This window comes from Sinomicrobium halophytocola, from assembly GCF_052983395.1.
On record NZ_JBRKIT010000025.1, the window covers coordinates 115,344 to 173,014 of the forward strand.

General features: G+C 43.5%; 48 protein-coding genes and 1 tRNA gene. 22 read left to right on the forward strand and 27 right to left on the reverse strand.

Annotated elements, in window-relative coordinates; all coding sequences use genetic code 11:
* Nucleotides 1-105: 105 nt before the first annotated feature.
* Both ACVBDY_RS09905 and ACVBDY_RS09910 read right to left on the reverse strand, forming a co-directional pair.
* Entirely contained in the window at nt 106-1,440 is a 1,335-nt protein-coding gene (locus tag ACVBDY_RS09905; protein WP_447175315.1) for a dipeptidase, read from the reverse strand.
* Between the two features lie 264 nt (nt 1,441-1,704).
* A complete protein-coding gene (locus ACVBDY_RS09910; protein ID WP_447175316.1) occupies nt 1,705-2,532 on the reverse strand; it encodes an OmpA/MotB family protein in 828 nt (275 codons plus the stop codon).
* A gap of 348 nt (nt 2,533-2,880) precedes the next feature.
* On the opposite strand from ACVBDY_RS09910, the gene ACVBDY_RS09915 reads away from it, so the two are divergent.
* Complete coding sequence (locus ACVBDY_RS09915; RefSeq protein WP_447175317.1) at nt 2,881-3,693, forward strand: universal stress protein; 813 nt, start codon at nt 2,881-2,883, stop codon at nt 3,691-3,693.
* Nucleotides 3,694-3,769: 76 nt separating this feature from the next.
* On the opposite strand, the gene ACVBDY_RS09920 is transcribed toward ACVBDY_RS09915, so the two are convergent.
* The 9 genes from ACVBDY_RS09920 to ACVBDY_RS09960 form a co-directional block, all read right to left on the reverse strand.
* A tRNA-Tyr gene (locus tag ACVBDY_RS09920) sits at nt 3,770-3,852 on the reverse strand.
* Nucleotides 3,853-4,082: 230 nt separating this feature from the next.
* Nucleotides 4,083-5,018 (reverse strand): tRNA (adenosine(37)-N6)-dimethylallyltransferase MiaA, encoded by a 936-nt coding sequence (gene miaA, locus ACVBDY_RS09925; protein ID WP_447175318.1) that lies wholly within the window; start codon nt 5,016-5,018, stop codon nt 4,083-4,085.
* A 36-nt stretch (nt 5,019-5,054) separates the two neighbouring features.
* Nucleotides 5,055-5,942, reverse strand: coding sequence for an ion transporter (locus ACVBDY_RS09930; protein WP_447175319.1), 888 nt, complete (start codon nt 5,940-5,942; stop codon nt 5,055-5,057).
* A complete protein-coding gene (locus tag ACVBDY_RS09935) occupies nt 5,939-7,933 on the reverse strand; it encodes a DUF3858 domain-containing protein (RefSeq protein WP_447175320.1) in 1,995 nt (664 codons plus the stop codon). The genes ACVBDY_RS09930 and ACVBDY_RS09935 overlap by 4 nt, the downstream gene beginning before the upstream one ends.
* 13 nt (nt 7,934-7,946) lie before the next feature.
* A complete protein-coding gene (locus ACVBDY_RS09940; RefSeq protein ID WP_447175321.1) occupies nt 7,947-9,329 on the reverse strand; it encodes an exonuclease domain-containing protein in 1,383 nt (460 codons plus the stop codon).
* A gap of 79 nt (nt 9,330-9,408) precedes the next feature.
* Nucleotides 9,409-10,071, reverse strand: a complete 663-nt coding sequence (locus ACVBDY_RS09945; RefSeq protein WP_447175322.1) for a YggS family pyridoxal phosphate-dependent enzyme — start codon at nt 10,069-10,071, stop codon at nt 9,409-9,411.
* A gap of 27 nt (nt 10,072-10,098) precedes the next feature.
* Entirely contained in the window at nt 10,099-11,334 is a 1,236-nt protein-coding gene (locus ACVBDY_RS09950; RefSeq protein ID WP_447175323.1) for a DUF1015 domain-containing protein, read from the reverse strand.
* Between the two features lie 174 nt (nt 11,335-11,508).
* Entirely contained in the window at nt 11,509-12,396 is an 888-nt protein-coding gene (locus ACVBDY_RS09955) for a 3-hydroxyacyl-CoA dehydrogenase family protein (RefSeq protein ID WP_447175324.1), read from the reverse strand.
* 66 nt (nt 12,397-12,462) lie between these two features.
* A complete protein-coding gene (locus ACVBDY_RS09960; RefSeq protein WP_447175325.1) occupies nt 12,463-13,422 on the reverse strand; it encodes a Gfo/Idh/MocA family protein in 960 nt (319 codons plus the stop codon).
* Nucleotides 13,423-13,680: 258 nt separating this feature from the next.
* Here ACVBDY_RS09960 and ACVBDY_RS09965 point away from each other — a divergent pair, with 258 nt between their 5' ends.
* A complete protein-coding gene (locus ACVBDY_RS09965) occupies nt 13,681-14,322 on the forward strand; it encodes a protein-L-isoaspartate(D-aspartate) O-methyltransferase (protein ID WP_447175326.1) in 642 nt (213 codons plus the stop codon).
* A 38-nt stretch (nt 14,323-14,360) separates the two neighbouring features.
* On the opposite strand, the gene ACVBDY_RS09970 is transcribed toward ACVBDY_RS09965, so the two are convergent.
* Entirely contained in the window at nt 14,361-15,917 is a 1,557-nt protein-coding gene (locus ACVBDY_RS09970) for a sulfatase family protein (RefSeq protein ID WP_447175327.1), read from the reverse strand.
* A 691-nt stretch (nt 15,918-16,608) separates the two neighbouring features.
* On the opposite strand from ACVBDY_RS09970, the gene ilvD reads away from it, so the two are divergent.
* The 7 genes from ilvD (at nt 16,609) to ACVBDY_RS10005 (ending at nt 26,164) form a co-directional block, all read left to right on the forward strand.
* The gene (ilvD, locus tag ACVBDY_RS09975) at nt 16,609-18,285 is read left to right on the forward strand and encodes a dihydroxy-acid dehydratase (protein WP_447175386.1); all 1,677 of its coding nucleotides are present in this window, start codon (nt 16,609-16,611) and stop codon (nt 18,283-18,285) included.
* Nucleotides 18,286-18,383: 98 nt separating this feature from the next.
* Nucleotides 18,384-20,117: a biosynthetic-type acetolactate synthase large subunit gene (ilvB, locus tag ACVBDY_RS09980; RefSeq protein WP_447175328.1), complete on the forward strand. Its 1,734-nt coding sequence runs from the start codon at nt 18,384-18,386 to the stop codon at nt 20,115-20,117.
* A 134-nt stretch (nt 20,118-20,251) separates the two neighbouring features.
* The gene (gene ilvN, locus ACVBDY_RS09985) at nt 20,252-20,776 is read left to right on the forward strand and encodes an acetolactate synthase small subunit (protein WP_447175329.1); all 525 of its coding nucleotides are present in this window, start codon (nt 20,252-20,254) and stop codon (nt 20,774-20,776) included.
* 85 nt (nt 20,777-20,861) lie between these two features.
* Nucleotides 20,862-22,331, forward strand: a complete 1,470-nt coding sequence (gene ilvC, locus ACVBDY_RS09990; protein WP_447175330.1) for a ketol-acid reductoisomerase — start codon at nt 20,862-20,864, stop codon at nt 22,329-22,331.
* 145 nt (nt 22,332-22,476) lie between these two features.
* Nucleotides 22,477-23,199: a class I SAM-dependent methyltransferase gene (locus ACVBDY_RS09995; protein ID WP_447175331.1), complete on the forward strand. Its 723-nt coding sequence runs from the start codon at nt 22,477-22,479 to the stop codon at nt 23,197-23,199.
* A 65-nt stretch (nt 23,200-23,264) separates the two neighbouring features.
* Nucleotides 23,265-24,527, forward strand: a complete 1,263-nt coding sequence (gene ilvA / locus ACVBDY_RS10000; protein WP_447175332.1) for a threonine ammonia-lyase IlvA — start codon at nt 23,265-23,267, stop codon at nt 24,525-24,527.
* Nucleotides 24,528-24,574: 47 nt separating this feature from the next.
* A complete protein-coding gene (locus ACVBDY_RS10005) occupies nt 24,575-26,164 on the forward strand; it encodes an NADP-dependent glyceraldehyde-3-phosphate dehydrogenase (RefSeq protein ID WP_447175333.1) in 1,590 nt (529 codons plus the stop codon).
* Between the two features lie 100 nt (nt 26,165-26,264).
* Here ACVBDY_RS10005 and leuB read toward each other — a convergent pair whose 3' ends face one another.
* The 4 genes from leuB to ACVBDY_RS10025 form a co-directional block, all read right to left on the reverse strand.
* A complete protein-coding gene (leuB, locus tag ACVBDY_RS10010; protein WP_447175334.1) occupies nt 26,265-27,383 on the reverse strand; it encodes a 3-isopropylmalate dehydrogenase in 1,119 nt (372 codons plus the stop codon).
* Nucleotides 27,380-27,976, reverse strand: a complete 597-nt coding sequence (gene leuD, locus ACVBDY_RS10015; RefSeq protein WP_447175335.1) for a 3-isopropylmalate dehydratase small subunit — start codon at nt 27,974-27,976, stop codon at nt 27,380-27,382. The genes leuB and leuD overlap by 4 nt, the downstream gene beginning before the upstream one ends.
* An 83-nt stretch (nt 27,977-28,059) precedes the next feature.
* Nucleotides 28,060-29,454, reverse strand: coding sequence for a 3-isopropylmalate dehydratase large subunit (gene leuC, locus ACVBDY_RS10020; RefSeq protein ID WP_447175336.1), 1,395 nt, complete (start codon nt 29,452-29,454; stop codon nt 28,060-28,062).
* A gap of 118 nt (nt 29,455-29,572) precedes the next feature.
* Nucleotides 29,573-30,745 carry a 2-isopropylmalate synthase gene (locus tag ACVBDY_RS10025; RefSeq protein WP_447175337.1) on the reverse strand — a complete coding sequence of 391 codons (1,173 nt, stop codon included), beginning with the start codon at nt 30,743-30,745 and terminating at the stop codon, nt 29,573-29,575.
* Nucleotides 30,746-30,900: 155 nt separating this feature from the next.
* On the opposite strand from ACVBDY_RS10025, the gene ACVBDY_RS10030 reads away from it, so the two are divergent.
* Together ACVBDY_RS10030 and ACVBDY_RS10035 are read left to right on the forward strand one after the other, a co-directional pair.
* Nucleotides 30,901-32,445, forward strand: coding sequence for a hypothetical protein (locus ACVBDY_RS10030; RefSeq protein WP_447175338.1), 1,545 nt, complete (start codon nt 30,901-30,903; stop codon nt 32,443-32,445).
* A 130-nt stretch (nt 32,446-32,575) separates the two neighbouring features.
* On the forward strand, nt 32,576-33,079 hold the full coding sequence (locus tag ACVBDY_RS10035; RefSeq protein WP_447175339.1) for a GNAT family N-acetyltransferase: 504 nt from the start codon (nt 32,576-32,578) through the stop codon (nt 33,077-33,079).
* 140 nt (nt 33,080-33,219) lie between these two features.
* Here the strand turns inward: ACVBDY_RS10035 and ACVBDY_RS10040 are convergent, their stop codons facing one another.
* The 5 genes from ACVBDY_RS10040 to ACVBDY_RS10060 form a co-directional block, all read right to left on the reverse strand.
* The gene (locus ACVBDY_RS10040) at nt 33,220-33,930 is read right to left on the reverse strand and encodes a YebC/PmpR family DNA-binding transcriptional regulator (protein WP_447175340.1); all 711 of its coding nucleotides are present in this window, start codon (nt 33,928-33,930) and stop codon (nt 33,220-33,222) included.
* A 212-nt stretch (nt 33,931-34,142) separates the two neighbouring features.
* Nucleotides 34,143-34,955: a sugar nucleotide-binding protein gene (locus tag ACVBDY_RS10045; RefSeq protein WP_447175341.1), complete on the reverse strand. Its 813-nt coding sequence runs from the start codon at nt 34,953-34,955 to the stop codon at nt 34,143-34,145.
* A gap of 19 nt (nt 34,956-34,974) precedes the next feature.
* Entirely contained in the window at nt 34,975-35,886 is a 912-nt protein-coding gene (locus tag ACVBDY_RS10050; RefSeq protein ID WP_447175342.1) for a glutaminase, read from the reverse strand.
* A gap of 193 nt (nt 35,887-36,079) precedes the next feature.
* Nucleotides 36,080-37,162: a glycine cleavage system aminomethyltransferase GcvT gene (gene gcvT, locus ACVBDY_RS10055; RefSeq protein ID WP_447175343.1), complete on the reverse strand. Its 1,083-nt coding sequence runs from the start codon at nt 37,160-37,162 to the stop codon at nt 36,080-36,082.
* A gap of 210 nt (nt 37,163-37,372) precedes the next feature.
* On the reverse strand, nt 37,373-38,095 hold the full coding sequence (locus tag ACVBDY_RS10060) for an NUDIX hydrolase (protein WP_447175344.1): 723 nt from the start codon (nt 38,093-38,095) through the stop codon (nt 37,373-37,375).
* Between the two features lie 347 nt (nt 38,096-38,442).
* On the opposite strand from ACVBDY_RS10060, the gene ACVBDY_RS10065 reads away from it, so the two are divergent.
* The 4 genes from ACVBDY_RS10065 (at nt 38,443) to ACVBDY_RS10080 (ending at nt 44,649) form a co-directional block, all read left to right on the forward strand.
* Nucleotides 38,443-40,824 (forward strand): glycoside hydrolase family 31 protein, encoded by a 2,382-nt coding sequence (locus ACVBDY_RS10065; RefSeq protein WP_447175345.1) that lies wholly within the window; start codon nt 38,443-38,445, stop codon nt 40,822-40,824.
* Between the two features lie 432 nt (nt 40,825-41,256).
* A complete protein-coding gene (gene glmM / locus ACVBDY_RS10070; RefSeq protein ID WP_447175346.1) occupies nt 41,257-42,651 on the forward strand; it encodes a phosphoglucosamine mutase in 1,395 nt (464 codons plus the stop codon).
* 16 nt (nt 42,652-42,667) lie between these two features.
* Nucleotides 42,668-43,120, forward strand: a complete 453-nt coding sequence (locus ACVBDY_RS10075) for a GNAT family N-acetyltransferase (protein WP_447175347.1) — start codon at nt 42,668-42,670, stop codon at nt 43,118-43,120.
* A 26-nt stretch (nt 43,121-43,146) separates the two neighbouring features.
* Nucleotides 43,147-44,649 carry an aminotransferase class V-fold PLP-dependent enzyme gene (locus ACVBDY_RS10080; RefSeq protein WP_447175348.1) on the forward strand — a complete coding sequence of 501 codons (1,503 nt, stop codon included), beginning with the start codon at nt 43,147-43,149 and terminating at the stop codon, nt 44,647-44,649.
* A 10-nt stretch (nt 44,650-44,659) separates the two neighbouring features.
* On the opposite strand, the gene ACVBDY_RS10085 is transcribed toward ACVBDY_RS10080, so the two are convergent.
* Nucleotides 44,660-46,093: an arylsulfatase gene (locus ACVBDY_RS10085; protein WP_447175349.1), complete on the reverse strand. Its 1,434-nt coding sequence runs from the start codon at nt 46,091-46,093 to the stop codon at nt 44,660-44,662.
* A 273-nt stretch (nt 46,094-46,366) separates the two neighbouring features.
* A complete protein-coding gene (locus tag ACVBDY_RS10090; RefSeq protein ID WP_447175350.1) occupies nt 46,367-46,786 on the reverse strand; it encodes a thiol-disulfide oxidoreductase DCC family protein in 420 nt (139 codons plus the stop codon).
* A 373-nt stretch (nt 46,787-47,159) separates the two neighbouring features.
* On the opposite strand from ACVBDY_RS10090, the gene ACVBDY_RS10095 reads away from it, so the two are divergent.
* A complete protein-coding gene (locus ACVBDY_RS10095) occupies nt 47,160-47,783 on the forward strand; it encodes an L-threonylcarbamoyladenylate synthase (RefSeq protein ID WP_447175351.1) in 624 nt (207 codons plus the stop codon).
* A 144-nt stretch (nt 47,784-47,927) separates the two neighbouring features.
* Here ACVBDY_RS10095 and ACVBDY_RS10100 read toward each other — a convergent pair whose 3' ends face one another.
* The 4 genes from ACVBDY_RS10100 to ACVBDY_RS10115 all read right to left on the reverse strand — a co-directional run bounded on the left by ACVBDY_RS10100 (nt 47,928) and on the right by ACVBDY_RS10115 (nt 51,427).
* Nucleotides 47,928-48,803 carry a nucleoside phosphorylase gene (locus tag ACVBDY_RS10100; protein WP_447175352.1) on the reverse strand — a complete coding sequence of 292 codons (876 nt, stop codon included), beginning with the start codon at nt 48,801-48,803 and terminating at the stop codon, nt 47,928-47,930.
* A 77-nt stretch (nt 48,804-48,880) separates the two neighbouring features.
* A complete protein-coding gene (locus ACVBDY_RS10105; protein ID WP_447175353.1) occupies nt 48,881-49,807 on the reverse strand; it encodes a DUF1835 domain-containing protein in 927 nt (308 codons plus the stop codon).
* 148 nt (nt 49,808-49,955) lie between these two features.
* A complete protein-coding gene (locus tag ACVBDY_RS10110; RefSeq protein ID WP_447175354.1) occupies nt 49,956-50,303 on the reverse strand; it encodes a translation initiation factor in 348 nt (115 codons plus the stop codon).
* A gap of 173 nt (nt 50,304-50,476) precedes the next feature.
* Entirely contained in the window at nt 50,477-51,427 is a 951-nt protein-coding gene (locus tag ACVBDY_RS10115; protein WP_447175355.1) for an isopenicillin N synthase family dioxygenase, read from the reverse strand.
* Nucleotides 51,428-51,641: 214 nt separating this feature from the next.
* On the opposite strand from ACVBDY_RS10115, the gene ACVBDY_RS10120 reads away from it, so the two are divergent.
* The 6 genes from ACVBDY_RS10120 (at nt 51,642) to ACVBDY_RS10145 (ending at nt 57,428) form a co-directional block, all read left to right on the forward strand.
* Nucleotides 51,642-53,618 carry an alpha-ketoacid dehydrogenase subunit alpha/beta gene (locus ACVBDY_RS10120; protein ID WP_447175387.1) on the forward strand — a complete coding sequence of 659 codons (1,977 nt, stop codon included), beginning with the start codon at nt 51,642-51,644 and terminating at the stop codon, nt 53,616-53,618.
* A gap of 93 nt (nt 53,619-53,711) precedes the next feature.
* On the forward strand, nt 53,712-54,197 hold the full coding sequence (locus ACVBDY_RS10125; RefSeq protein WP_447175356.1) for a lipocalin-like domain-containing protein: 486 nt from the start codon (nt 53,712-53,714) through the stop codon (nt 54,195-54,197).
* Between the two features lie 20 nt (nt 54,198-54,217).
* The gene (locus tag ACVBDY_RS10130) at nt 54,218-54,916 is read left to right on the forward strand and encodes a YiaD family glycine zipper/OmpA-like lipoprotein (RefSeq protein WP_447175357.1); all 699 of its coding nucleotides are present in this window, start codon (nt 54,218-54,220) and stop codon (nt 54,914-54,916) included.
* 181 nt (nt 54,917-55,097) lie between these two features.
* Nucleotides 55,098-55,949, forward strand: coding sequence for a universal stress protein (locus ACVBDY_RS10135; protein ID WP_447175358.1), 852 nt, complete (start codon nt 55,098-55,100; stop codon nt 55,947-55,949).
* Nucleotides 55,950-56,034: 85 nt separating this feature from the next.
* Nucleotides 56,035-56,883: a universal stress protein gene (locus tag ACVBDY_RS10140; RefSeq protein ID WP_447175359.1), complete on the forward strand. Its 849-nt coding sequence runs from the start codon at nt 56,035-56,037 to the stop codon at nt 56,881-56,883.
* Between the two features lie 83 nt (nt 56,884-56,966).
* Nucleotides 56,967-57,428: a GNAT family N-acetyltransferase gene (locus tag ACVBDY_RS10145; RefSeq protein ID WP_447175360.1), complete on the forward strand. Its 462-nt coding sequence runs from the start codon at nt 56,967-56,969 to the stop codon at nt 57,426-57,428.
* Nucleotides 57,429-57,671 lie beyond the last annotated feature (243 nt).

Consider the following 57,671-nt stretch of genomic DNA (forward strand, 5'->3'; position numbering starts at 1 on the left):
ATATAGCTATTAAGCGAATGATAAAACCTATGCGGTTATACTTAAATTCCCGGCCTTTGGAAAAGCCGGGAATTTAATTTTAGGTGTAGATCTTTAGAAATCACATTAACTTTCACCGGTTTCTGCCTGCAGTTGCCGGGCTACCTGTTGTACTTCATCCAGCACGCGGAGCAGGTTATCTCCCCATAATTTCCGGATATCTTCTTCCGAGTATCCTCTTTTTACGAGTTCGAGAGTAATATTGAAAGTTTCGGAGGCATCGTCCCAGCCGCTGATTCCCCCACCTCCGTCAAAATCGGAGCTGATGCCAACGTGGTCTATACCGATAAGGTTAACCATATAGTCGATATGATCTGTAAAATCCTCAACATCCACTCTTTCAGGAAGGGAATCGTTTTTGAGTATTTTCTCCCGGCTCATCTCATTCACTTTTTTGTAGACGTTTTCAAAGTAGTCATTTCGTTCTTCGGAGGAAAGTGCCATGTAATCTTCCCGTTCGAGCAAAGCGAGCCCGAGAGAATCGGCTACCTGTTTTCTTATTGCCTGTTCCGCTTCATGGCGTAAATCGTTTTTCGCAGTGTTTACATAGGCCGAGAAGGCAACGGTTTGTACAACACCTCCATTTTCCTTGATCAAAAGCAATTCCTCATCGCTCAGGTTACGGCTGTGATCACATAACCCTCTTGCTGACGAATGGGAGGCGATAACAGGAGCTTTGGACAGGTGAATGGCCTGTTTGTTCGATTCAGCGGAAGGGTGGGAGAGGTCCACCATAATTCCCCATTTATTCATTTCCGTAATGGCTTGTTTTCCGAGATCACTTAAACCGTGATAAAGCCACACACTGTCTTTTTCGCCGGTATTGGAATCACAGAACTGGCTGTGACCATTATGTGAAAGTGACATATACCTTGCCCCAAGGTCATGAAATTTTTTTACGTTGGAAAGATCGGTTCCCATGGGGTATGCATTCTCTACACCTATCATGGCCACTTTTTTCCCGGATGCATGAATTTTTCGAACATCGTCGGAAGAGAGCGCAAGTTCAATACGGTCGGGGGCGATCTCCTCACAAAGCCGGTGAATGGCATTGAATTTGGATACTGCATTGTCATACGCCCTGGCATAGCCTTCGACATTCAGGGAATCCTGTCCGGTATAAACAATGAGCCAGGTAACGTCCAGGCCTCCTTCTTCCATTTTCGGAAGCGTAATCTGTGTATCCAGGTCCATGGTGTAGTTAATACTATCGGTAAAATTCTTCACATTAATGTCGTTATGTGTGTCTATGGTAATAACATTCTTGTGAATAGTACGGGCTTTTTCTATAAGTGCGACGGAATCCAGTGAGGAAGTGTCTCCGGTTTCGGTTTTTTTATCAGTTTTGCAGGCACCGGACAATACGAGAACAGAGAGGGAGAGATAATAATAAATCTTCATATGTGCAGGATTTTTGAGTTAGTGGAAGGAAAAGTACAAATTATTACCGATTCCCGTCATGTGGTCTATGGAATTTTTCATAACTCCAGGGTTTCAATACACTCTGTTACTCATGCGTACCCACTAAATATAATTACCTTGCTTAGTTAGATCACTCCAAATTTGTCAACTAACAATTTAAAAAATCCTTACTTTCATACTTGTTCAAAAAAAGCTGCCCGGAAATAGTTCCGGGCAGCGAATGTTTCTTTTTGTTTATACTTGTTATGATCCCAGAAGGGCAAAGAATTTATCCAGGTTAGGGATTATCACAATACGTGTGCGCCTGTTTTTGGCCCGGTTCTCGCGTGTATCATTATCTACCAGGGGCATAGTGCTCCCTCTTCCGGCTGCGATCATTTGCTTCGGATTAACATTGTACTTGTCCTGTAAAAGTCTTACTATAGCTGTAGAACGTTGTACACTGAGTTCCCAGTTATCTTTAATGTAAGCTCCTTCTTTTACAGTCTGGGAATCGGTGTGTCCTTCAACCATAACCTCCATACTCGGTTCGGAATTAATAACATCTGCCAGTTTCTGCAAAAGGTTATAAGCTTTATTGTTTACCTGGTAACTACCACTGCGGAATAACAATTTGTCAGATACGGAGATCATTACCACGGTCTGGTCCACATTGATATCTATATCTTCGCTATCAGAGCTGTCCGTAATGGAGTTTTTAAGATTATAGGAGATAGCCAGGTTTATGGAATCCTCCAGCGTTTGTGCATTGGCCAGTTCGTTCGGATCTACTTTGGCAAGAGTAGCCATCATTTTGGCTTTGGTATTGTTGGACATTACGGCCAGGTCACCTACCTGCACCAGTTTTTCGTCATTTTCTTCTCTCAAAGAACTTATTTTGGCATTGTATTCGGAAACCCTGCTTTCTATTTTAGCAAACTTATCCTCCAATTCTTCCTTTTCTACCGTGGTCTTCTGTAGAACACTTCTGGTATTGGAAAGATCCTGCTCCAGTGCCACATATTTCTTCTTGGAAACACAAGAAGTAAATACAAGGCTTCCCAGGACAGTTACAATAATCACTTTCTTCATAGTTTTGATATTTGATTTAACAGTTCAATCGCTTCTATAACGCTAGGTAGTGGTGTATCTTGTATGAAAGGCTATTTCAAATTATTATTTTAACACTTCTTTAACATTTGTAAGTCTCTGAGGAAATGCCCGAATGTTAGGCAGGTTTCGGGACGATTTAAATCGACATAATTTTCCGTAAGGTCGGGCTTCAGATAATTTCAGGCAATATCTTTCACTCTGCAGTAAATTAATTGTTGTTTATTTCTTCTATAATTTGCTATCTGATAAATATCATGTTACCCTTTGGTACCTTCCTATATATTTGATCCGTATATCATAGAAAACGACAGTATCAAATATTCTGATATGAAAACAATAGTAGTAGCCACGGACTTTTCGGACGAGGCGGAAAATGCGCTTTTATATGCCGCAAAAATGGCAACTGAATACCAGTATAAGCTTGTGTTGTTTACACTGTACAATATTTCCATACATGCCTTAAATGCAAGACTGTCCGATGAAAGCATAGAAATTCTTATAGCTAAAAAGAACAAAGACCTGGAAGCGGTTAAAGAAAGTATTAGTGCTACTTACGGGATAGATACGGACATACATCTGGCATCCGGAGACTTTTATGTGGAAGTAGAATATTGTATCGGACATTGCCAGGCAGACATGCTTGTTATGGGGATGGCCCGGAAATCCGTAGAGCAGGATCTGATGGGAAACACTACGACAACAGCCATTAATGAACTCAGCGTTCCTATATTGGCCATTCCGATAGGGGCGAGATACAAGGGAATTTATCATATTCTTTTTGCCTGTGACATCATGAAGGGTGTGGATAAGAATATATTTGAAAAAGTACATACTTTTGCCTCCGGCTTCGGGGCAATTGTCGAAGTATTCTACGTAAACAATAAAATAGAAGAACTACAGGAAAAAGCTTCAAACACGGAAATGATGGATAATGAACTGAAGGACATCATCCACTATTATAAAAACGTGGAGTCCAAAAAAATACTTGAGGCCATCAAAGCGGAAATGATGGCTACCAAAACAGATATACTTATCATGGTGCCGTATAAATACGGTTTCTGGAAATCCTTAATTCACAGGAGTAAAACCAGAATGATGGCATCGGGAAGCGATGTTCCGTTACTTTCATTACCTGTGTAAAATTCGGATAGATAGTGATGGACAGAGGTGTTTGAAAAAGAAAAAGACGCTCATTTTGAACGTCTTTTCCGGTATGTGGGGAGAGCAGGATTCGAACCTGCGAAGGTAAAAACCAACAGATTTACAGTCTGTCCTCGTTGGCCGCTTGAGTATCTCCCCGAGCCATCATTTCCAGGGCAGTGCCCTTACAAATGAACGGTGCAAATATAATGCTGTTTTACAATTGTACAAGAGAAAAACTGCATAACTTATCGGTAAACAGTACAACTATTTGAGTATGAAAACTGTTTGTCTCAAAAAAAACGGGAAGAAACCACTAAAGTAATGGCAATAGATACCGATATCCATCGGGAACAGGATTTTAAATGCGAGACGGAGACCAATAAAGATCAAACCGCCTTCTCGTTATCGTGAATACGGGAAGTAATATATTCTAAAATATCCGAAATGTCCTGTTCATAGTCGTACCAGGTTATATCGTCCTGTTTCCGGAGCCAGGTAAGTTGTCGTTTGGCAAAACGCCGGGTATTCTTTTTTATTTCTAAAACGGCAGTTTCCAGGCTGCAATCCCCTTGCAGGTACTCGAATAACTCTTTATATCCAACCGTTTGAAGCGCATTTTTTTGCTTATACGGGAACAGGGATTGCGCTTCCCGGAGCAGACCGTTATCCATCATCATATCTACTCTTCGGTTTATCCGGTTGTAAATTATTTCTCTTTCTGCGGTAAGTCCTATGGTGACAGGCAAAAAATCTCTTTTTTTCGATTTCCCGGACAAAAAGGAAGAATACGGCTTGTTTGTCCCCAGACAGATTTCCAGTGCACGCATTACCCTATGCGGGTTTTCCACGTCTGCCTGTTTATAATAAACCGGGTCCAGGGTTTGCAACTGTTCTGCCAGGCTTTGAATTCCTTCTCTTTTGAAACGTTCGTTAAGTTCCTGCCTTATAGATGGATCTACATCCGGGAAATCATCCAGACCCTTTAATACTGCATTAACATACAGTCCGCTGCCACCGGCCATCACGACAACATCCCTGGTTTTGAAAAGTTCTTCCAACAAGGAAAGCGCCTCTCTTTCGAAATCCCCCACGGAATAGTCTTCAAAAATACTTCTATGTTGTATAAAATAGTGCTGAACGGCAGAGAGTTCGTCTTCTGAGGGCACAGCCGTACCTATATGCATCTCCTTATAGAATTGCCTGGAATCCGAAGACAGTACTACGGTGCCGAAATATTCGGCTATACGGATGGCCATGACGGTTTTGCCAATGGCTGTTGGTCCGACAACAGTAATCAGGTATTTATTTTTTTTGTACTTCAAAAGGACTAAAGATTCTCTTTATATTAAAACAAGTCATTATTGCCCGGCAGTCCCGGGGCTATCTTTAACAGATGGGAGCAGGGTCCCGCATCGATAACAGTACCGGGCGTCAGGAATAAAATTCTGTGTACTGCAATTAGTGCAGGTTTTAGACTGTCGCTCCGGCAGGGCGGCCTCTTCACCTGCCTTCTTTTGCCGGGATTTAGCATATTCGACCGTTACAATCCCCGTAGGGACAGCTATAATACCATATCCAAGTATCATAATAAATACCGCTATAAACTGTCCGAGTTCTGTCTGAGGTGCAATGTCACCGTAACCAACGGTAGTAAGGGTAACAATAGTCCAATAGATGCTCCTGGGAATACTTGTAAAGCCACTGCCTTCTCCTTCTTCGACAATGAACATCAAGGATCCGATAACCACGGATACAATGAGTACGGTATATAAAAAAACGGCAATTTTGGCCCGGCTTGCTTTTAAGGCGCTGAGCAACTGCGAAGCTTCCCCGATAAACCGCATTAACTTGAGGATCCGGAATACCCGGAGCAGCCGCAGGGAGCGGATTGTGGCCAAAACATGTGTGTTTGTAAAGAAGTAAGACAAATACATAGGAAGTATGGCTACCAGATCTATGATGCCATAAAAACTGAATATATAATTCCACGGCTTTTTTATGGTAATAATCCTCAGAATGTATTCAATCGTAAAGATGATGGTTATTATCCATTCCGAAACCAGTAGAATATCGTGATACTTTTTATCAAATTCCGTAACGCTTTCCATCATTACGATGAAAATGCTTAACAAGATGAGGAAAAGGATAACGATATCAAATATTCTTCCGGCGGGGGTGTTCACGCCATATATGATAATATGGGTTTTTTGTTTCCATATTTCGTATTTGGACTTCTCTTCTTTCACAGTTTTCGTTCTAATATGATGGGTTGCTTATTTTGTAAAGATAGGAGTTCTGTATATAATTTTTTCAATCCTTCGTATTCTTCTGCGGCATATACAGACCTGGAGAATTGTAACCTGGCATTTATAATGACGCTATTGCCATTTCTGGATGAGTGAAAAAGTAACTTTCCGGAGCCGTCCTCCAGTCTCAATATCCTGTCTGCCGGAAGTTCTCCGATTTCATAATCTTCACCCAGGTCGATGACAATCAGGTAAACATAGGCAAACGGGTAACCAAAATCCACCGGGTATGTCCTTTCTTCCAGGGTAAACGGATTTTTGTCCATCCTGCCTACTATAAAAGGATTGAGGATGAGCATTTGGGTATCCGGATCTTTTTCCATTCGAAAGGAATACCTTTCAACCAGTTGTTCTTCCAGGTCTTTGCGGTTGTTCATTGTGTATTCTTCCAGTTCGTAGGTGCCTTTTTTGTCGTATTCGTCCTGTAAGGATTCTTTGTATTCTTCCACCGACGTGTCCTGCATTTCTTTTCTTTTGGACAATGCATGATAAAACGAACTGCTTTCTTTGACCTTAATGCTGGCATATTCATCCCCGGTGAGGGAAATCTGTGCAGATATCAGGGTCTGGGTGTGCTGTTCGGGGATGATGTTGTACCAGTAACTTCCGTTATCCATTTCCATTACCCTGCCATAGCCATTAAGTGCGCGGAAAGGAAGTGTTCCGAAAGGAAGGTTTTTGTCCGTAAGGTCGAGCAGAAAACTTTTTTCATCCGCATCCAGTTTAATGACGAGATAATTAAACTCGGATATTACGGGATATAATTTTGTGGGCAGGTTGGTATTTCGTGTGGATAGTAACATAAAGTCAGCCTTAAAACCTGCGGCTTTCAGGAAGTTCAGCAATATAAGATTCAGGTCAGCGGTACTTCCGGATTTTTTTTCAAAAGCATCTTTTACATCTACCCTGTTGAAAATATAGTTTTTTCCATTCCAGAATAGTTGATCCTGAAGGTGATAGTATATTTTTTTAGCTTTTTCCATACCTTGTGGCATATTGGAAATTTCTTCAGGAATCAGTTTGCCGAAGTAATTTTCTTTTCTGGCCTGCCTGCCTATTTCCTCCCTGTGTTTTATCTCCCTGTCGACATCTTTCCAGCTCTTGGTAAATTTTTTATTGATACCGTCAAAACCTTGAAATGTTTCCAGTTCGTAATCGATGGCAGAGAGGTAGTTGTATTTGGAAACCATATAATCTTCTTCCTTGAAAGCGGGAATGTCTTTAATAATATAAGTGCTGTTTACACAATCGGCAGTGCCCACTCCCTGAAAATAAAAGCAGTCTTTTTTCAGCACTGATTCCTTGTGGTCCAGTTCCAGAAAACCGGTGAGCTTTACATTGTACCTGTAGTTCGCCGGGATAGTGGTGGAGTACTGACTGTATATCTTGGGAATATCGGACTGGAACCTCCATGAATTAAAGTTGTACAAAAAGGGAGATTCTGTTTTATACCTATAGTCGATCACCGTGCCTTCTTTTACATTGGGAACCGTAAACTTCACCACATCATAGGCTTCATTCACATGGTCGGTAAAAATGTCTTTTTTCGCCAATCGGTGTACCTTGCGATCGGAATTAACTGAAAGGGCCTCTGCTTCAATAAACCGTTCCCGTTTTTTACTTTCGAGTGATTTGTGTAATGGGATTTCCAGGGTAGCTTCGTTAAAACCATCTTTTTTTAAGATTTTAATACGGCGAACGATTTCGGTGGACAGGACTACATTACCAAAGCTGTTTTTTTCTATTTTGGAAGTACCTTTTTCGTAAAGGACCAGTGCGTTTGCAGTTGTATCTTTTTCATAGCTGAGCATGTCCAGATGTTCGGGATTGATATTGCCGAATTCAAAATCTATTTCCGAAACCTGTGCCCGCAATGTACAAAAACAGAATATAAATAAAAGAACGGTGAGTAATTTGGGAACGTTTGCCATGGCCCCGTTGTTGTTATTTTGGTGAGTATTCAATGATCTTGTACCCGTTGTTTTTTCTTAGGTACGTTTGGATGATATGCCTGGTATCGGCATTGTTATTCATGGGGGTAAGGACTTTTTGTAATATGTGAATATTATTAATCTGATAGTTTAGATCGTAAAATGCAATTCCTTTAAATTCAGAATTCTCTACCATAACCACACTTCGTTCGCCGGTTGCTCTTCCCTTATCTATAATAAGCATATTCGCATGCGGATAGCTGTATTTTTTAAGAGCTTCTTTTACCCTTTCATTGTATATTTCGGGTGGCTCCGTTTTTATACATGCGCCGTTACATTTTTGTATGGTATAATTGAAACAATTTTTTTTGGCATCGGAAAGTCCGTTGAGTTTATTGCAAAGGGTGAACTCATCCGTAAGCCGGTATAAGGTGTTTTTGGCCTCGTGTATGGTAACAAAAGTGGTAATGGGATATTTTTCCGAAGAGAAACGTTTGCTCAGTTTGTTGATAAACAGTTCCAGGTAACCGTCTTCATTTTCCCTGTAAAACAATCCGAAAGTAAATAATCGTTGTTTTCCGGCCCTGTTGTATTTGGGTTGATTCTTTTTTATCTCTTCGTTTTCTTTGAGAAGGGCTATTAACTCATTCCCGGTTTCTTCATAGGTTACGGCAACCACTTCCCTCTGGATAAGCCTGGCTTTTTTGGCTGTTCGGGTGAAATGCTGATTAACCCGCTTCCTGATATTTTTACTTTTGCCTATATAAATAATATTCCCGTTCTCCCTGTGGATATAATACACTCCCACCTTTTCGGGCAGCTGCTCTACGATATTGAGTAATTTAGGGGAGAGGGTACCCGTATTTTCGGATTTTATACTTTCCCTGACGATCTCTTTGGATTGATCTTTGGCCAGTAACAATTTGAACAGCTTAACGGTGGCCTGCGCATCTCCATTGGCCCGGTGACGGTCACTTACCGGAATTCCAAGGGAACGCACCAGTTTTCCAAGGCTGTAAGAACCCGCATCGGGAATGAGCTTTTGGGAAAGCTCTACCGTACATATGGTCTTTCTCTTATAATCAAAACCGAGCCGTTGAAATTCCGTACGCAGTATGCGATAATCGAATTGTGCATTATGGGCCACAAGTACACAGCCTTCCGTAATTTCCACAATGCGTTTGGCCACCTCATAAAACTTAGGAGCCGATCGCAGCATGGCATTATTAATGCCGGTAAGGTTTATTACAAAAGGCTGTATTTCCCGTTCCGGGTTGATCAGGCTGATAAAACGATCTGTTATTTTATGCCCGTCATAGCGGTATATGGCAATTTCAGTTATGCCTTCCTCATTATACTGTCCTCCTGTTGTTTCTATGTCTAATATAGCGTACATCTATATCTTTTCCCGACGGGATTCTCCTTTTTCGCAGATTTCCCGCGTAAAATCCCGATTATTTATTTAATTATTCAAACTATCCATGATAGTTCCGTACTCCAAATATACTACTTCCTATTCTAACCATCGTACTGCCACATGCGATGGCAGTCATGTAATCCCCGCTCATTCCCATAGACAATACTTGAATTTCCGGGTGTTCTCCCGAAACTTTATCAAACAGGGCATGGAGTGTCTGAAATTCTTTTTTAACCTGTGCCTCGTCTTCGGTAAATGTGGCCATTCCCATGAAACCGATAATTTTTACGTGCTCCATAGCCTGTAATTCTTCGGATCGTAATAAACCGATAGCTTCTTCTTCATCCATCCCGAATTTAGTGTCTTCCTCTGCAATATGTATTTGCAGCAGGCAGGCTATGACCCGTTTATGTTTGGCCGCCTGTTTGTCAATCTCCTTTAAAAGTTTCAGGCTGTCCACCCCGTGTATAAGGGATACGAATTCGGCCATGTATTTTACCTTATTGCGCTGTACATGACCTATCATATGCCATTCAATATCCTTAGGCATTTGCTCCCATTTATCGGTCATTTCCTGTATTTTATTCTCTCCGAAGACTCTTTGTCCGGCCCCATAAGCTTCCATAAGGTCGTTTACGGGCTTTGTTTTGGAAACCGCTACCAGGGTAACGTGCTCCGGAAGTTCTTTTTTCAGGTTCCTGAGGTTCTCGGCTATACTCATTTTTTAAAATTCAGGTTTTTTACTCCGCTAAAACTCATAGATAGTTATTCCGCTTCGCAGTTTAGGCTCTATAAAAGTGCTTTTCGGCGGCATTTGCAGGCCTTCGTCTGCTATTTTCTTTATTTCTTCCATAGTTACGGGCAACATGCCGAATCCTACGGTGTATTTTCCTTTGTCGATCAGCGATTTCATTTCCACTACATTGTCTTTACCGCAGCCATAGGCTATACGGTTGTCATTTCGCAGGTCTTTGATACCCAGTATAGGCTCCAGTATGGTGAGGAAAAGCAACTGGGTATCCAGGGTACTGAGGGAATCGGTGAAATTATAAATGCTCTTCCGCAGGTAGAGCGAGTAGAACTCTCCGTCCAGATACATGGTAAAGTGGTGTTTTTTGGAAGGCCGGTATAGTTCCGTTCCCCGGTTTTCTATGCGGTACCACTCATCCAGCCGTATCAGGAAATCCTCTTTGCTGAGTCCGTTGAGACCTTTTACCATACGGTTAAATTCATATATTTTCAGGTTGGATTCAGGTATGAGATAGCTCATAAAAAAATTATATGCTTCTGTGCCCGAATGACCGGGATTTTCCTTTTTCAGGTTTTCGGCAAGCAAACAGGAAGATGCCGATCGGTGATGTCCGTCCGCAATATAGATATCTCCTATATTCTCAAATTCGTTTTGTATGACCTTTATTTTTTCCGGGTCCGATAGTTTCCACAAATAATGGGTGACCCTATCGGTTGTTGTGAATTCATATTCGGGAACAGTGGAAGTCACTTCATTTATTATGTGGTCAATAAGATTATTATCCGGGTAGGTGAGGAGTACGGGCTCGGTATTAAAGCCTACGGTTTTGAGATATTCCATAAACAACTCTTCCCGTGCCTGAATGGTGGCTTCGTGCTTTTTGACCCTGTTGTTTTTGTAATCCTCCACACTTGCTCCCCCGAGGATTCCACAGAATGTATGCTTTCTTGTTTTTTGTTTGTAAACATAAAAAGAGGGAGACTCATCCTGTATAAAGATATGGTCCTCCCGGAATTCCAGGTACCGGTTACGCACCAGTTTGAACCTGTTTTCACCGGATACTTCCCGATGGTATTTATACCCCGGGTTTATGATATGCATGAAGCAATAAGGGTTGTATTTGAGCCGGGCTTCCCGTTCCTTTTTGGAATAGCTTTCGTAAGACCTGGAAGCTACCAGGCCAACTTTGTCCTTCGTGGGACGAACGGCACGGAATGGTTGAACTACTGCCATGAATAAACTAAGGTTTCCGGGTTATACTTTTAATTTCTATATAACACTTTGTGGACCTCTGCGTAACAAATGGGGCGAAGCTATTACACAAAGAGCCGCAGAGAATACACTAAGATGCACAAAGTCTTACAAATTCGTAATGAGACACGTGGCCTTGTGTCTTTAATTCATTTTCTAAGAAAATATTTTTGCAACCCTTTCAGCCTTTTTACTTTCTGAATAATCGTAAAACCCTTCTCCCGATTTTACTCCGAGCTTACCCGCGGTAACCATGTTTACAAGCAGGGGACAGGGGGCGTATTTCGGATTTTTAAACCCGCTGTACATTACGTTGAGTATGGAAAGGCATACGTCCAGACCGATAAAATCAGCCAGTTGCAAAGGCCCCATGGGGTGCGCCATTCCGAGTTTCATTACGGTATCTATTTCTTTTACCCCGGCTACGCCGTTATATAAGGTTTCGATGGATTCGTTAATCATCGGCATAAGTATACGGTTGGCCACAAACCCGGGATAATCGTTTACTTCAACAGGGATTTTCTGAAGTTTTTCCGAAAGTCCTATTACCACTCGTGTAGTTTCGTCCGATGTGCTGTAACCCCGGATGATCTCCACGAGTTTCATAATGGGTACCGGGTTCATAAAATGCATGCCTATAACCTTTTCCGGTCTACTGGTCACCGAAGCTATGCGGGTTATGGATATGGACGATGTATTGGTGGCCAGAATAGTATCTTCCGGGCATACCTCGTCCAGTTTTCGGAAAATATCCAGTTTCAGCTCCAGGTTTTCCGTAGCGGCTTCCACAACGAGCCCCGCGTGTTCTATTCCCTTTTTTATATCGGTATAGGGATGGATATTGTTCAGTGTCTGTTGCTTTTCCTCTGTTGTAAGGGTTTCCTTGTCTACCATGCGACCGAGATTTTTTTCGATAGTGGCAAGCCCCTTATTCAGCGCTTTTTCGGAAATGTCAATGAGCTGTACTTTAAAACCGAACTGCGCAAATGTATGAGCGATGCCGTTTCCCATGGTTCCGGCACCGATAACTGCTATATTTTCCATATTCCGTTTATGTGTTTTTTTGTGTGTGTAGTGTTTCTTTTGAGGGTGGAATGTCGCTTAATCCTGTCAGAAGTTGGCAATAATTTCCATAGCAACCTTCAATGCTTCTTTTCCTTGAGTAAGTGTCACAATGGGAGTAGTATTGTTCTCAATGGCATCTGCAAAAGTTTCCAGTTCGTCCAGAATGGCATTGTTCGGGAATATTTTAGGGTTTTCGAAATATATCTGTTTTTTTAGTCCTTCCGCATTTTGCAGGATAAGTGCGAATTCGTCAAATTTCTTCGGGGCATCTTTCATTTTCACCACTTCTACCTGCTTTTCCAGGAAATCGACGGAGATATAAGCATCTTTCTGGAAAAAACGGGATTTCCGCATGTTTTTCAGGGAGATCCTGCTGGCGGTAAGATTGGCTACACACCCGTTTTCGAATTCGATACGGGCATTGGCAATATCCGGGGAATTACTGATTACCGACACGCCGCTGGCATTGATACTTTTAACCGGGGAATTGACCAGGCTGAGGATAATATCAATATCGTGTATCATGAGGTCCAGTACCACCGGCACATCTGTTCCCCTGGGATTGAACTCCGCCAGGCGATGTGTTTCTATGAACATTGGATTGCTTATTTTGTCCTTGACCGCAGTGAAAGCAGGATTGAACCGTTCCACATGGCCCACCTGTCCCTTTACACCGTGTTTTTCGGCGAGCGTCATAATTTCTTCCGCTTCTTCTATGGTGTTGGCTATAGGTTTTTCCACAAATATGTGTTTCCCTTTTTCCAAGGCTTTTTTGGCACATTCGAAATGAGAAAGGGTAGGGGTAACTATATCCACGACATCCACGGCCTCAATCAGTTCGTCTATGGAAGAAAAAGAAGTATATCCGAATTCTTTGGATACTTTCTGCGCGTTCTTCTGATTGGGGTCATAGAAACCGGCCAACTCGTATTTGTCAGACTGGTTGAGTAATCGAAGATGAATCTTTCCCAGGTGTCCGGCACCCAGAACTCCGGCTTTCAGCATAGAATTAATGTTTTGAACAAAAATAAGGTTATTCATGGAATAAGACCAATAATATCTCCGGATTATGGATAAAATTGCTTGCTTCCCGGTGTAATACAGTTTGCTATGTAGTAATAATAATAGGATATCGTCCCGGACAAAAACGGGAAAACCACTACTGCATTGTGGGGTGAAGCCGTTTTTTTTCATTGTAGAAAATTCTTTCACTTGTCCAATTTATTTTTCGTTGTAACTTTACTGCGCTAACATAATACAACCTTGAAAGATACCTTAAAACATAGAGGAAAGAGAAACAGGCTTGCCGAGACTGTGGCAGAGAAGGGAATAACCGATCCGAAAGTGCTGGATGCCATACGAAGAGTGCCCAGGCACCTTTTTATGGACAGCAGTTTTGAGGACCATGCCTACCAGGACAAGGCTTTCCCTATTGCTGCGGGACAGACTATTTCACAACCCTTTACCGTTGCTTTTCAGACGGAGTTATTACAAGTGTCTCCCGGAGATAAAATACTGGAAATAGGTACCGGGAGCGGATATCAGACCGCGGTCTTACTGGAAATGAAGGCGAAGGTATATTCCATAGAAAGACAATTGGAGTTGTTCAAACGCTCCAACCTGTTCCTTCCCAAACTCGGATACCGCCCCAAAAAACTGATTTTCGGCGATGGTTATAAAGGGCTTAAAGAAGAAGCTCCTTTTGAGGGGATTATAGTTACTGCCGGGGCCCCGGAAGTCCCCAAGGCCCTGCTGGCACAATTAAAAGTAGGAGGAAGGCTGGTCATCCCGGTCGGAGATATTACCCAGACCATGACGATGTTCACCCGTAAATCAGCCAAGGAATTCGAGAAAAAGGAATTCGGGGAATTCCGGTTTGTTCCTCTGCTGGAGGATAAAAATTGAAAAAGTTTCCAAAATAAGAGCCTTCTTGTTTTACCATATCATTTTCCGGACTGTACAATGGAATCCAGTTCTTTCTTCATTTTCTGGAGAAGTCCGGGATTTTGTAATGCAATATTTTTCTTTTCGGAAGGATCATTCCGCAGATCGTAGAGCTGCTCTTCCCCGGAGAACCCGGTTTCGATATCCGGTCCCCAGGTGATCCTGGCATTTCCCGGATTCGGAGGAATAAATTTGTAATCTCCTTTGACATAAGAGAGAACGCTACCGATAGCCTCCTGTACCAAGCCATCCCGGCCTTTGTGGTCTTTCCCGGTAAGGGCTTCCCATTGGTCCTGAGTGTCGGGGGCCTGTCCGGCAGTAATAGATTGCCCGGTACTGGCTGCAAACGAACCGAGGAGATCTACCTGGCTGAACAGGGCGGCCGATTCGGCTCCCGGAGGTATGTGCCCCGTCCATTTTACGAGCATTGGCACCCGCGTACCTGCTTCCAGGGCGCTGTATTTTCCCCCTCTAAGAATTCCCGAAGGGCGATGATTTCCAAGCAACTCCCCGGCCCGATCCCGGTAGCCGTCATCCAGAACAGGACCGTTGTCACTACTGAATATAATTATGGTGTTCTCTTCCAGGTTCAGCTCTTTCAATAATCCGGAAATTTCTCTTACCGTCCAGTCAAGCTGTGCGATAACATCTCCCCTGGGACCCCGGTCTGTTTTTCCCTGAAATCTTTCGTTGGCTATCCTGGGTACATGAATATCGTGCGTGGCCAGGTACAGAAAAAACGGTTTTTCTTTATTTTTCCGAATGAATGCCATAGATTTTTCCACCAGTTTGTCCGCAATATCCTCATCGCGCCACAATGCCGCTTTTCCTCCGGTCATATACCCGATACGGCTTATACCGTTAACGATGGTCATATCATGGCCATGAGACCATTTGGTGGTAAGGAGTTCCGGGTTTTCTTTCCCCGTAGGCCAATCGCCTGTTTTTTCCTTATAGCTTACCCGAATGGGGTCGTCGGCTTCCAGGTTTACCACGTGGTGATTTTCAACAAAGACACATGGAACCCTGTCGCCGGTAGCAGGAATGATGAAGGAGTAATCAAATCCGACCTCCAGGGGCCCCGGGCTAATCTTCCCATTCCATTCCGGGCCGTTTTCATCGCCAAGGCCCAGGTGCCATTTGCCGACAACAGCCGTTTTATAACCGCTTTTCCGCAAGATACCCGGAAGGGTTTCCGTACCCGGTTTTATAAGGCTTGAGGCGTCTCCGGGGGCAACACCTCTCCCCCTGGCACGCCATGCATATTCTCCCGTAAGCAGGGAATAGCGGGATGGGGTACAGGTTGCCGCTGTAGTATAGGCATTGGTGAATTTCAGGCCTTCTTCGGCTAGTTTATCTATATGTGGTGTGGCTATACTGCCACCATAGCAACCTATATCCCCGTAGCCGAGATCATCAGAATAAATAAGAACGATATTGGGATGTCGGAATTGGTTCGTATTTGTCCCTGTTTTTTCTTCCTGGCCGGACTTCTTACAGGATAACAGTAGAAGGATAAAGGCAGTGTAAATCTGAACTCTGGTTGGATTTTTCATAAATGGTATTCGGATTAATCCGTATAAATGTATATGTTTTCGAACACATTTCATAGCCTAACGAGAGCTTTTTATAATGCATGCCGGGATCGAAAGTGTAGGGTAGATAAAAATTAAGATTAATAAATAATAATATTTTACATTTTAGTCGGTTTTAAAACAAAAGTAACAAAAGTTTGATGTGACTGTTTCATATTATAAAAAAAGATACTAATATTGTATCACGAATGAAAACAAACCTGATTCATATCATTACTGTCATAGTCATTGTGATTATTTCACCTTGAGCGGGAATGGTATGTTAGAAAATATAATTTTTAAACAAGGCCTTCCCGAAAACGGAAGGTTTTTTTATTGATGTTTACTTTATCCAAATAATGAAAACAATACAGCAAATAGTCATTATCATTATTGTCATTGTTAACTCTCTTTCGGGTTGATGCAGTAAGGTATACTATAAAACGAGGCCTGTATCAACCGAAAGTACGATACAGGCCTTTTATTTTTTCAGCATTTATTTGTTTTTGGATATGATAGTATTAAGTGTTATAAAATACTGTAAATCAGAATGGTAAATACATGCAGGTGGAATTGAGTTTAAAAAACAGAATTAATGTTAAAATACTGGGGATTTTATATAAAATAATTTAGCTGATCATAAAGTATAACAGAGAAAACAAATTTTTATTAAATAATGTTAAACACGTATAGTAAACAAGTTACCCAAGATCCGACACTACCTGCCGCACAGGCAATGTTACACGCCATAGGACTCAGCGATGATGATTTGAAGAAACCGCTGGTGGGTATAGCGAGTACCGGTTATGAAGGAAATCCCTGTAACATGCATCTTAACGGTTTATCCGAGTATGTGAAACAAGGTACGGAAGAAGCCGGCCTTGTGGGACTTATTTTTAACACTATCGGAGTCAGTGATGGTATCTCCAACGGAACACAGGGAATGCGTTATTCCCTTCCTTCCAGGGACCTCATAGCAGATTCGATTGAAACCGTCGTCCAGGGAATGAGTTATGACGGGGTCGTCACGGTAGTGGGATGCGATAAGAACATGCCCGGGGCACTGATGGCACAATTACGTCTTAACCGTCCTTCCGTACTTGTTTATGGAGGAACTATTGCAGCCGGATGTCACAACGGTAAAAAACTCGACATTATTTCTGCTTTCGAAGCCTGGGGAAGTAAGGTGGCCGGAAGCATCACCGAAGAAGATTATAAAGAGGTAATCCACAAGGCATGTCCCGGGGCGGGAGCATGTGGTGGTATGTATACTGCCAATACCATGGCATCTGCAATAGAAGCCATGGGAATGTCGCTTCCTAATAATTCCTCTATACCTGCGGTTCACAACGGTAAAAAAGAAGATTGTATGGCCGCGGGGAAAGCCTTGCGGAATCTTTTGGAAAAGGATATTAAACCAAGAGATATAGTAACCAAAAAATCCCTCGAGAATGCTTTTCGTGCAGTCACTGTCCTTGGAGGATCTACCAATGCCGTATTGCATTTTATGGCCATAGCCAAAGCTGCGGAAGTAGATTTCACACTGGATGATTTTAAGCGTATAAGCGATAATACACCTTTACTGGCCGATCTGAAACCCAGCGGTAAGTATGTTATGGAAGATCTTCATAGAATAGGAGGTGTTCCTGCAGTTTTAAAATATATGTTGAAAGAGGGAATGTTACATGGTGACTGTATGACGGTTACCGGAAAAACGCTGGCGGAAAATCTTGCGGAAGTTCCGGACCTGGAAGAAGGACAGGACATTATCCGTTCTCTGGACCAGCCGATAAAGAAAACAGGGCACATACGTATCCTGTACGGAAACCTGGCCGAAAAAGGCGCTGTAGCCAAGATAACCGGAAAAGAAGGGTTGAGTTTTACGGGTAAAGCCAAGGTATTCAACGGAGAATCCGAAGCTAATACCGGTATTAAAGACGGTAAGGTAGAAAAAGGAGATGTAGTGATTATCCGTTATGAAGGCCCCAAAGGAGGCCCCGGAATGCCTGAAATGCTGAAACCTACATCAGCTATTATGGGGGCAGGACTCGGCAAAGATGTAGCCCTGATCACCGACGGACGGTTCTCCGGGGGGTCCCACGGTTTTGTTGTGGGGCATGTTTCGCCCGAAGCCCAGGATGGAGGTACTATAGCCCTGGTAGAAGACGGGGATATCATTACTATAGATGCGGAAAAGAACACGATAGATGTGGCGCTTTCGGATGAAGAGATCCGGGAACGAAGATCGAAATGGGAACAACCGCCGTTAAAAGAGAAAAAAGGAATATTGTATAAATACGCCAAAACAGTTTCGTCCGCATCCGAAGGATGTGTCACCGACGAATTTTAAGCCCGTAAAAGCGCACAGCCGTGCGTTTCCGCGGACATGCACTGTTGTATCATGTCGCAGGTGCATATTACATATTTGGTGTAACAATAAATAACAGTATGGAAACATTAAAAGAAAAATTAGTAGAAACGGAAACCAAGGCAACCATAAAGATCAGTGGAGCAGAAGCGGTGATCCATTGCCTTCTGGCAGAAGGAGTAGACCTTCTTTACGGATATCCCGGAGGCGCTATTATGCCTGTTTATGATGAATTGTATAAGTTTCGGGACAAATTGCACCATGTGCTTACTCGCCACGAACAAGGAGCTTCACATGCTGCCCAGGGGTATGCCAGGGCTACGGGAAAAGTAGGAGTAGCTATAGCTACTTCTGGCCCCGGAGCCACTAACCTGGTGACGGGTATCGCCGATGCCCAGATAGATTCCACACCAATAGTGTGTATCACCGGGCAGGTGGCCAGCCATTTGCTGGGTACGGATGCCTTTCAGGAGACAGATATCATAGGTATTTCCTCCCCGGTAACCAAGTGGAGTTACCAGGTAACCAAAGCTGCCGATATACCCATAGCCCTTGCCAAGGCATTTTATATAGCACGTTCCGGTCGTCCAGGGCCCGTTTTGATAGATATCACCAAAAACGCACAGTTTGAGGAATTTGATTTTTCCTATAAAAAATGTACAGCAATACGAAGCTATAAACCGAAACCTGAAATAAATCCTGCAAAAATAGAAGAAGCGGCCGCACTTATCAACAGTGCCAAAAAGCCATTTATCGTATTCGGACAGGGGATTATACTCGGGAAAGCAGAAGAAGAACTGAAAGCTTTTATCGAAAAAGCAGGAATACCTTCGGCAGCAACCGTTCTCGGGCTTTCCGCATTACCTACGGAACATCCCCTGCACGTAGGCATGGTGGGTATGCACGGTAACTATGCGCCAAACCTGCTTACCAACGAATGTGATGTGCTCATCGCCCTGGGAATGCGTTTTGACGACAGGGTGACGGGAGATCTGAATACCTACGCCAAGCAGGCAAAAGTGGTTCATTTCGATATTGATCCGGCAGAAATAGATAAGAACGTAAAGACCGATGTGGCCGTTCTGGGAGATATAAAAGACACCCTGACAGGTCTGTTACCTCTTATCCGGGAGAATAAGCACGAAGCCTGGTATCAGAAATTTGAGGATATGCGTGCCGTAGAATTCGAGAAAGTTATCAAAAATGATCTGACCCCTCAAAAGGAGAAGCTTACCATGGGAGAGGTCATAGAAAAGATCAACAAACGTACCGGTGGCGATGCTATTGTGGTTTCCGATGTAGGACAACACCAGATGATAGCATGCAGATATGCCAAATTCAACCAGACGAAAAGTAATATCACTTCCGGTGGACTGGGTACTATGGGATTTGCACTTCCCGCAGCCATAGGAGCCAAAATGGGGGCACCGGAAAGGGAAGTTGTAGCGATTATCGGTGATGGTGGTTACCAGATGACTATACAGGAACTCGGTACCATATTCCAGACCCGTGTTCCGGTGAAGATCGTAGTGCTTAATAACGAATTCCTGGGGATGGTAAGGCAGTGGCAACAACTCTTTTTTGATAAACGCTATGCCTCTACCGAACTCATCAACCCGGATTTTGTGACCATAGCGAAAGGATATCACATCCCCGCGCGGAGGGTAGCAAAAAGGGAAGAACTGGATGAAGCCATTAATGAACTGATAGCTTCCGAAGAGGCCTGTTTTCTGGAAGTTTGTGTAGAAAAGGAAGACAACGTATTCCCGATGATACCAACGGGAGCTTCCGTAGCTGATTGCAGGCTGGAGTAACGAATCCGAAGTGTACCAACATCCATGAGTGATTAGGTTAAAAAGATAAATAATTTCTCCCCCTCTAGGGGGAGATGCCAAAGGCAGAGGGGCGCGAATTTTTTACCCCCGGAACCAAAACTCTCAAACTAAAAATGAACAAAACATATACCGTTTCCATATATTCGGAAAACAACATTGGACTATTGAACCGGATATCGGCAATATTTTTAAAACGACACATCAACATAGAAAGCCTGACGGTTTCGGAGTCGGAAATTGAAAATGTAAGCCGGTTCGTTATTGTGGCCGCCATGGACGAAGACCAGGTGCGTAAGATCGTGGGGCAACTGGAAAAACAGATCGAAGTCATAAAAGCGTATTATCATACCGATGAAGAGACGATCTACCAGGAGACCGCTTTATTCAAAATAAAGTCGAGCCTGTTGTTCGATGAAAGGCAGATACAGAACATCATCAAACAAAGCAATGCTAATATCGTCACCGTAGCCAGGGACTTTTTTGTTATAGAGAAAACCGGAAGAAGGTACGAAACCGATGCGTTATACGAAGAACTGGCGCCCTTCGGTATCATGCAGTTTGTGCGTTCCGGAAGAATAGCAGTCTCCAAGAGTGAAATGAATATATCTGCATTGCTCAGGGAATTCCAGAATACATAAAAATAATATGTTTAGTTGAAACGCACTGCAGTGCGTTTCTTTATTAGAACCGAATAAATCTTAAAATTAAAAATAAGCAATAAAAATGGCAAATTATTTTAACACGCTTCCGTTGAGGCTTCAATTACAACAATTAGGAGTATGTGAATTCATGGATAAATCTGAATTCAATGAAGGTGTAAAAAAACTTTTAGGAAAAAAAATAGTAATTGTAGGATGTGGTGCCCAGGGACTCAACCAGGGACTGAACATGAGAGATTCCGGATTGGATATTTCTTATGCACTGCGTGAAGCTGCCATCAAGGAACAAAGACAATCCTATAAAAACGCAACGGAAAACGGGTTTAATGTAGGTACGTATGAAGAACTGATCCCAACCGCCGATATGGTTTGCAACCTTACGCCCGACAAACAGCACACTTCCGTTATAAAAACCATTATGCCCCTGATGAAACAAGGTTCTACCCTGTCTTACTCTCACGGATTTAATATTGTAGAGGAAGGGATGCAGATACGGGAAGATATCACCGTGATCATGGTGGCGCCGAAATGTCCCGGATCTGAAGTAAGGGAAGAATATAAAAGAGGGTTCGGAGTGCCTACCCTTATCGCGGTTCACCCGGAGAACGACCCTAACGGAGAAGGTCTGGAGCAGGCCAAGGCTTATGCCGCTGCTACCGGAGGACACAGGGCAGGAGTATTGCGATCTTCTTTCGTAGCCGAAGTAAAATCGGATCTAATGGGAGAACAGACCATTCTGTGCGGATTGTTGCAGACAGGATCCATACTGAGCTTCGATAAAATGGTAGAAAAAGGAATAGAGCCCGGATATGCTGCCAAACTGGTACAGTACGGATGGGAAACCATAACAGAAGCGCTGAAGCACGGAGGTATTACCAATATGATGGACAGGTTGTCCAATCCGGCCAAAATAGAAGCGTTCCGTTTGTCCGAAGAACTTAAAGAGATTATGCGACCGCTGTTTCAGAAGCATATGGATGATATTATGAGCGGCCATTTCTCCAAAACCATGATGGAAGACTGGGCAAACGACGATGTAAACCTGCTTACCTGGAGAAAAGCTACCGGGGAAACAGCTTTTGAAAAAACAGCGATTGCATCCGACCCTATTTCCGAGCAGGAATATTTTGACAATGGGGTATTGATGATCGCTTTTGTTAAATCGGGAGTGGAACTGGCATTCGAAACCATGACAGAAGCCGGTATTATTGCAGAATCAGCTTATTATGAGTCTCTGCACGAAACACCGCTTATTGCCAATACCATCGCACGTAAGAAATTGTTTGAAATGAACCGTGTTATATCCGATACGGCGGAATACGGCTGTTACCTGTTCGATCATGCCTGTAAGCCCTTGTTGACCGATTTTATGAAAAAGATAGACACCAATGTTGTCGGGAAATCTTTTGGAAGCGGTAATGCGGTGGAGAACCAGGAACTTATCAAAGTAAATGCACAGATCAGGAACCATCCTGTGGAAAAGGTAGGAGCATACCTGCGTGCTTCCATGACAGAGATGAAGAAGATCGTTTAATATATAAGAAGAGCCGATAGGGCTATACTGGTAGCATCAGGCCGGGGGCTGTTTTAGTGGTTCCCGGCCATGTTCCGGAACAGTAAGTTTTACATATGGTTCTTTATATTTTGCACTGGGGGAATAACCGTATAAATTTTTATAATTGAAAACCGATTATACATATAAATCTACCAATGAGGAGATAAGGCAAAGATTCGACAATGATGTGGAACGCTTTTCCAATCTGGATACCGGTCAGCAATCGACCATAGATGCACCGGTTACTCTCGAATGGATTACCGAAGCTGCACATAGTGCAAATCCGGATGCACATAACCTTCTCGACATCGGGTGCGGAGCGGGAAATTATACACTAAAAATGCTTTCGAAACTGCCCGATCTTAATTGTACCCTGGTGGACCTTTCCGGTCCTATGCTGAAAAGGGCAGAAGAAAGAGTAAAGGAGAAAACCGACGGGACAATAGATGTTTTTCACGGAGATATCCGGGAAGTAAAGTTACCGGATAATCATTTTGATATTGTTCTTGCAGGAGCCGTGTTGCATCACTTGCGTGAAGATAAGGACTGGGAGAACGTATTCGGGAGAATATACAAGATACTGAAACCCGGTGGGAGTTTCTGGATATCCGATATGGTTTCTCACGATTCCGGGGCCGTACATACCATGTTCTGGAGGGAATACGGTAAATACCTGGAAAATGCCGGGGGAAAGGATTACCGGGAAAAAGTGTTTGCTTATATCGAAAAGGAAGATACTCCGCGTTCGGTAACCTATCAAATAGAACTGATGAAGAAGGCCGGGTTTAAAACAGTGGAAATATTACATAAAAACAGTTGTTTCGCGGCTTTCGGGGCAATTAAATAAGCGATTGGAGGATTTATGGTGTCATAAATCCGAAAATCCGGAAAACACATTATATTGAGGATTTTATGGACGTGACAACAAAGTACATACCAAAAATAGAGCAAGTAAAAGAAGCGGCAAAAACCCTGAAAGGTGTAGCTATACATACACCCCTGGCGCAGAGTCTTACATATTCCAGGGCATTTGATGCGAATATTCTTTTGAAAAGAGAAGATCTGCAAATAGTCCGGTCCTATAAGATCCGGGGGGCTTACAACAAGATCCGTTCGCTGGGAGAAGAAGAAAAAGCCAAAGGGATCGTATGCGCCAGTGCCGGAAACCATGCGCAGGGTGTTGCGATGTCCTGCAATAAACTGGGGATCAAAGGAACCATCTACATGCCGGCACCTACGCCCAGGCAAAAGATCAGCCAGGTGAAAATGTTCGGGGAAGACCAGATAGATATCGTACTGGTAGGGGACACCTTTGACGATTCCAACAAAGCGGCCATAGCCGAATGCCAAAGACTAGGAAAAACCTTTGTACATCCGTTTGATGACGAAAAAGTGATAGAAGGACAGGCCACAGTAGGATTGGAAATCCTTGAACAGGCAGACGTACCCATAGATTACCTTTTTCTTCCTGTAGGCGGAGGCGGACTAGCATCCGGTGTATCTTCCGTATTCCGTGTGTTGTCACCCGAAACAAAGATTATAGGAGTAGAGCCGGAAGGGGCGCCATCCATGACCATTTCCATACAAAACAATGTAAATACCGAGCTCGGTGAGATCGAAAAATTCGTAGACGGAGCCGCAGTACAGCGGGTGGGAGATAAAACCTTTGAGATATGTAAACAATTCCTTCACGATATGATAACCGTTCCCGAAGGAAAAGTCTGCCAGACGATCTTAGATTTGTACAACAAAGATGCTATAGTTGTAGAACCTGCCGGAGCACTAACGATAGCAGCCCTTGACTGGTATAAAGACGAGATAAAAGGTAAAAACGTGGTATGTGTCGTAAGTGGTAGCAATAACGATATTACCCGTACTGCCGAGATCAAGGAGAGAGCGCTTTTATATGCCAATCTCAAACATTATTTTATCGTGCGTTTTCCACAGCGTGCCGGGGCTCTTAAAGAATTTGTTGCCGAAATCCTGGGGCCTAACGACGATATAACGCATTTTCAGTATACCAAGAAACACAGCAGGGAAAATGCTCCTGCCGTAGTAGGTATTGAGCTCAAAAGTGAAAAGGATTTGTTACCTTTGATAGAGCGTATGAAAGCCCGTCATTTTTACGGAGACTATCTGAATAACAAACCGGATTTGTTCCAGTTTCTGGTCTGAAACAGAGACGAGGCAAACAAGTTTAACCACAAAACGAAAATACACTGATGCAAAGCGTTCAAGACGAATTCAAATTGAAAAGCACAATACACCAGGATACCTATCTGGCCAATGGCGAACTAAAAAAATGGGAAGGCGGTTTTGCCGAGGTTTATTCTTCCATTTACACCCATAATGACCAGGGTGAATACGGACCGACACTACTGGGAACCGTTCCGGATATGGATGAGTCATCAGCACTGGAAACCCTGGATGCTGCCTGTGATGCTTATGATAAAGGACAGGGGTTATGGCCCACCATGAAGGTAGTGGACAGGATAGCATGCATGGAAAAATTTGTCCGGCAAATGAAAACTAACCGTGAGGAAGTTGTAAAACTCCTCATGTGGGAAATAGGAAAGAATCTTCCGGATTCCGAGAAAGAATTTGACAGAACGGTAGAATATATTTACGATACTATCGAAGACTACAAACAACTGGACCGTAACAGTGCGCGTTTTGAAAAGCACGGTGGGGTGTATGCCCACATTCGCCGCGGACCTCTTGGCGTGGTACTCTGTATGGGACCGTATAACTACCCCCTTAATGAAACCTTTGCTTTACTGATCCCCGCACTTATGATGGGGAATACCGTAGTGTTTAAACCGGCAAAACACGGCGTATTGCTTATTTCTCCGTTGCTGGAAGCTTTCCGGAGCAGTTTTCCCGAAGGTGTAGTAAATATCCTTTACGGAAGGGGAAGGGTAGTGGCCGCGCCGATAATGAAAACAGGTAAAATAGACGTTCTGGCACTGATAGGTAACAGTAAATCGGCCATTGCTTTACAGGATCAACACCCTAATAAAAACAGGCTGAGACTGGTTTTGGGCCTCGAAGCCAAAAACCCTGCCATCGTATTACCGGACGCAGACCTGGACCTGGCCATAGAAGAATGTATTTCGGGTACGCTATCCTTTAACGGGCAGCGTTGTACGGCTCTCAAAATACTGTATGTGCACGAAGATGTTGTCGAAGAATTCAATAAGCGGTTTGCCCAACGTGTAGATGAACTGAAATTCGGGAATCCCTGGGAGCCCGGAGTTATGCTTACTCCACTGCCGGAACCCGGTAAGCCGGATTATATACAGGAGCTTATTGACGATGCCGTAAGCAAAGGAGCTGAAGTTATCAATAAAAGGGGTGGGGAGCGCACGGAAAATTATATTTTTCCGCCGGTGTTGTACCCGGTAAGTAAAGATTCCAGGGCATACCAGGAAGAACAGTTCGGCCCGCTCATTCCCATTCTGCCTTTCAAAAGCATTGAAGAACCCCTGAACGATATGGCAGAGTCAAACTACGGACAACAGGTTAGTTTGTTCGGACAGGATATCAAAACCCTGGCACCGCTTATCGATACCTTGGTAAACCTGGTTTGCCGGGTAAACCTGAACAGTTCCTGTCAGCGCGGACCGGATGTGTATCCTTTTACCGGAAGGAAAGACTCTGCCGTAAGTACCCTTAGCGTACACGATGCTTTACGTTCGTTCTCCGTACGAACCTTCGTAGCTTCGAAAGACAATGAATACAACAGGGCGATTCTAACAGAACTTCTGAACAGTAAGGCCTCCAATTTTGTGAACACCGATTACATTTTGTAGTAGTAGAATATATTATCTTCGATATATCCATAAAAACAAAACCCGGATTGTACAATCCGGGTTTCTCTTTGGGAAGATTTTCAGTTAGCTAAATCAAATCTTATATAATGGTAGACTGCCCAAATTCAATGTTTTCCTTATTAACCTGAGTGGTATCTTCCGCATGAAGAATAAAGTCAGCGATAAAATCACCTACCTTGTTAGTACCGAATTTGCTGTCTTTGTCCAGATCGGGAGTTACTACACCTCTCTCCAGAGACTTTTCCACGGCATTTTTAACGGCTTCCGCTTCTTCTTTCAGGTTAAAATGCTCCAGGAGCATGGCAGCGGAAAGGATAGACGCTACCGGGTTGGCAATATCTTTGCCTTTGGCCTGCGGATAAGACCCGTGTATAGGTTCGAACATGGCATTGTCACTTCCGACGGAAGCAGATGCGAGCAAACCTATGGAACCTCCGATGACACTTCCCTCGTCGGAAATAATGTCACCGAACATGTTTTCTGTCAGGATGACGTCAAACTGGGCCGGATTGAGAATAATCTGCATGGCAGCATTATCTACAAAAAGGAAGTCCAGTTCCACATCCGGATAACTTTTACCGATAGCCGTGACTACCCTGCGCCATAGCCTGGAAGTTTCCAGCACATTGGCTTTGTCTACCAGGGTCAGCTTATTTCTTCTGCTCCTGGCCGCTTTAAATGCAAGGTGGGCTATACGCTCTATTTCAGCTTCGGAATATTCGCATAGGTCAGATGCCACCGTACCGTTTTTACTCAGTTTTTTTTCTCCGAAATAAATTCCTCCGGTAAGCTCCCGGTAAATCGTAAAATCCGTACCGGATATAATTTCTTTTTTCAGAGGAGATTTTTCAATAAGGGTAGGATAGGCTTTGATGGGACGGATATTGGTAAAAAGGCCAAGGGATTTCCGGAGTTTTAATAAACCTTGTTCCGGGCGTACCTTCGCAGTAGGATCGTTGTCGTATTTGGGATCTCCTATCGCACCGAAAAGCACGGCATCGGACTTTCTGCACACCTCTAAGGTTTCTTCTGGCAAGGGATCTCCTGTTTTGTCTATAGCTATAGCCCCGACCAGGGCTTCTTCGAAATGGAAAGTATGGCCGAAGGCATCGGCAACAGCCTGCAAAGATTTTACGGCCTGTACCACTACATCCGGGCCTATACCATCTCCCGGTAAAAGTGCGATGTTCAATTTCATATCTGCGGTTTTAATTCTTTTTCAAACTCTTCGATTTTGTCCTTTTTGCTGATGAGGAAGTCTATATCGTCATACCCGTTCAGCAAACACAGTTTTTTATAGGCGTCTATATCAAAAGATTCCTTTTTGTCCGAACCTTTTATGGCTATATATTGTTCTTCGAGATTCACCAGTATTTCCGTAGCGGGGTCGCTTTGTACCGCTTCCAGGAGCTCTTTGAGATATTCGGGAGATACCTGTACGGGTAATAAACCGTTATTGAGGGCATTTCCTTTGAATATATCGGCAAAGTAACTGGAAACAATAACTTTCAGTCCGTAATCCGCCAGGGCCCAGGCAGCGTGCTCACGACTGGAACCACAACCGAAATTGTCCCCGGCAATAAGAATGGTTCCACTATACCTGGTATCGTTAAGGGTAAAGGATTCGTTCTCCGAACCGTCTTTGTTATACCTCCAGTCCCGGAAAAGATTTTCCCCGAACCCGTCTTTATTAGTGGCTTTGAGAAAGCGTGCCGGAATGATCTGGTCGGTGTCTATATTCTCTATGGACAGTGGAATGGCCCTTGATGTATGCGTGATGAATTTTTCCATTTTTTCTTTTTCTTCTACTAACGATTGAGACGCGCGGTCTCTTTTCTGATTGAGGCGCACGGCCGTGCGCCTCTTCTATTATATTATGCGAAGGCAGTTATCTCTTCTTCATAGGGAGCGGCTATGGCTCCTTTTATAGCCGTAGCGGCAGCTATAAGAGGGCTGGCCAGGATGGTACGTGCTCCCTGTCCCTGGCGTCCTTCGAAATTCCTGTTAGAGGTTGACACACAATACTCTCCTGCCGGAATTTTATCGTCATTCATGGCGAGACAGGCAGAACAACCGGGCTGGCGTAACACGAAACCGGCTTCTTCAAATACTTCCTTCAGGCCTTCTTCTTCGATCTGTCTGGCTACCTGTTGGGAACCGGGAACGATAAGGGCATTTACATTGGCCGCCTTTTGTTTTCCTTTGATATAATCGGCCGCTATACGGAAATCCTCGATACGGGAATTGGTACAACTCCCGATGAATACGTAATTAATCGGTTTGCCCAGCAGGGTTTCTCCTTTTTCAAATCCCATATATTTCAGCGATTTCTCAAAGGAAATATCATTCAGTTCCGGAATGTGCCCGTCTATTTTGATACCCATTCCCGGGTTGGTTCCGTAAGTTACCATTGGCGCAATATCTTCCGCATCAAAAGAATATTCCTTATCAAACACGGCACCTTCATCGGTCTTAAGTGTTTTCCAGTACGCTACTTTTTTGTCGAACTCTTCTCCTTTCGGGGCAAATTCTTTTCTTTTTACATAAGCAAAAGTGGTTTCGTCCGGCGCTATCATACCGCCACGGGCCCCCATTTCTATACTCATGTTACATACGGTCATCCGCCCTTCCATGCTCATATTCTCAAAAACATCACCGGCATATTCCGCAAAATACCCGGTACCGGAGTTGGTCCCGAGTTTGGCAATGATATACAGGATAACGTCTTTGGGAAGTACGCCTTTGCGAAGCTTTCCGTTAACGTTGATCCTCATTTTTTTAGGTTTGCTCAACAACAGGCACTGGCTGGCAAAAACCTGGGCTACCTGGCTGGTACCGATACCGAATGCGATGGTACCGAAAGCACCGTGAGTAGAGGTGTGGCTATCCCCGCACACCATGGTCATTCCGGGTTGGGTAATCCCCAGTTCCGGTGCCATAACGTGAACAATACCCTGGTATTTGTGGCCCAGTCCATAAAGCGTTACCCCGTGTTTTTTACAGTTTTCCGTTAACTGTTCTACCTGGTTCCTGGAAAGGGCGTCCTGAATAGGCAGGTGCTGATTAAGCGTAGGCACGTTATGATCTGCAGTGGCCACGATCTGATCGGGACGGAAAACCGGGATGTTCCTTTGCTCCAGTTCCGCAAATGCCTGGGGGCTGGTTACTTCGTGGATCAGGTGTTTGTCTATATATAATATTTGTGGTCCATTCTCTACAGAATCGACCACATGGCTATCCCAAACTTTATCAAATAATGTCTTCTTCATTCGTTTTTTACTTTAGTTGCATGCAATGAGCAGGTTGTGCGTTCAGGGGATTTAAGATTGTTGTGCTTTACAAAAGGATGTTATAGTTAGTTTTTTTTATTATGTTTTTGGCATTCCCTTAAACTGCCCTTGCTTCTGTTATTTTACATACATGCATTATTTCATGTATATCCTGATCTATGACTTCTTTTTTCCTGTCGGCGAATTTCAGGAATTCCTGGTATACATCATCCAGTTGAAGTTTGGTGAGCTCGTATCCTACTTTTTTAGCCCTGTAAGCCAAAGCAGCACGACCGCTTCTTGCCGTAAGTACGATGGCAGATTCGGTTACGCCTACGTCGGCCGGGTCAATGATTTCGTATGTTTCCCTGTTTTTGATCACCCCGTCCTGGTGAATACCGGAACTGTGCGCAAAAGCGTTGGCGCCGACAATAGCCTTATTGGGCTGTACGGGCATACCCATACTTTCGGAAACCATCCGGCTGGTGCTGTAGAGTAATCTGGAATTAATGTTGGTATCGAGATCGAGGGTAGGATGCTGGCGAAGGATCATCACTACTTCTTCCAGGGAAGTATTTCCGGCACGTTCACCGATGCCGTTTATGGTACATTCTATTTGTCTTGCACCGTTGATTACTCCGGATATGGAGTTTGCCGTGGCCAGACCGAGATCGTTATGGCAGTGGCATGAAAGTATTGCTTTTTCAATACCCTTTACATTTTCTTTCAGGTATTTTATTTTGGCGCCGTATTCTTCGGGCAGACAATACCCGGTGGTGTCCGGTATATTGAGCACAGTGGCTCCGGCCGCTACAACCGCTTCACAGACTCGTGCAAGAAATTCGTTATCCGTACGCCCGGCATCTTCGGCATAAAATTCCACATCGTCCACAAAAGTCCTGGCATAAGCTACCGCACTGACCGCTCTTTCGATGATCTCCTCCCGGGTTGCCTTGAACTTGTGGGTTATATGGGAGTCTGAAGTACCGATTCCCGTATGAATACGAGGTCTTCTAGCAAATTTCAGGGCTTCGGCAGCAACTTCAATATCTTTTTTAACCGCCCTGGTGAGTCCGCATACTGTTGCATTTTTCACTATTTTTGCTATTTCGACGACCGATGTAAAATCTCCGGGGCTGGAGACGGGGAATCCGGCCTCTATGACATCCACCCCAAGTTCGTCCAGACGCTCCGCAATTACCAGTTTCTGTTTGGTATTCAGTTTGCATCCGGGCACTTGTTCGCCATCCCTAAGAGTGGTGTCAAAGATTTGTACTTTTTCTTTACTCATGTCAAATTATTAGGCTTAATTTTATTATTCTAATACGAATTTATATTTTGCAAATTCAAACAAAGGATTTCAGTTGTAGTGCTTTACAATGCTTAACAAAAAAATATAAAACTTAACAATTTGATAACTAGGTTTTTAATATCAGTTTTATTACAATGACAAATGCACAAAAAGATTCGTTGTTTGTTTTGATAAAATCGCTTTCCAAGTCTGAAAAGAGACAATTCAAACTATATGTTAATCGATTAGGAGTAAACGCGGATGCCAAATTTCTCGCACTTTTTAATCTTCTGGATAAAATGCACGATTACAGTGAAAAGGAAATTTTAAAGAGCGGGATCGTCAAAAAGCAACAATTATCCAATCTGAAAGCGCATTTGTATAAGCAGGTCCTGGTGAGTCTCCGGTTGAACCCGGTGAACCAGAACATAAGAATACAGATTCGCGAGCAGATGGATTTTGCCACCATACTCTATCACAAGGGCTTGTACCGGCAAAGTCTGAAAATATTGGAAAAGGCCAAGCAACTTGCCATCGAGAACGAAGAGAAGAACATCGCTTACGAGATCGTTGAGTTCGAGAAGATCATCGAAACCCAGTATATTACACGAAGTATGAGTGGCCGGGCCGATGAACTTGCCGTACAGGCCAAGGAACTGAGTATGCAAAACGTTGTCACCAGCAGGTTGTCTAATCTGTCTCTGCAACTCTATGGCATATTGCTCAAGGCGGGCTACGTAAAAAGTGATGAGGAAAATCAGCGTATTACGGAATACTTTTATTCCCGATTACCCAAATGTAAACTGGAGGATCTCGGTTTCCGGGAAAAACTGTGGTTGTACAAGGCGCATTTGTGGTACAGCTTTCTCACACAGGATTTTCTTTCCTGTTTTAAATACGCCAGTAAACTAACAGACCTGTTCTACGAGAACGAACAGATGATCTACCTGAACCCGGTATATTACCTCAAAGGGAATAACTACCTGCTGGAATCGCTTTTTATGCTTAAGTACAAAACGCAGTTTAAAGTAGTCCTGAACCGCCTGGAGCAAACTATTGCTTCCAACCCGTTCCCGAAAAACGAAAATGTTTCCTCACTTTGTTTCTTATACATCTATATCAACAAACTGAACCTGCATTTTATGGAAGGTTCTTTTAAGGACGGACTTTTACTTGTAGATGATATTCTGAAAGAGTTAAAGATACACAGGGATACTACAGACGAACATCACGTTATGGTGTTTTATTACAAGATCGCGTGTATGTATTTCGGTAACGGAGATAATAAAATGTGTATCACTTATCTGAAGAAGATCATAGATAATAAAAACCTGACCATGCGCGAGGACCTGATGTGTTTTTCCAGGGTACTCAGCCTGGTGGCACATTATGAAGCGGGAATGGATTATCACCTGGATGTGCAGCTAAAGAGCACGTATAAGTTTTTATTGAAAATGAACGACCTGCATGAGGTCCAGAAGGAAATGATAAAATTCCTCAGGAACCTGGGTAATATTTATCCGCACGAACTCAAAAAGGAATTTAAAAAACTTCATGCCCGTTTTAAAGAACTGGACAATGATCCTTACGAAAGAAGAGCTTTTCTGTATCTCGATATTATTTCCTGGCTGGAAAGTAAGATAGAAGACAAGCCGGTGGGGGTTATTATACAGGAGAAGGCAAAAAAACTGGTGCGGTAATAGGACAATGAGATAATGTGCCAATTTGGTAATGTGACAATTCAATAATGAAGTTAAAAGGATTAATAATTTCTTCCCCTCGAGGGGAAGATGCCGTAGGCAGAGGGAGTGTAACATAAGAGCAAAACCTATGATAGAGATCAGAGAGGCCTCTACGGGAGACATCCCGATAATTCAGCAGATAGCCAACCACACCTGGCCGGATACATTTAAGGATATACTGACGGAAAAACAGATAGCTTATATGCTGGACATGATGTACAGTACGGAAGCATTAGCGGAACAGATGCAACAAAAGGGGCATCGTTTTTTCCTGGCTGCAGAAGGGGAGGCCTACCTGGGCTTCCTGTCTTGTGAGACCGGCTATAGAAGTATCCCGAAAACCAAGATACACAAGATCTATATCCTGCCGGAGACACAGGGAAAAGGTGTGGGGAAGAAACTTATTGAGAAATGCAGGCAAGTGGCTGCAGAGAAAAAAGATGCCATATTGTCCCTGAATGTTAACAAATACAATCCGGCCATTGGGTTTTATGAGCGAATAGGATTCAAAAAAACTGCCGAAGAAGTTATTTCCATAGGTAACGGTTATGTCATGGATGACTTTGTTATGGATTGGGATATTGCCGAATAAAAAGTATTGCGGACGCGGTATATAATCGGGATATCAGTTGACAAAAAACACTCCGGGATTTTCAAAGTCCGGAGTGTTCCAATATCTTAAATCCGGAAAACATCCAGGAGCCTTGAAATCTCAGAGCACACATCTGATCATTATTCTTCCATAGTGTGATAGACATTCTGAACATCATCGTCTTCCTCTATTTTTTCCAGCAGTTTTTCAATGTCGGCCACCTGTTCGGGATCCAGTTTTTTGGTTACCTGCGGAATCCTTTCGAATCCGGAGGACAAAATTTCTATCCCGCGGCTTTCCAGTTCTTTCTGTATGGCACCGAAGCTTTCGAAAGGGGCGTAGATAAGTATGCCGTCATCATCCATAAAAACCTCTTCGGCACCGAAGTCAATCATCTCCAGTTCCAGTTCTTCTATATCCATACCTTCGGCATTGATGCGGAAGTTGCAGGTATGGTCAAACATGAATTCTACCGAGCCACTGGTACCCAGGCTGCCATTACATTTGTTAAAATAGCTTCGTATATTGGCCACTGTCCGGTTGTTGTTATCCGTGGCAGCTTCTACCAGAACCGCTATTCCGTGCGGGCCGTAGCCTTCGAAAAGCACTTCTTTGAAATTTTCGGTATTTTTGTCGGAAGCTTTTTTTATCGCACGTTCTACGTTGTCCTTAGGCATATTGGCCGCCTTGGCGTTCTGGATTACAGCCCTCAGGCGTGCATTGGCCTCCGGGTTGGGTCCGCCTTCCTTTACCGCAATTACGATATCCTTACCAATACGGGTAAAGGTTTTGGCCATGGCGCCCCACCTTTTTAATTTCCGTGCTTTCCTGAACTCAAAAGCTCTTCCCATAAATATAATGCATTATTAAGTTATGTACTTTTTGTTGTCAATCGTACAAAAATATAAAGTTCGTTTTTATTGTCCAATTTATTTAGCGGACTGTTGTTTTTAAAGTATTTTAGAGCTCTTTTTTGTTTCTCTATCTCTTCGCGAACTCTTGTCAGTCTCTATAAAACAATGCCTGCCATTCTATCAGGAAGCATTGGTATGCACTAACAGGCTCAGCGGAGAATCGTACTTTTAATAACATCCGCCACTTCTATCTGGTATTGTTCCGGTAATTTATTGTCTTTCGGTAATACGGCGAGGAACCTGTCGATATTCCTGGTATAAACGTTTTTAAAAAGAGGGTTTTTAAATCCGAGTTCTTCCGAAATTTCCCGGATAAACTCATCGTGGTGTATGAGGTCGCGGCTACCGAGGTGATAGATTCCCGATTTATGCCGGTTCAGTAAATAATGTACCTGCTGCGCTACTTTATCGGCACTGGTGACGTTCATTACCAGGTCCGGAAAAACTTCGTAGGCTTCCCTGTTTTGCAGGTATTGTTTCAGTTCATTAAGCCGAGGAGAGTTCGGGCCGAAGACCATGGGCATACGGGCTATAACATATTGCCATACGGGTAGCCGGAGAAACATGTTCTCTATTTTTATTTTAAATTTCCCGTAAATACTTTCCGACAACGTCTTGTCGTATTCGTAAGAGGGGAAATTACTAAAAGCATCAAAAACATTGGCCGAAGAGAGGAATATAATACGAATGTCCCGCTTGGCTATAAGGATTGTAATTTCCTTGTGCAGGGCTACCTGTTCTTCAAAATTACCGCGAAGGGCAGATATGATACAACTGGGTTTTACGGACTGAATAATAGATTCTATCGGGTCGGTTTCCAGGTTGAAATGCAAAAAGTGCTGGTTGTCCGCATAGGAAGTATTGGTAAAATAGGTGCCATACGTATCGTAATAGGGGCATAGCTCCCTGTAGAGGGTGCCTCCTATAAATCCGCTTGCTCCTAATATCAATATCCTTTTCAAAGTTATTTGGTATTTGGTATTAAAATATAGACAGTCCTGTTTTTGTGGTAAACATTTCCAGGGCCTGCATTCCCAAAAGGGAGTTTCCTTTTTCGTTGAGTCCGGGAGACCAGGTGGAGATACAGTATTTTTCCGGATGTACGGCAACAATACCTCCGCCTACACCACTTTTTCCAGGCAGGCCTACTTCAAACGCAAATTCTCCCGCTTCATCATAAAAACCACAGGTAAGCATCACGGCATTAATCCTTTTTGCCTGGCTCGGGGTCAGGAATACTTTGCCGGAGGCATTTTTACCGGAATTGGCAAACATATAAAATGTTCTTGCCAGTTGCCTGCAGGTCATGGATAGGGCACATTGGTAAAAGTAGAAATCCAGTACATCTTCGACCTTATTGTTCATATTCCCGAAGGACTTCAAAAGATTGGCTGCGGCAGCATTGCGAAAACCGGTAGCTTTTTCCGAACGGGCTACAGCTTCGTTATAGTTAATAGAATCGTCTTCTGCAAGTTCTCTCACGTAATTTAAGAAATCTTTCTTAGGATCGGAAAAGTGGGACAGAAGAATATCACTGATAACGATGGCCCCGGCATTGATAAACGGATTTCTCGGAATGCCTTTTTCCAGTTCCAGCAAGGCCAGGAAATTAAAAGGATTTCCCGATGGCTCTACATCGACCCGTTTCCACAGATCGGTTCCGACGAAATTCAGTGCTTTCGCCAGGGAGAGCACTTTGGATATACTTTGTATGGAAAACGGAACATCAAAATCTCCCGTACCGTGTTCTTCTTTATCCAATGTCAGGAGATAAAGGCCGAAACGACCGGTATCCACTTTCTGAAGCTCCGGGATATAGGAAGCTACGGTACCCTTTTCCGGGGTGCCTTTTAATGTAACGTGAATTTCTTCCAGGATATCCTGATACTTCATTACTGTTGTTTTAGTTTCTATAAATTTTGGCCACGGAGACACGGATAATTTTTGAGATAACTATTAATATATCCGTGGCAAAACAGACTTTTATTCTGCCAGAAACCTATGGATTTCTATTCCGTATTTAATTTCCTTTTTCACAGAAGACCGATTACAGCTTTACCACATCATATCCGTCTTCCCGATATTTTTACTTCTTGTAAAACGGCAATTTTACCACAGTTGCTGGAACAGCTTTCTTTCGTATCTGTATTTGAACGGTATTTCCGGCTCCGGCCAATTCCGTGGGGACATAACCCAACCCAATACCTTTACCGAGGGAAGGAGACATCGTACCGCTGGTTACATTTCCTATAACCTTACCTTCTCCGTTTACAATGTCGTAGCCTTGTCTCGGAATACCTTTTTCCGTAAGCTCAAAAGCAACAAGCTTTTTCTTTACACCATCTTCCTTTTGTTCCTTAAGTGCCCCGGCATTTACGAAATCTTTGGTGAATTTAGTAATCCATCCCAGTCCTGCTTCTATGGGAGAGGTGGTATCGTCAATATCATTGCCGTACAGGCAGTATCCCATTTCCAGCCGGAGCGTATCCCTGGCCGCCAGTCCGATGGGCTTGATGCCAAAACCGGCACCTGCTTCAAAAACTTTATCCCATACCTGTTTTGCATCTTCATTCTTGCAGTATATTTCAAAACCGCCGCTACCTGTATAACCGGTAGCAGAGATTATAATGTCCTTTGCCCCGGCAAATTCGCCTGTTACAAAACTGTAGAACGGGATAGCTGACAAATCAACAGGGGTAAGTGACTGCATGGCTTCTACGGCTTTTGGCCCCTGAATGGCCAGCAGGGAATAATTATCCGATATGTTTTCCATATCCACACCGAAGCTGTTTTGCGATGCTATCCAGTTCCAGTCTTTTTCTATATTAGAAGCATTTACGACCAGGAGATATTCTTCCTCATCGAGTTTATAAACGATAAGATCGTCGACTATACCGCCTTTATCATTGGGCATACAGCTGTATTGTGCTTTGCCAATGGTAAGCCTGGAAGCGTCATTGGAAGTTACTTTCTGAATAAGGTCCAGCGCCTTGTTTCCCCGGAGAAGAAATTCTCCCATGTGGCTTACATCAAAAACCCCTACACCGTTTCTGACGGTTTCGTGTTCTGCGTTAACCCCTTCATATTGCACAGGCATGTTATAGCCTGCAAAAGGTACCATTTTGGCCCCAAGAGCGATGTGTACATCGGTCAGTGCTGTATTTTTCATGTAGATCTGTATAATTGCGTTAGTGTGTAAACTGATTTTAAACGACTTGTTGTTATTACCACCGGGAAAAAAACGCCCGCCGGAAAAAACGCTGCTAAAATATTCAAAAAATAGGGAGTAGTAAAAGAAAGTAGGAGGGAATATGTGCGATTGTGTTATAGAAGGGTTGCACGGGCGTGCAACCCCTTATAAGAAAACCAGTACGTTTGGTCAAAACTCAAAGTTAAATCCTTTCTCCGTAAGCTTTTCATAGATATTAGGATCGAATTTGTATAACTGTGCCGCCCGGTGCGATACATCTGTCTCTTTTTCGTCCAGTGGCACCAGGAGTTTCATGCGGAGGAATTTGCGGCGGAAATTGGGTTTGTCCATTTCCACCCCCAGGATTTCTTCGTAGAGGTGCATCAATTGCAATAAGGTGAATTTTTCGGGAAGCAGGTTAAAGCCTACAGGGGCCTGCCTTACCCTTCTTTTTAAGCGTTTGAGGCTTACTTCCAGGATATCCGCATGGTCATAGATGAGTTCCGGAACGTCCTTTACTTTATACCATTTAACGGCAGAAGCAGTAAAACCGGGAGTCAGACGATAATCTTCCTTTTTGATAAGGGCGTAATATCCTATGGTGATAACCCGGCTAAGGGGAAACCTTTTAGGACTGCCAAAAGCTTTTAGCTGTTCCAGATATATATTGTCTATTCCGGTCAGTTCCCTTAAAAGCCTGTATGCCGCGTTGTCTATGCTTTCTTCTTTCTTGATCCACCCTCCGGGCAATCCCCATTTCCCTTTGCTTATCCCTTCGGCATGCTGTACCAGCAACACTTCCAGTTCCCCTTCATTAAATCCGAATATAGTGCAATCAATGGTTACTGTATCTACAACATCTTCACTGTCCATCTCTTTTATAGATACGGAATCAATGGCTTTTTTATTCATTTGTATCTTTTGTTTAAGTTAAGTTCTGCGCCCGACCAAAACAGGCCTCAAAGTTCCTGTTTTTCCCGGTAAGAGGAAAGGGGTAGAGAGACTATTATCAATAGGGTTATAAATATCTCATTTTTTTGGTAATTACAAAAATTATATTACAAAATATTGCAGTATTAAAAATTATTAAGTACACTTGTGGTCAATATAACTATAATGTATAAGTAATAAAATACACGAGGTATAACTATCTGTATTAGATCAGGTTATTTGTTTCTTTCGGAAGAGTACGGACCATTTAAGAAATACAGTATAGATATCAATAGTTTTTTCAATTACAATCAAACCAAGATACGCTTATGAAAAACCGATGGAAGCTGGCAGTATTTGTTCTTATTGCAGGGTGGAGTATGCCTGCAGCAGCACAATTGCAAAATACGGGTATCCTCAATGAACCGCCCGATATCAGTAAAGATTTCGAAAATTATAAAAACACCTTTTACGTAGCGGAAGAACTGGCATCCTTCGATCCGGGAACTGCTACGGGTACCATAAAGTATAACCGGTATAATTTTGCTACACGCCAGGCTTTTAACAACATGCTTTCCCGCCTGGAAAAAGCCAAACCCAATGAATTTCCGACTACCGAATATGCGGTTTCCCCCGAACTTCCGTTCCGGATACAATTTGTAACGGACAGGACTATACGACTTCGCATGAGCTCGGGGCCGGATTTCCGGAAGGAAGAAGAGTCATTAATGCTGGTAAACGGTACCGCACCTTCGGACATGCAATCCTGGAAGTACAGCAAGATAGCAGGAGGACATAAATATACCAGTGAACACGGGAGTGTGGAAATACTGCAAAATCCGTGGCATGTGAATATTTACGATGCCGGTGGCAGGTTATTGACCAGTACCCTGCATCCGGAGGATGTGGAGAATACCTATACCCCGGTAACGCCTTTTTCCTTTATCCGGAGAGCAGAGGATTATTCCAGGAGTATGGCTGCCGTTTTTTCCATGTCGCCGGAAGAAAAGATATTCGGTTGCGGGGAATCCTTTACCCAGTTCAATAAGAGAGGGCAAAAAGTAATACTGTGGACAGATGATGCCAACGGGGTACAGAACGAAACCATGTACAAACCCGTTCCCTTTTATATGAGCAGCAGGGGATATGGCGTATTCATGCACCACTCCACACCTATAACCGTGGATTTCGGTAAATATTTCAACGCGGCAAACAGTATGATGATAGGAGATGACGAAGCCGATATCTTCCTGTTTATCGGGGAGCCGAAGGATATACTGGACGAGTATACTTCACTTACCGGAAAAGCGGAAATGCCACCCTTGTGGTCTTTCGGTTTTTGGATGAGCCGCATTACCTATTTTTCGGAAAAGGAAGGCCGAGAAGTAGCTAAAAACCTGAGAGAGCATAAAATTCCAAGCGATGTTATCCATTTCGATACCGGGTGGTTTGATGTGGACTGGAGAAATAATTACGAATTTGCCCAAGACCGTTTCGAAAATGCGGAAAAAATGATCGCGGACCTGCAGAATGATGGTTTTAACATATGTCTCTGGCAACTCCCGTATTTTACGCCAAAAAACACCTTGTTTCCGGAAATAGTAGAGCAGGGGCTTGCCGTAAAAGACAGGAAAGGCAATATACCATATGAAGACGCCGTACTCGATTTTTCCAATCCCGAAACCGTGCGTTGGTACCAGGATAGGATCGCCGGGTTATTAAAACAGGGCGTAGGTGTCATTAAAGTGGATTTCGGAGAAGCCGCTCCCGCTTCCGGTCTGTATCATTCCGGCCGGACCGGGTTTTACGAGCACAACTTGTACCCGTTGCGTTATAACAAAGCGGTGGCCGAGGTGACCAAAAGAGAAAAGGGATACACCCTCATCTGGGCACGGAGCACCTGGGCCGGAAGCCAGCGGTATCCGCTCCACTGGGGTGGAGATGCCGCTACGACAAATACGGCTATGGCCGCGACATTACGGGGAGGATTGTCCTTAGGATTAAGCGGTTTTACCTTCTGGAGTCATGATGTAGGCGGATTTGTCACCAGGTCCCCGGAAAACCTTTATCGCCGCTGGACACCGTTCGGGATGCTCACTTCCCATGTCCGGAGTCACGGAGAACCTCCGACGGAGCCCTGGGAATACGGAAATGACTTTCTGAAAGATTTTCGCGCGGCAGACAATATGCGGTATGAACTCATGCCCTATATCTATGCCCAGGCCAAATACAGTTCGGAAAAAGGGCTGCCTATGTTAAGGGCCATGTTTGTGGAATATCCGGATGATCCGGGTTCCTGGCTGGTGGACGACCAGTATCTTTTCGGTTCGTCTATGCTCGTTGCCCCGTTATTTGAAGATGTAACCGAAAGGGATGTATACCTTCCCCCGGGAAAATGGATCGATTACCAGACCCGGAAAGCCTATGAAGGCGGGTGGCATCGTATGGAAGCGGGAGACATTCCCATTGTAGTATTGGTTAAGGACGGGACGGTACTGCCACATATAGCCCTGGCACAATCTACCAAACACATGGATTGGAACAAATTAGACCTGAAAGTTTATTCCACTAAGGACAGCGCCGAAGGAAAGGTATACCTTCCGGAAGGAGAAGAGTTAAAAACCGTAAAGGTATCCAAACAGGGGAATGATTACGTTCTGGAAAACGATCCGTACGGAGGAAAAGTAAAGTGGAATATAGGACAGCCTTAAATTCAGTTTAAACAAGCTCTAAACGATATTTCAGGTCGGGAAGTCTGGTAGCAACCATATTTCCCGGCCTTGTTATTTTTAAAAGGAGGGCTCCCGGTTTTAAAATTTAAAAGTATAACTCCAAATCTAAAATCGTTATTACGGAATCTGAAAGCAGATAATTGAACTCGTTTAAACTTTTTTGATTGAAGCGAAAAATAGAGATTTTTGTTCCAAATTTTGGATTTTTTGCTCCCGATAATTATCGGGAGCATAGCAGAGCTACGGAGTAATAAAAAGGCAAAATTTGGGGCAAAAAGATCATTTTGCAGCCAATTGGAAAAAGTTTAAACGAGTTCATTGTATATTTGTTCTGTTTTTATGACAAAAATGTAAAATCACAACATCGTTTTTGTCGGAAACGGACAATAAACAACAACACTAAATATACTTATGACTTTAATAAAATCCATTTCCGGAATACGGGGAACGATAGGAGGAGCCCCGGGAGACAACCTGACACCTATAGACGCCGTAAAGTTTGCTGCGGCTTACGGAACCTGGTTAAAGGAAGAAAACCAGGGTAAAGAAAGACTTAAAGTGGTCATAGGAAGGGATGCCCGGATATCGGGGGAAATGATACAGGGACTGGTTATTCAAACCCTTACCGGCCTGGGAATAGATGTGGTAAAACTCGATTTGTCCACCACACCGACGGTAGAAGTTGCAGTGCCCCTGGAGCATGCGGACGGAGGAATAATACTCACGGCCAGTCATAACCCCAAACAATGGAATGCCCTGAAGCTACTCAATCATAAAGGAGAATTCCTCAATGCTGCACAAGGAGCTAAAATACTGGAACTTGCCGAAGCCGAGACCTTTGAATTTGCCGATGTGGACCATCTCGGAAAAGTGACATTGAACGAAGCATATATAGATATACATATAGACGAAGTACTAAATCTTTCACTGGTCAATACCAGAGCCATTAAAGAAGCGCGGTTCAGGGTTGTTGTAGACGGCGTTAACTCTACCGGTGGGATTGCCATTCCCCGGCTGCTCGAAAGGCTGGGAGTAGAGGCTATAGAACTCTATTGCGAACCTAACGGGCATTTTCCACACAATCCGGAACCATTAAAAGAACACCTTACGGACATTTCGGAGCTGGTTGTCAAAGAAAAGGCTGATTTCGGTATTGTGGTTGATCCCGATGTGGACCGCCTGGCTTTTATGAGTGAAGACGGTGAGATGTTCGGCGAAGAATATACCCTGGTAGCCTGTGCAGACTATGTGTTGGGCAAAACTCCCGGCAATACGGTGTCTAACATGTCCTCTTCAAGAGCATTGCGGGACATCGCCGAGAAACACGGCGGGGAATATCGTGCCAGCGCCGTAGGTGAAGTGAACGTAGTGGAACTGATGAAAGAGACCAATGCCATAATAGGAGGAGAAGGTAACGGGGGAATTATTTATCCGGAACTGCATTACGGCAGGGATGCCCTGGTTGGCGTGGCCCTTTTCCTGTCGCTCCTGGCAGAGAAAAAGATCCCCGTAAGTGAACTCCGGGCCGGTTATCCTTCGTATTTTATGAGTAAAAAGAAAATACAGCTTACACCGCAGATCGATGTGGATGCCATATTAAAGGAAATGGAAGAAAGATATAAAAACGAAAATATATCGACTATTGATGGCGTTAAGATCGATTTTCCCGAAAACTGGGTACACCTCAGAAAATCGAATACCGAGCCGATTATCCGGATCTATACCGAGGCAAAAACCCAGAACGAGGCCAATAGGCTTGCAGATAAAATAATATCCGAAATAGAAAACCTCGTTTCTGTAGAATAATAAACAGGCTTAAAGTATGACTAAAGAACTTCCTATACATATTGTTGAAGAACAGGATTTTGATGAAATTGTAGAAGTGTGGGAAGCTTCGGTCAGGGCTACTCATGATTTCGTGAAAGAAGAAGACATTACATTTTTCAGGCCTTTAATACGGGATACGTATTTAAAGATGATGGACGTAAAGTGTATCCGGAATGAAGAACAGGATATCGTGGCCTTTTTAGGAGTTTCCGGACCGAATATAGAAATGCTTTTTATCCACCCGGAGGCCAGGGGAAAAGGTTTGGGAAAGAGACTCCTGCAATACGCGGTAGCGGAAATGCACACGGATAAAGTAGATGTCAACGAAGATAATGTACAGGCCGTAGGTTTTTATAAACATATGGGATTCAAAACAGTGGACAGGTCGGCACTGGACAGTACCGGAAAACCATATCCCATAGTACACATGGTGCTTGATAAAGCATAAATTTACGGCTTAATAATATTTAAATCATGGTAACAACAACGGAAGAATCCAAAATATTCCGGACGGAACTGGAAGCGTATTTTAAACCGTTCCGGGACAATATCGTTGGAATTGACCAGGAATTCGAATCGCCTTACGGGACAAAACCAATAGTATATACGGACTGGACGGCAAGCGGCCGTTTATACCGGCCTATAGAGGAAAAGTTATTGCGGGATTTCGGTCCTTATGTAGCCAATACCCATACCGAGACCACGGTATCCGGAACGGCAATGACGCTGGCTTACCATGAAGCGAGAGATATCATTAAGAAGCACGTAAACGGGAAAAAAGACGATATACTCATCACCTCCGGAAGCGGAATGACGGGAGTTATTAATAAATTTCAGCGTATCCTGGGGCTTAAAGTACCGGAAAACCTACGGAAGCATACCACTATTCCGGATGATCTGCGCCCCGTGGTTTTTATCACTCATATGGAACACCATTCCAACCAGACATCATGGCTGGAGACCGTGGCTATTGTAGAAGTGATCCCGGCAGATGACGAAGGGCTGTTTTGCATGGAAAACCTGTTGGAGTTGCTGGAAAAGCACCGGGACAGGCCGTTGAAAATAGCTTCGGTAACGGCATGCAGTAATGTAACAGGGATACGAACTCCTTACCACGATATAGCGAAAGTAATGCATCGTCACGGCGGGGTGTGTTTTGTGGATTTTGCCTGCTCCGCACCTTATGTAGAAATAGATATGCATCCTGAGGAAGAAGAAGCTTCACTGGATGCCATTTTCTTCTCCCCCCATAAGTTTTTGGGAGGGCCCGGTACTTCGGGAGTATTGCTGTTCGACAAAAAATTATATAAAAATATGATCCCCGATTCTCCGGGAGGCGGAACGGTAACCTGGACGAATCCCTGGGGAGAACACAAATACATAGAGAATATCGAAGAGCGGGAGGACGGGGGAACCCCAGGATTTTTGCAGGCTATTAAAACAGCTTTATCCATCCGGTTAAAAGAGCAGATGGGCGTAAAGAATATTCTGGACAGGGAACATGAGATACTGGAACAGGTGTTTAATTTCCTTTCGGACGTACCTAACGTTAACTTACTGGCGCCACAGCACAAAGACCGTTTGGGGGTGTTGTCTTTTTTTATTGACGATCTTCATTATAATCTTGGCGTAAAACTACTAAATGACCGCTTTGGTATACAAACCCGGGGTGGGTGTAGTTGCGCCGGTACGTACGGGCACTTCCTGCTGCATGTAGACCAGGAAACCTCCAATAAGCTGGTAGAAGAAATAACACTGGGCGACCTGATAAAAAAACCGGGCTGGATACGCATGTCCATTCACCCTACACTAAGCTGTGATGAAATCCGGTATGTGTGCGAATGTATCCGGGCACTTGCCGAAAATCATAAAGAATGGGCCTCGGATTATATTTATGACAAGTCCAGGAATGAGTTCCTGCACAAATCCCATAAAACAGATACCAAAGCGCAGGTAAAATCCTGGTTTGAATTCTAGGAAATTGTAGCTAAAAGGAAAACAATGGGTTGGGCGTGTGTGCTTCCCCCATGATGCTGTCCATTTCCTTTACGATCTCCGGATGTTTTTCCGCGATATTGTGTTTTTCTTCCGGGTCTTTACCGAGATCATACAGTTCCAGCGGCGCATTATTATCTTTTTTCACCTGTAGCCGTACCGCTTTCCAGTTTTGTTTACGTACGGCCTGTTTGCCGCCCTGTTCGTAAAATTCCCAGTAGAGGTACGGATGTTCGGCTTGTTTTCCTTTTCCCAGTAATTCGGGGACAAAGGAAATTCCGCTGCTATTGGCGGGTAATTTCTTTACACCGCCCAGTTCCGCCAATGTAGGCATTACATCCCAGAAGGCACCGATATGATCGCTTACCTGCCCGGGTTTTATTTTACCGGGCCAGTGTGCTATGAACGGTTCGTGTATTCCGCCCTCGTACACATCCCGCTTCACGCCTTTATAAGGTCCGCTGCTTTTAAAGAAAGCCACGTCCTCCATGGTACGGCCTCCTTCTATATGCGTACCGTTATCGCTGGTAAACAGTACCAGGGTATTTTCATCAATGCCCTTTTCTTTCAGTAGTTGTGTTATACGGCCTGTATATTGATCTATACTGCTAACCATTGCGGCATAAGCGGCTTTAGGATAAGGTTGTCCTCCATAATGCTGACCGTCCGCCCAGGGCTTTTCCGGCATAAAACGGCTTTCGCCCGACGCATTGAGATAGGGCTCCATATATTTTTCCGCGGTAATAAGTTCCGCGTGAGGTATGGTAAAAGCCAGGTAAAGAAAGAAAGGCTTGTCCTTCGGTTGTTCTTCTATAAAGCTCAGAGCTTCTTCCGCAAATATCTCATTGCCATAACTTCCTTCGGGAGTGTCGAATTTTTCCAGTTTACCATTTCGTATACGCCATAGCGAATCCGGGCGTTGGTAATGGGCATCAACATGATGGAGATGACCGGTAAAGTAATCCCAGCCTTTCCTCTGAGGTACACCGGGGGTGCCTTCTACACCTAGTCCCCATTTACCGAACATAGCGGTAGTATATCCTTCTTTTTGCAAGAGTTGCGGAATAATCGTATCCGTTTCCCTTAACGGATATTCCCCGTTACCACGGATATGGACTACTCCTGTATGTTGCCCTGTCATAAGGCTGGCACGTGAAGGGGCGCAGACGGTACTACCGGCATAGAACCGGGTAAACCGCATTCCTTCGGCTGCCAACCTGTCTATGTTAGGCGTGAGAATATGTTCTTGCCCGTAACAACCCAGATCGCCTATCCCCATGTCATCGGCAAGAATAAAAATAACATTGGGTACGGATTCCGCAGGCGGGATATCCTGTTCTTTTGTATTTGATTTAGTATTGCACGAACTCAGTAGTACACAGATACATAAATAAGATATAACCGTATTTACTTTAAGGAATTTCATAATAATGATTGATTTCCCTAAAGATAGAAATAAAAAATGTGTTCGAAAACCTTTTACAAGTTATTCCCGGAGCAAACGCATAAAAAATTAAATCTGTGATTATCAATACTATTTGATATCGTTTTTTTGCTCTGTGTTCCCGCATAGCTATCGGGATCGTGCTTCTCCGTGAAACTTTGCGTAATAGCTATAACGCAGAGACACACAGAGACTTACACAGAGATTCACGGAGATATTGAACTGCTTATTATTCTTAATGCGTTTGCCCTGAGGTTATTCCAGGAATTTGGCTTTTAATTCGGGTGTAGGGATCATACACTGATCTTTTTTACCATACCATTTATAGCGATTACTTGCAATAAAATCATACATCCGGTCCCTGAGCGAAACAGGGAGGATATATTCAAATATTCTTAGGAAAGGCCATCCGCCCCCCAGTTCGGAAGCGATGTCAATAGCAGCCTGCGATTTGGTGTAATAAGCCACCCCCGGTTCTATAAGCACTATAGAGTCGGTTTTTACCGGATCAATACCACGTTCTGCCAGTAATTTTTGCCCCGCTTCACTTTGAAGCGAAGCAAAACGAAAAACGTCCTTTTTGTCCCTTTTAATTACGAATTGTACGGAACTGTTGCAAAGGTTACAAACCCCGTCAAAGAGGATGATTTTCTTATTTTTTTCCAATGTATTCATAGAAAATCAAAGGTACGGCAAAAAGACGGGAGATACGACATACTCATATTGGGATTTTGGTTGTAAAGCCAGGGCAAACGCATTATGCGTGGAACAGCTGATAAAGTGAGAATGTGACTATGAGATAAAGGAGCTTGGGAAATGAGAGAATAGACTTAAACAGTTTCTTCGATGGATGAAAATTGTAGGAATGATCAGGATACGAGGTGTCCTTCGGCTCCGCTCTGTACAACCTGCAACTTGTAACCTTGAACTATTTATAATTTCATGATGCGTTTACCCTGGAGTAAGGCCTCGGGTCCTGTCAACAATATAATTTTTCCGTAAATTTGTGCGAAACCCCATTACTTAAACAGACGTTAAACCAATAATTATGGCCGAACTCATCCGAATTTATGAAGAAAATCCCAATACACGAGAGGTACACAAAGTTGTTAATATATTGAAAAAGGGAGGGTTGGTTATCTATCCTACGGATACTGTTTACGGACTGGGATGTGACATTACGAATTCAAAGGCCCTGGAACGCATAGCCAGGATCAAGGGTGTTAAGCTGGAAAAGGCTAATTTTTCCTTTATATGCGCGGATCTTAGTAATTTGTCCGATTATGTTAAGCAGATCGATAATTCCACCTTTAAATTACTAAAGCGTGCGCTGCCGGGACCGTTTACCTTTATCCTTTCCGGAAGTAATAACCTGCCCAAGGATTTCAAGAAAAAAAAGACGGTGGGTATCCGTGTGCCGGGAAACAATATTGCACTGGCCCTGGTCCGGGAATTGGGTAACCCGATTGTATCGACTTCCATATACGACGAGGACGAACTACTGGAATATACAACCGATCCGGAGCTTATCTATGAAAAATGGGAAAACCTTGTCGATGTGGTTATAGACGGAGGGTACGGTGACAATATAGCCTCTACCGTTGTAGACCTTACCGGAACAGAACCGGAAGTAATGAGGCAGGGGAAAGGGAACCTCGAAGAAATACTGTGAATTTTGTTTTAGTACATGACAAAAATTGAATTTTGATAATCCCTCTCCCGAAAGTCCCGATAATTATCGGGAGGGGTTAAACTGATTTTCCGATCAAATTGTGCAAAACCGTTTTTTGTCATGTACTAAGGAATTTTATATATTTTACATGTCCCCGATCTTCTTCAGGGTATATTCAATAAGGTCTTCCACAAGTTTTTTAGGGTCCGGGGCAAAAGTACCGTCGGCACGATTGGCAATTATGGCATTGAGCGATATGGCTTCGTGTCCCAGTAACGCGGACAGGCCATAGATGGCAGAAGTTTCCATTTCCAGATTAGTTACTTTGAGCCCCAGGTGACTGAAACTGTCCATTTTACCATTTAGTTCCGGATCCTGCAGGGGTAACCGTAAAACCCGTCCCTGTGGTCCGTAGAAACCGCCGGCTGTGGCGGTGAATCCCCGATGTACTCCTTTTTCTCCGAAGTATTCCAACAGCTGTTTGCCTGAGGATATTACCAACGGCCTGGATTTGTATATGCTCCACCCGGTATGGGTTATAAAAGCTTCTTCTATTTCGGGATGCGTAATTGCCGCTGTATGATAGGAGTGTAGCATACCATTAAGATCCAGTGCAAAAGAGCTTGCAAGAAAAGAACCTACGGGGATCTCGCTTTGTAAAGAGCCGGATGTTCCTACACGAATAATTTTCAGTGAACGAAGTTGTTCCTTTACAATACGTTTTTCCAGATCTATATTAACGAGTGCATCTAACTCATTAAGCACTATATCTATATTGTCCGGACCTATTCCCGTAGAAATAACCGTTAGTCTTTTCCCTTTATAGGTTCCGGTCTGTGTTTTGAATTCCCTTTTTTGGGTCGTAAATTCCACCTTGTCAAAATGCCTGGTGATTTTATCCACTCTATCCGGATCTCCGACAAAAATGATGGTATCCGAAATGTGTTCGGGTTTGAGATTCAGATGGTATACACTACCGTCCTGGTTGAGTATGAGTTCGGATTCGGATATTTTGTTCATAAGCAGTAAAGATAAAAAACAAAAAGAAGGACTCCAAAGCCCTTCTTTCCGGTTCTGTTGTTTTATTTCGGGGGGTATTACAACTTCAACAACCTTGCTGTGTCTTCGTGATACAGAAAGCTGTATTTTTTAGTTCCCCCGAGGTATATATCGTCTCGTTTTATAAAGGGATAATAATTTTGTATTTTATTCAGGACATCTTTGCCCATAGGACTCAGTTTTACAGGACTAAATGACTGGAAAAGAGGTTTTATGCTATCTATCAGTCTGTAATATTGTAAATCTCCGAATCCGTAATCACTCTCATTTTTAATAAGTGTTTCTACGAATTTCTCCCTGGATACTATCTTTTTTTTGCTGGCAATATCCAGTATGCTGTTTTCCAGATGGTTCAAGCCGTTTTTGACCGTAGGAAACCTGTGAAGGTGAAGGGCAATCGCATCGGTGAGGTAGGGAAATTGGGAAGAATTGAATTTGGAGAAGGTCTCAAGTCGTAGAGGGGTATCGCTGCAGTAAAGTTGCCAGATATAATCAGCGTATTCTATATCGTCTTGTGTGAGTTGTGTTCTGGCATCAAATAATTTTATCAGCTGCTCGTTGGTGTGGTTGGTCAGGATAAAGGGCTTATCTTTTTTCTGTTTTTTACAGACCAGGGAGACTTGTGCACCCTTTCGGTGTTTTTTCAGCCAGCTCACCACCGCAATCATGTTTATCTGGCAAAAGAGGTCTTCGTCAAACCAAAGGACTATTTCTTCCTGGGTTTTCTGATTACAGAGACGTCTGTACTCTTTAAGGGTAGCCTCTATGAAGTTTGTTTTGGTGACCTTATAATTTTTGTTCAGGAATTCAAAACGGGTCTTCCAGAAAGATTCACTTCCTACTTCGGTCATGGTCCTTCCTTCACAGAGCATTTCCCTCCAGGTAATAATTTCCCCTTCCAGCTTTAATTCCTTTAGGTGGGAAGTAAAGCCATCCCCATTGGTAATGTGTAAGGTTGTAGTCATTTCAAGGTTTATTTAGATTAGCCAAAAATTTGTTTTTAATATATGAACCTAAAACCACTTATAAATTATTGAAAATAACATCGGTAAACATGTTATTTCTTAACCTTCAGTATTTATTGTATATAAAAAAGGTAAAACGCGGCAGAGGTTATCCGCCTACGCGTTTTACGTTGTAACCTTTGTCCCGGAGCAATTTCATAACCTTATCCCGGTAATTTCCCTGGATGATTATTTCACCGTCCTTAATGGAACCACCTACACCACATTTGGTTTTCAGGAATTTTCCGAGGTCTTTGAGGTCTTCTTCGGCACCTTCGAATCCTTTGATCACGGTAACGGTTTTTCCGCCCCTGCCTTTATTACTGAAATGCGCTTCCAGGTATTGTTCGGCAGGAGGGATGCTTTCCATCTCCTCTTCTTCATAGGTCGGTTTTTCACCGGTTGAAAAGACAAAATTTCCGAGATCTTCCAGACTATTTAACTTGTTGTCGCCCATTATTCTCCCTTTTTGACAACTGTATTTTAAAGTAAACGCAAGAAATACGGTTAACGTATATTCTTTAACATTAATTAGTTAACACGAACAAAAAGACTTAAATAACCAACCGTCTGATGAGATTGATTACCAGTCTCTTGCCATCCTTGCCACTTGTAGTGGCGTATGATATTCTATGTTTTTATCAGCCCTAATTCCACAAGACGTTCATGCAGAAATTCTCCGGCAGTAATATCCTCATATAATTTAGGATGCTCTTCATCCACACAATTTTCGAGGCAATCGAGGGGCATTTCACTTATGGGGTGCATAAAGAAAGGAATCGAATATCTTGAAGTACCCCAAAGTTCTCTTGGCGGATTGATTACCTGGTGAATGGTTGATTTGAGACGATTGTTCGTGTGACGGGATAACATGTCTCCCACATTGATCATAAGTTCATCCGGTTCCGCTATGGCGTCGATCCATTGTCCGTCATGGCTCTGTACCTGTAGCCCTTTGCCATGTGCCCCCATTAAAAGCGTGATCAGGTTTATATCACCGTGAGCAGCGGCCCTTATGGCATTTTCCGGTTCATGTGTTATAGGTGGGTAGTGGATAGGCCGTAATATGGAATTGCCGTTTTTGATCCATTTATCGAAGTATGTTTCTTCGAGGTCCAGGTGCAAAGCCAGTGCCCTTAATACATATCGGGCAGTTTTTTCCAGCATTTTATAAGTTTCCTCGCCCACCTCATTAAACTTCGGGAGCTCTTCCACAATAACATTAGGAGGGTATTCCATTTCCAGTTTCGGATCGTCTTCTACATACTGTCCGAAATGCCAGAATTCTTTCAGGTCCCCTTCCTTGCGTCCCTTTGCGTGTTCTTTTCCAAAAGAAGTATAACCGCGCTGGCCACCTATACCTTCTATTTCATATTTCTTCTTTACATTCTCAGGAAGCGCAAAAAATGTCTTGATCTCCGTATACAGGTCTTCGACCAGTTGGTCAGACAGAAAATGTCCTTTCAGGGCAACGAAACCGATCTGCTCGTAAGCATCCCCGAGCTCCTTTATAAATTTATTTTTTTTGTCCGGATCTTCCGAGAGAAATTCACGAAGATCTACACTGGGTATCTTGTTCATCTGTTTCACCGTTAAACTCTGCCGTCAGTTTTTTGCAGAGTATATTTCGCTTTCTTATACAAAGTTAGGTAATTAGCATCCGAAATGAAAAAGATAGTTATTAACAATGCGAAAAAATATCACATATACCTCCTTAGATGTTATTTTTAACTATTTTTGATAGTGCGAATAAAGTATCCTTTATATGAATTTGACTACAACCGAAAATATATCCATGACTTACGACAGAAAAGATCTGAGTGATGAACAACTTCTCCTGCTTTATGAAAAAATGTTGCTTCCCCGGATGATCGAGGAGAAAATGCTGGTACTGCTGCGCCAGGGAAAAATATCCAAGTGGTTCAGCGGTATTGGACAGGAAGCCATTTCAACCGGGGTTACCCTGGCACTGGAAGATGACGAATACATATTGCCCATGCACCGCAACCTGGGTGTTTTTACTTCCCGGAATATACCTTTGCACCGTTTGTTTTCGCAATGGCAGGGGAAATCCGGGGGTTTTACCAAAGGCCGTGATCGCAGTTTTCACTTTGGCACACAGGAATTTCATATTATAGGCATGATATCACATCTCGGTCCGCAAATGGGCGTAGCAGATGGCATAGCCCTCGCTCATAAGATCCGGGAGGAAAATAAGGTGACCGCCGTTTTTACGGGCGAAGGAGGTACAAGCGAAGGAGATTTTCACGAAGCCCTGAATGTAGCCTCCGTATGGGACCTTCCCGTGCTGTTTTGTATTGAAAACAACGGTTACGGGTTGTCCACACCTACGGAAGAACAATACAGGTGCAAACACCTGGCCGACCGGGGCGCCGGTTATGGTATGGAGGCGCACCGTATAGACGGAAATAACATACTGGAGGTGTATACCAGGATATCCGAACTTGCGGAAAGTATGCGAAAGGATCCCCGTCCCGTATTACTGGAGTTTATTACTTTCCGGATGCGCGGGCACGAAGAGGCAAGCGGAACCAAATATGTTCCGGATGAACTTATAACGTCCTGGTCATTGCGGGATCCAATAGAAAATTACCGGGATTTTCTGTTTTCGGAAGAAGTGCTATCGGAAGAAATGGATGCTCTCATGCGCCGGCAAATAACGGAAAGTATACAGGAAAACCTGCAAACCGCTTTTAATGAGACTCCTGTTACCTTTGATATAGAGAAGGAGCTCCCGGATGTGTATAACCGTTTTTATTACCGGGAGACCAAACCGGGGCATACAAAGCGCAACATTCGTTTCGTAGATGCGGTTTCCCGCGGACTCGAACAATCTATGGAGCGTTTTAGCGAGCTGGTGCTCATGGGACAGGACGTAGCAGAGTACGGCGGTGTTTTTAAAATAACGGATGGTTTTGTCTCCAGATTCGGAAAGGAAAGGGTACGCAATACTCCCATTTGTGAATCGGCAATTATTTCAGCCGCCATGGGACTTTCTATTAACAGAATGAAGGCGGTAGTGGAAATGCAGTTTGCCGATTTTATTTCCAGTGGTTTTAACCCGGTGGTCAATCACCTGGCGAAAGCGCACTATCGCTGGGGGCAACATGCCGATGTTGTTATCCGCATGCCTTGCGGAGCAGGAGTAGGGGCCGGGCCATTTCATTCCCAGACCAACGAGGCCTGGTTTACCAAAACACCGGGACTGAAAGTCGTATATCCTGCTTATCCGTACGATGCGAAGGGATTGCTTGCCACAGCCATAGAAGACCCTAACCCCGTATTGTTTTTTGAGCATAAAGGATTGTACAGAAGCGTTTACCAGGAAGTTCCGGAAGATTATTACACCCTTCCGTTCGGTAAGGCATCCTTGTTACGGCAGGGCAAAGACATAACGGTTATATCATACGGTATGGGTATACATTGGGCCCTGGAAGCGCTGGATACTACAGAGGGTATTTCCGCAGATGTAATAGACCTGCGTACCCTGCAACCCCTGGATACCGAAACCATATTTAAATCCGTGAAGAACACGGGGAAAGTAGTCATACTCCAGGAGGACACCCTGTTTGGCGGTATTGCCAGTGATATTTCGGCAATGATCATGGAAAATTGTTTCGAATACCTGGATGCTCCCGTTCAAAGAGTAGGCAGCCTGGAAACACCCGTGCCGTTTGCTAAAGCCCTGGAAGATGGTTTTTTACCGAAACAAAGATTCAAAACGGCAGTACATCGATTATTAGCGTATTGATATCGAATAATAAGCCTTTCCGGATTTAATGGCTCGCTTATTGCAATAAATTTATTTTTTTTACGTATTTTTAAACATATAAATACATAAATTATGACAAAAAATCGTGTAACCCTTATCTTATTGATTGCCCTGGTGGCTTCTTCTTGTTCCCTTTCCAAGGTGAATAAGGAGTATCGAGGAGCCATTGTCGGCAACTGGATTTTAAATGACGTGACCTACACAGGTAGCAGCGGGAATTTTAAATCCGTACTCTTCAACGATGTAACTGATGCCTGCTTTAAAGGAAGCCAATGGTTTTTCAGAAACAGTAACAGTACAGGTTCGTATACCATTAATCCCGGTGCGGAATGCATGGAAGGAGCCAGGAATATCCGATGGTCCGTATACGAAAAAGGAGAGGGGGCAAGCCAGCTTCAGTTCAAATTTATTGATGAGAAGAGAAACGATGTAAGCGGCGGGTACGGTTACCGGCTGGATATCGTAACCCTTAACCAGCAGGAAATGACCCTGCAAACCAATACTACGGTAGAGGGAGATCCCATAACCGTTGTATATCATTTTTCAAGATCTCTATAAAACATATATAATAATCCGTTATGCTTAGAAATTCATTAAACAAACTGGGAGTGGCCTTGATCGCCGTAGCCCTGTTTACAACAGGTTGTGATACTGTTAGAAATGCCGGTAATAAGGAAAAAGGTGCTGTAATCGGTGCTGCCGGTGGTGCTGTAATAGGCGGTATCCTTGGTAATAATATAGGAAATAAGAAGAACTCTGCCCTCGGAGCTATTATCGGTGGTGTCGTTGGTGGTGCGGCCGGTACATATATCGGAGACCGGATGGATCGCCAGGCAGAACGTATCGAGGAAGAAATCCCGGGAGCGGAAGTAACCAGGGTTGGCGAAGGTATTAACGTTACTTTCGATGAAAAAAGCGGCGTTTATTTTGCTACCAACAAATACGATATCAATTCGGAATCTTCCAATACCTTGAACAAACTTGCCGGTATATTTAAAGAATACCCGAATACGCTTGTTCTTGTAGAAGGACACACAGACAATACCGGTAGTGCCGAATACAATACGGGGCTCTCCCAACGAAGAGCGGAGTCCGTAACCAACTTCCTGGTAAGACAGGGGATCTCTTCCGGAAGGTTTACAACCAAATGGTATGGAGAAGATCAGCCCAAGTACGATAACAGTACTGCAGAAGGCAGAGCTAAAAACCGAAGGGTGGAAATAGCCATTGTCGCTGATGAACAATTAAAACAGGAAGCCAAAAGAAACGCACAATAATTGCGGTCCGGTTTTTTGAACAAACCCGGTAAAATGGTAAAAAACGGGACTGAAAATTTTTTTTCAGTCCCGTTTTTGGTTTGTTCGCTATAAGAATTTATGGTTGTTTTAACTACCATACTCTACGGCTTACGTATTTTTTTCGTATCTTTTTATAGTATAACCATAAAACCTCATACTTATGTATCGCGTACTGATACCAACAGATTTCTCTGATAATGCATGGAATGCCATAACCTATGCTGCAGCCCTTTATAAAGGTGAAGAAACTGTTTTTTACCTGCTCAACTCATATTCTCCCAATACAATTAGCCCCGGGGAAGTAATGACTTCTTCCGCAGCCACCAAAACGCTGTTCGATGCTGTAAAAGCAGCTTCTCTTGAGGGGCTGGAAAATTCCCTTGAAAATATCCTTTCTTCAAATCCGGACAAAATGCATGCCTTTCGCACCCTATCCAGGTTCGATTATTTTACGAATGCCGTGGTTGATGTATGTGAGGAAGAAAAAATAGATATGGTTGTTATGGGAACTACGGGAGCAAGCGGATTAAAGGAAGCCCTGATAGGAAGTAATACCGCGGGTCTTATCGGAAAAATCAGGGTTCCGCTTCTGGCCATTCCGGACGAAGTGAAATTCAAACCTTTTGAGGAAATTGCCTTTGCCACGGATTACGATACCGAGTATAGAAAAAAAAACCTGGATGTCTTCTTTCATTTGGCCGATAAGTTTTCCGCTAATATCCATGTCTACCATGTAATGCAAAAGAAAGACAGGCTCACCGAAGGGAACGAAAAGGCCAAAAAAGAAATGGAAAAACAGTTTACCGGGCATCAATCGGAATTTTACCTGCTTACCGAAACTTCACTGAGTACCGCAACACGTGTTTTTGTTCAGAGCAGGAATATCCAAATGCTTTGTATGGTAGCCAAAAAACACAGTTTTCTGCATCATCTCTTCGGACTTAGCCATACCCGCGACATGTGCTATCACATAGACATCCCACTCCTTATTTTACAGAACAATGCCGGATAATGTCCTCCGGAATCCGTAAATTTGAAACACGTATACGAATGTGAATCCTGAGCCCGGCATGTGTGGCCGGTATAAAACATATATAATGGAAAAAATTCTCTTGCCAACCGACTTTTCGGACAATGCCCAGAATGCTATCGAATATGCATTAAAACTTTTTAAAGACAGCGAATGTGTCTTTTATTTTCTTCATATCTTACCACCGACACTAGGGGAGCGTTATATGGATCCGACCAGTATTACAAACGAAATGCTTGATGGTGCGAAGGCACTGGCAAAAGAGAAACTGGAAAAACTCGCGGAGAAGACGATAACAGGTACGGATAGGGAAAAACATAAAACGGAAATAATTATAAAATTTGACCTCTTTACAGATGCCGTAAAAAATATTGTAGAAGACAGGGATATTGACATTGTGGTGATGGGGTCGCACGGAGCAGGGGGAATACGTAAGTTATTTATCGGAAGCACTACCTCTAATCTCATAGGAAATATTCCATGCCCTATCCTTGTTATTCCCAAAGACCTGGAATTTAAAACGATAGATGAAATAGGATTTGCGACGGATTATACATTTGCTTATAGCAAAAAAGGACTGGAACCTTTATTCCGCCTCGCCAGGAAATTTTCTTCCGGTATAAGGTTTTATCACGTAGAAGAAGGAAGAGACGAATGGAATGAAGCCAAAGAAGATATAAAAAACAGCATAAAAAAGTCCTGCGAAGGCATAGACACCTCGTTTTTCCTGCTAACGGATGCTCCTTTGAATATGGCAACCAGGCTTTTTGTGGAAAGCAGGGAAATAGACCTTTTATGCATGGCAGCGGGAAAGCATAATTTTTTGGATAATCTTCTCGGCAGGTCGCCTGTGAAACAAATGAGCTATCACAGTACAACCCCTTTGCTGGTTCTGCATAAAGATACGATGGACTAAGCTGTGGCTCAGTGATCTATTAGAGCCTATCGTCCGTTTTAATTTTTTACTAGTTTTTCTCCTCTTAAGCCACCCGGATAAAGATGAATGAAATACAAATAAGACAAGCTACTCCCGACGACCTGGATATACTGCTCGAATTTGAGCAGGGCATTATAGAGGCCGAACGCCCCTTTGACAGTACCCTCAAAGAAGAAAAGATAAGTTACTACGATCTCGATGCCTATATAAGGGACAGCAATACGAAGGTTGTTGTTGCGGAATATGACGGCCAGCTTATAGGTTCCGGATATGGCCGTATAATGGAAGCCCAGCCCTATCTTAAACACGAAAAATACACGTATCTCGGTTTTATGTATGTGCATCCCGGGCATCGCGGACAAGGAGTCAATAAGCTGATTATTGATGCCCTGAATAAATGGAGCCTTGAACGCGGTATTACAGAGGTACGTTTAAATGTTTACAGTACCAATGAGGCTGCAATAAAAGCTTATGAAAAAGCTGGTTTTACGCAGCATATTGTAAATATGCGGATGTCCCTGTAGTCAGCTCTCAACAAGATCGTTCCGGATCCGTATGACCGGGTGCCGTTGCAAAATATTCCTACCTCTCCCGGACAAAAGCCAGGGCAATCAGAGATAAGAGGGTATGGAAACTAAGATAATTACTACAGAATAGGGACGTTTAACTATAAGAAAATAGTATAAATAAAGAGGTTTTTATTAGATTCCTGACAAAAATCGTACCTTTACTCCATGGTAAACGTGCAAAAGCCTTTTAAAAATATT

Bases quoted from the DNA above. Each gene is read 5' to 3' on its own strand.
- ACVBDY_RS09905 (WP_447175315.1), bottom strand. From the start codon at position 1,440: ATGAAGATTTATTATTATCTCTCCCTCTCTGTTCTCGTATTGTCCGGT.
- ACVBDY_RS09910 (WP_447175316.1), bottom strand. From the start codon at position 2,532: ATGAAGAAAGTGATTATTGTAACTGTCCTGGGAAGCCTTGTATTTACT.
- ACVBDY_RS09915 (WP_447175317.1), top strand. From the start codon at position 2,881: ATGAAAACAATAGTAGTAGCCACGGACTTTTCGGACGAGGCGGAAAAT.
- ACVBDY_RS09935 (WP_447175320.1), bottom strand. From the start codon at position 7,933: ATGGCAAACGTTCCCAAATTACTCACCGTTCTTTTATTTATATTCTGT.
- ACVBDY_RS09940 (WP_447175321.1), bottom strand. From the start codon at position 9,329: ATGTACGCTATATTAGACATAGAAACAACAGGAGGACAGTATAATGAG.
- ACVBDY_RS09945 (WP_447175322.1), bottom strand. From the start codon at position 10,071: ATGAGTATAGCCGAGAACCTCAGGAACCTGAAAAAAGAACTTCCGGAG.
- ACVBDY_RS09950 (WP_447175323.1), bottom strand. From the start codon at position 11,334: ATGGCAGTAGTTCAACCATTCCGTGCCGTTCGTCCCACGAAGGACAAA.
- ACVBDY_RS09955 (WP_447175324.1), bottom strand. From the start codon at position 12,396: ATGGAAAATATAGCAGTTATCGGTGCCGGAACCATGGGAAACGGCATC.
- ACVBDY_RS09960 (WP_447175325.1), bottom strand. From the start codon at position 13,422: ATGCTGAAAGCCGGAGTTCTGGGTGCCGGACACCTGGGAAAGATTCAT.
- ACVBDY_RS09970 (WP_447175327.1), bottom strand. From the start codon at position 15,917: ATGAAAAATCCAACCAGAGTTCAGATTTACACTGCCTTTATCCTTCTA.
- ilvB (WP_447175328.1), top strand. From the start codon at position 18,384: ATGGAAACATTAAAAGAAAAATTAGTAGAAACGGAAACCAAGGCAACC.
- ilvN (WP_447175329.1), top strand. From the start codon at position 20,252: ATGAACAAAACATATACCGTTTCCATATATTCGGAAAACAACATTGGA.
- ilvC (WP_447175330.1), top strand. From the start codon at position 20,862: ATGGCAAATTATTTTAACACGCTTCCGTTGAGGCTTCAATTACAACAA.
- ilvA (WP_447175332.1), top strand. From the start codon at position 23,265: ATGGACGTGACAACAAAGTACATACCAAAAATAGAGCAAGTAAAAGAA.
- ACVBDY_RS10005 (WP_447175333.1), top strand. From the start codon at position 24,575: ATGCAAAGCGTTCAAGACGAATTCAAATTGAAAAGCACAATACACCAG.
- leuB (WP_447175334.1), bottom strand. From the start codon at position 27,383: ATGAAATTGAACATCGCACTTTTACCGGGAGATGGTATAGGCCCGGAT.
- leuD (WP_447175335.1), bottom strand. From the start codon at position 27,976: ATGGAAAAATTCATCACGCATACATCAAGGGCCATTCCACTGTCCATA.
- leuC (WP_447175336.1), bottom strand. From the start codon at position 29,454: ATGAAGAAGACATTATTTGATAAAGTTTGGGATAGCCATGTGGTCGAT.
- ACVBDY_RS10025 (WP_447175337.1), bottom strand. From the start codon at position 30,745: ATGAGTAAAGAAAAAGTACAAATCTTTGACACCACTCTTAGGGATGGC.
- ACVBDY_RS10030 (WP_447175338.1), top strand. From the start codon at position 30,901: ATGACAAATGCACAAAAAGATTCGTTGTTTGTTTTGATAAAATCGCTT.
- ACVBDY_RS10035 (WP_447175339.1), top strand. From the start codon at position 32,576: ATGATAGAGATCAGAGAGGCCTCTACGGGAGACATCCCGATAATTCAG.
- ACVBDY_RS10040 (WP_447175340.1), bottom strand. From the start codon at position 33,930: ATGGGAAGAGCTTTTGAGTTCAGGAAAGCACGGAAATTAAAAAGGTGG.
- ACVBDY_RS10050 (WP_447175342.1), bottom strand. From the start codon at position 35,886: ATGAAGTATCAGGATATCCTGGAAGAAATTCACGTTACATTAAAAGGC.
- gcvT (WP_447175343.1), bottom strand. From the start codon at position 37,162: ATGAAAAATACAGCACTGACCGATGTACACATCGCTCTTGGGGCCAAA.
- ACVBDY_RS10060 (WP_447175344.1), bottom strand. From the start codon at position 38,095: ATGAATAAAAAAGCCATTGATTCCGTATCTATAAAAGAGATGGACAGT.
- ACVBDY_RS10065 (WP_447175345.1), top strand. From the start codon at position 38,443: ATGAAAAACCGATGGAAGCTGGCAGTATTTGTTCTTATTGCAGGGTGG.
- glmM (WP_447175346.1), top strand. From the start codon at position 41,257: ATGACTTTAATAAAATCCATTTCCGGAATACGGGGAACGATAGGAGGA.
- ACVBDY_RS10075 (WP_447175347.1), top strand. From the start codon at position 42,668: ATGACTAAAGAACTTCCTATACATATTGTTGAAGAACAGGATTTTGAT.
- ACVBDY_RS10080 (WP_447175348.1), top strand. From the start codon at position 43,147: ATGGTAACAACAACGGAAGAATCCAAAATATTCCGGACGGAACTGGAA.
- ACVBDY_RS10085 (WP_447175349.1), bottom strand. From the start codon at position 46,093: ATGAAATTCCTTAAAGTAAATACGGTTATATCTTATTTATGTATCTGT.
- ACVBDY_RS10090 (WP_447175350.1), bottom strand. From the start codon at position 46,786: ATGAATACATTGGAAAAAAATAAGAAAATCATCCTCTTTGACGGGGTT.
- ACVBDY_RS10095 (WP_447175351.1), top strand. From the start codon at position 47,160: ATGGCCGAACTCATCCGAATTTATGAAGAAAATCCCAATACACGAGAG.
- ACVBDY_RS10100 (WP_447175352.1), bottom strand. From the start codon at position 48,803: ATGAACAAAATATCCGAATCCGAACTCATACTCAACCAGGACGGTAGT.
- ACVBDY_RS10105 (WP_447175353.1), bottom strand. From the start codon at position 49,807: ATGACTACAACCTTACACATTACCAATGGGGATGGCTTTACTTCCCAC.
- ACVBDY_RS10110 (WP_447175354.1), bottom strand. From the start codon at position 50,303: ATGGGCGACAACAAGTTAAATAGTCTGGAAGATCTCGGAAATTTTGTC.
- ACVBDY_RS10115 (WP_447175355.1), bottom strand. From the start codon at position 51,427: ATGAACAAGATACCCAGTGTAGATCTTCGTGAATTTCTCTCGGAAGAT.
- ACVBDY_RS10120 (WP_447175387.1), top strand. From the start codon at position 51,642: ATGACTTACGACAGAAAAGATCTGAGTGATGAACAACTTCTCCTGCTT.
- ACVBDY_RS10125 (WP_447175356.1), top strand. From the start codon at position 53,712: ATGACAAAAAATCGTGTAACCCTTATCTTATTGATTGCCCTGGTGGCT.
- ACVBDY_RS10130 (WP_447175357.1), top strand. From the start codon at position 54,218: ATGCTTAGAAATTCATTAAACAAACTGGGAGTGGCCTTGATCGCCGTA.
- ACVBDY_RS10135 (WP_447175358.1), top strand. From the start codon at position 55,098: ATGTATCGCGTACTGATACCAACAGATTTCTCTGATAATGCATGGAAT.
- ACVBDY_RS10140 (WP_447175359.1), top strand. From the start codon at position 56,035: ATGGAAAAAATTCTCTTGCCAACCGACTTTTCGGACAATGCCCAGAAT.
- ACVBDY_RS10145 (WP_447175360.1), top strand. From the start codon at position 56,967: ATGAATGAAATACAAATAAGACAAGCTACTCCCGACGACCTGGATATA.